Origin of the sequence: Acetobacter papayae JCM 25143, assembly GCF_000613285.1 — a bacterium.
Classification (GTDB): Bacteria; Pseudomonadota; Alphaproteobacteria; order Acetobacterales; family Acetobacteraceae; genus Acetobacter; species Acetobacter papayae.
The window spans coordinates 57,672-115,055 of the sequence record NZ_BAIN01000001.1 but is presented as its reverse complement, the minus strand read 5'-3'; the positions used below and the strand labels follow the sequence as shown (position 1 = coordinate 115,055).

Sequence of the window (57,384 nt, the reverse complement as noted above, 5' to 3'; positions counted from 1 at the left end):
CGCTTGCCGGGTTGCCCATTGTGCCAAGCCAGCGCCCCAGCCGCCCCGGTCCGCCATTATAGGCTGCGGCAAGATAAGGCACGACAGGCCCGAAGCGCCCCTGAATATGCTCAAGATACGCAACACCCAGCCGAATGTTGCTCATGGGGTCATGCAACCCTGTTACGCTGGCGGCGGAAGGGGCCAATCCAGCCTGCCGGGTCATGTCCGCCGCCGTGGAAGGTTTAAGCTGCATCAGGCCAATGGCGTTGGAAATGCTGACAGCATCGGGATTGAAGCTGCTTTCCTGCCGGATAAGGCCCGGCACCAGCCCCGCAGGAAGCCCGTTCTCGGGAATGGAGTAAGGATCTGGCCAGCCTGTGGGTAGCAAAATGCCATCGCGCCCGGCCTTGCGGGCAGCGGTTACCGCAATGTCAGGCAGGCCAAGCCGCTGGGCAAGAGTCGAAAGCCCACGCAGGGCCGTATCCCCAGAGGTCTGGCCTGCGAGCATGAGCAGAAAATCGCGCGCATGGGGCCTATCCCCCCATGAAACCAGCAGGGCTGCGGCCTGCGCCAGTTCGTTCGCATCCAGCGCCTGATCCTCGGCGCCACCAGTCAGAGCCAGTTCATGCAGGCCCCGCCGGGTAATATCGGCCACGTAAGAGGGCTTGAGCAGGGCCTGATCCTGCCCTTCCAACTGCGCACCTGCCAACTGGCCATAAAAAGTGGAAGGGAAAGCGGCGGCCTGCTTCAGCGTTGCACGGTATTCGCCCTCATTACCGGCCTGCTCATACGCACGGGCCAGCCAGTATAATCCCCGGCTTTTGCTGATAAGCGAGGAAGACTGCGCCAGAGGCTGAAAAAATGCCACTGCGCGGGGGGCATCATGCCCGAAGCGTAGGGCAATCCACCCACACAGAAACAGGGAATCTAACCGTCCCGCACCACCAATAACCGGATCATTTGCAACGGTCAGGGCATCAGCAGCGCGCCCGCTTTGCAGGAGCTCACGCGCCAGTGCTTCACGCTCGCGCCAGAACTGGGCGGGCGGGGCGGCCTGTTCTGCTGCATTGCCTGTCGCTGCCCACAGGGCCACGGCCTCATCATAACGCTGCTGCTGACGTAACCAGCGTGCGTGATCGAGAAACAAAAAACTGTCAGCCGCAACCGATGCTGGCAGCGCGTCTGCCTGTTCCTGCGCATCGGCTGCATTGGTACGAAAGGCCAGACGTGCACGGGCCAGAGCCTGCCTGTCAGCCGCCAGATAGGGTAATGTCCGCCGCGCGGCTTCTGTCAGACCGGCTCGCTCCTCACGGTCAAATCGTATCCATGAAGCCGCCGGGGTCACCGCGGTGGGAAACTGGACCGTAAGCAGGCGGGCAGGGGTCGCTGCATCGTTACCATTCTGCCATGCACGTGCGGCTTCATCTGTCAGACGGGCGACCTGATCAGGAGCTGCTGCGCGCAATACGCCAGTGCAGCCGCCGTGTTCAGGCTCTGGCTACTACATACCCCCCGCACAATGGCCGGGTTCGATTCCAAAAGCAGAGCCTGCTCCATACGCGCACTGATCAGCGACCGGCGGGGCCATGCCGGGCCATTGGCCAGAAAATCCGCATAATCCTGCGCACTGGCCCGATCCGGCCCAACCAGCCGGAGCCAGAAATGCAGGCGGTCCGTCAGGCTGCCACTTGTCGCTCCAGCCGTTGGTACGGAGAGATCAAGCTCTGGGGCAGCGTAAAGATCGTCCCCATCAGCCGCCGGCGCCGGATCATCCGCCGCCACCGCCAATACGGGGCCACCCAGAAAAGCGACGGTCAGGCCAATAGCAGCCCAGCTCCGCCAGCATGCGGCACGCAAACATGTCATGCTCAGACGTCACCCTGTTTCATGTTCGGGCGCAAGATACTGTGCAGCCCGATACGTGTCAGTGCCCGATATGGCCCCAGATCTCGCCACCGCCTTTGACAATCAGTTCCAGCGCAACACCCAGAACAATGAGCAGGCCAACCCACGCAATCCATTTATAACGCTCAAGCAGGCGGGCGATCAGCGATGCGGCAAGCCCCATCAGCAGCACGGAAAGGGCTAGCCCCATGACCAGAATACCCGGATGTTCGCGCGCAGCCCCCGCCACGGCCAGCACATTGTCCAGGCTCATGGACAGGTCGGCTATCACGATCCGCGTAATCGCCTTACCCAGACCACCGGGAGTGGGGCCATCAGTCCCGTGCGCGCCGGCATTGTCGTGCATTTCGCGGTACATCCGCCAGCATACCCACAGTAGCAGCAATCCGCCGGCCAGTGTCAGCCCGACAATGGCCAGCAGCCTGACCGCCACCAGCGCCAGCAGAATACGGATAACGGCAGCAAACCCCACCCCGATAAAGATGGCCTTCTGCCGTTCCTGCGGGGTGAGCGAACGCACCGCCATGCCGATAACAACAGCGTTATCTCCGGCAAGGGTCACATCAATCAGAACAACCTGCAAAAATGCGATAACAGCGGGCAGGCTAACAGATTGCAAAAGACCTGACACGGCGGCTCCAATTCGTGATTTTTGGGTGCAAATCCGCACCTCAAGAACAGAGAAATCCGGCAAGCAGGCGAAAAAGTCAAAGTTTTCCGCTTTGATGGCAGACGCCCGCACGGAAATCCGCTAGAGAGGCGCCACCGTTTGGACCTTCATGTTCTGATAGTAAGGAAACACGCGTTATGGTGCCGCGCTATACCCGCCCCGTCATGGCCGCCATCTGGTCACCCGAAAACCGTTACCGCATCTGGTTTGAAATCGAGGCGCTCGCCTGCGAAGCCATGGCGGAATACGGCACGGTTCCCAAGGATGCCGCCAAGGTTGTGCGCGAGAAGGGCAACGCCGCCATGGCCGCCTTTTCCGAGGCCGACCTCGCCCGGATCGACGAGATCGAGGCCGAAACCCGCCACGATGTCATTGCCTTCCTGACATGGCTGGCTGAAAAAGTCGGGCCGGAAAGCCGCTTCGTGCATCTGGGCATGACCTCGTCCGATGTGCTGGATACCTGCCTGTCCGTGCAGCTCGTGCAGGCTACCGACCTGCTGCTCAAGGATCTGGATGACGTTCTGGCCGCACTCAAGGCCCGCGCGTTTGAACACAAGCACACGCTCACCATCGGGCGCAGCCATGGTATTCATGCCGAGCCGACCTCTTTCGGCCTGAAGCTGGCCGGGCACTACGCTGAGTTTGCCCGCAACCGCCAGCGCCTTGAAACCGCACGGGCCGAAATCGCAACCTGCGCCATTTCCGGTGCCGTTGGCACCTATGCCCATCTCGACCCGCGGGTTGAATCCTTTGTGGCCGAACGGCTGGGCCTGCAGGCCGAGACCGTTTCCACGCAGGTTATCCCGCGCGACCGTCATGCTGCCTTCTTCTGCGCTCTGGCGGTTATTGCCAGCGGCATCGAGCGCCTGGCTACGGAAGTCCGCCACCTCCAGCGCTCCGAAGTGCGTGAGGCCGAAGAATTCTTCCATCCGGGGCAGAAGGCTCTTCAGCCATGCCCCACAAGCGCAACCCGGTGCTGACCGAAAACCTGACCGGCCTTGCCCGCCTTGTACGCTCGGCCGTCATTCCCGCGCTGGAAAACGTGGCCCTGTGGCACGAGCGTGACATCAGCCACTCCTCGGTTGAGCGCAACATCTGTCCCGATGCCACAATCGGGCTGGACTTCGCACTCGCACGCCTGTCGGGCATGATGTCCAAACTGGTGGTTTACCCCGACCGCATGGCCGCCAACATCGAAAGCCTCGGTGGGGTTGTCCATTCTGGTGAAGTCCTGCTGGCCCTTGCCAAGGCCGGACTGTCGCGCGAGGACGCCTACCGGATCGTGCAGCGCAACGCCATGGAAACATGGACGAAGCTCGGCACCCCCGAAGGCAAGACCTTCCGCCAGAATCTGGATGCGGATACCGAAATTTCGGGCCGTGTCAGCGCCGATGTGCTGGATGCCGCCATGGACAGCCGCCAGCACCTGCGTGCGATCGACGCGCAATACGAAAAAATCTTTGGTGAAACCGGGCCGCAACACTAAACACGGCACAGGCACCGCGCGGCGTATCGCCCGCGCGGTAATCCTGCTATGAAAGCCGGACGCACTTCCAGCATACCGCCACGGCGGGTTTTTCATATCTTCCAGTCGGCCCCGGCCGGTCTGGTCTGACACGACAGGTAAGGATCATCATGGCCCGCCGCAGGCAGCTTTATGAAGGTAAAGCAAAAATCCTTTTTGAAGGCCCCGAGCCGGGCACGCTTGTGCAGTATTTCAAGGATGACGCCACGGCCGGAAACGGCGCAAAAAGCGGCGTTATTACCGGCAAGGGCGTGCTGAACAACCGTATCAGCGAACATCTGATGCTGCGCCTGCAGGAAATCGGCATTCCCACGCATTTCATCCGGCGTATCAACATGCGTGAGCAGTTGGTCAAGGAAGTCGAAATCATTCCGCTGGAAGTGGTGGTGCGCAATATTGCTGCAGGCAGCATTTCAAAGCGGTTCGGCATTCCCGAAGGGCAGCGCCTGCCTCGCCCCATCGTTGAATTCTATTACAAGAACGACGAACTGGGCGACCCTCTGGTGTCGGAAGACATATCATCGCTTTCGGATGGGCCTGTGCACATGACATGGAAGACATCACGGGCATGGCCATGCGCGTGAACGACTTCCTGTGCGGCCTGTTCAGCGGCATTGGCATCCAGCTTGTCGATTTCAAGCTGGAATTCGGCCGCTGCTGGGAAGGTGAGGAAATGCGGATTGTGCTGGCGGACGAAATTTCGCCCGACAACTGCCGCCTGTGGGACACCCAGACCAACGAAAAACTGGATAAGGACCGCTTCCGCCGTGACCTCGGCAATGTCAAGGAAGCGTATCAGGAAGTGGCGCGCCGCATGGGAATTCTGCCCGAAAACGGGGCAGGGGGCGACATGAGAGGCCCGGAAACGGTACAGTAAAAGCCGCGAGCGGCAACGGGAGCGAAGAATGAAGGTACGTGTGACCGTCATGCTGAAAGACGGTGTTCTGGATCCGCAGGGCAAGGCCATTGGCCATGCCCTGCATACCCTTGGCTTTGGCAACGCTCAGGATGTGCGCGTAGGCAAGGTGATCGAGCTTGATCTGCAGGGTAGCACTGCGGAAGACGCCCGCAAAACAGCTGAAGATATGGCAAAGAACCTGCTGGCCAATCTGGTTATCGAAGATTACGCCATTGAGGTGCCCGCATGAAGCGGCTTGCCCTGTTCTGCCTGACAGGCGCCCTCGCCAGCCCGCTGGCGGTCCCGACCCTGTTCCATGAGCAGGCCAGGGCACAGCGTATAACCCCCATGCAGACAGACAGCTTTGCCCGCATCTGCTCGCGCCCGACCGGGCACAGCCTGTGCGATGCGTATCTGAGCGGACTGGCTGATGGTGCAACGCTTTCCAAACTCAACAGCAGTGCCGCGGGCGATGCCAATGCAGCCGCCGCGTTCTGCGTTCCGGTATCGGAAACGACCGCATCCATCCGCGGCAAGGTTCTGATCTGGCTGAAAGCCCATACGGATGCCCTGTCCCACCCAGTGGGCGAGAGCGTTTTCAAGGCTTTGCATGACACCTATCCGTGCGGGGCAAAACCATGAAAGCTGCTATTGTCGTCTTTCCCGGCACTAACCGTGAACGGGATATGGCCCTTGCACTCAAGCGCGTAACCGGCACGGCCCCGCGCATGATCTGGCACCACGAGACCGACCTCTCGGGGCTTGATCTGGTGGTTCTGCCGGGTGGTTTCAGCTATGGCGATTACCTGCGCTGCGGTGCCATGGCGGCTCATTCGCCCGTCATGGGTGCGGTGCGTGCGTTCGCGGCCAAAGGTGGGCATATTCTTGGGGTGTGCAACGGCTTTCAGATCCTGACGGAATCTGGCTTGCTGCCAGGCGCACTCCTGCGCAACGCCAATCTGCGCTTTCTGTCGCAGGACTGCTACCTGCGGGTTGAAAACGCACAGACCCCCTTTACCCGGCTCTGGACGAAGGGCGATGTATTCCGCACGCCGCTCGCCCATGGCGATGGCAACTATACTGCCGACGCGGCAACGCTTGAACGTCTGGAAGGCGAAGGCCGTGTGGCATTCCGCTACGCCAGCGCCACGGGGCATGTGCAGGCCGATGACGTGGCCAGCAACCCCAATGGCAGCCTCAACAGCATTGCCGGCGTTCTGAGCGAAAACAATCGTATCTGCGGCATGATGCCCCACCCGGAGGATCTGGTTGATCCGCTCATGGGCGGTGAGGATGGTCTGCCTCTGTTTAAAGGTCTGGTGGAGGCCGTAGTCCGGTGAATAAACCCGCAACCGTTGATGTCGCCCTTGCTCGTGAATTTGGCCTGACAGCCGAGGAATACGGGCGTGTGCTCACAATCATGGGCCGTACCCCAACACTGACCGAACTGGGTGTGTTCTCGGTCATGTGGTCGGAACACTGCTCCTATAAATCGTCACGCAAGTGGCTGCGCAACCTGCCGACCACCGCCCCGTGGGTTATCCATGGGCCGGGTGAAAACGCAGGTGTTGTCGATATCGGTCAGGGTTATGCCGCCATCTTCAAGATGGAAAGCCATAACCACCCCTCCTTTATCGAACCCTATCAGGGTGCGGCTACGGGCGTTGGGGGATCCTGCGCGATGTGTTCACCATGGGGGCGCGCCCTGTCGCAAACCTGAACGCCCTGCGCTTTGGTAGCCCCGAAAACCCTGTCACACGTCGTATCATCGATGGCGTGGTGCGAGGCATTGGCGGCTATGGCAACTGCGTGGGTGTGCCCACGGTTGGGGGGGAAATCAACTTCCACCCAGCTTATGATGGCAACCCGCTTGTAAATGCCATGACGGTGGGCATTGCGCGTACGGACAAGATTTTCCTCTCCGCTGCCGCGGGTGTGGGCAATCCTGTCGTGTATGTCGGCTCACGCACGGGGCGCGATGGTATCCATGGCGCGACCATGTCCTCCGCCGAATTTGATGAAGATGCGCTGTCCAAGCGCCCCACCGTGCAGGTTGGTGACCCCTTCATTGAAAAACTGCTGATCGAAGCCTGCCTGGAACTGATGGCAACCGATGCTATCGTCGCCATTCAGGATATGGGTGCGGCGGGCCTTACGTCCTCTTCCGTTGAAATGGCGGGCAAGGGTGGCGTGGGTATCGACCTTGATCTGGACGCAGTGCCCCAGCGTGAACCCGGCATGACAGCCTATGAAATGATGCTGTCGGAAAGCCAGGAACGGATGCTGATGGTGCTCCGCCCGGATCGCACGGACGTAGCCCGCAAAATCTTTGAAAAATGGGAACTCGACTTCGCCATCATCGGCCATCTGACCGAAACCGGTCACATTGTCGTGCGCCATAACGGGCAGGTGGAAGCCGATATTCCGCTGGCCCCGCTGGCGGATCAGGCCCCGATATACGACCGCCCGGCAATAGCCCCCGTGCCCCCCGCACCGCTGGAACCCGTACACGCGCCGCTGTCGCTGGACGCCATGCTTCTTGAGCTTGTCGCCTCGCCCGATCTGTGCTCGCGCTCATGGGTGTGGAACCAGTATGACAGCACCGTAGGCGGGCAGACCGTGCGCCGCCCCGGTGCGGCTGATGCCGCAATTGTGCGGGTGGATGACACGGAAATCGCTCTGGCCGTCACCACGGACTGCACACCGCGCTACTGTCAGGCAGACCCGAAAACGGGTGGTGCGCAGGCCGTTGCCGAAGCATGGCGCAACATCACAGCCACGGGCGCACGCCCTCTGGCCGTGACGGATAACCTGAACTTCGCCAACCCGGAAAAGCCCGAGATCATGGGACAGTTCATCGCTGCGATCGAAGGCATGGCGGAAGCCTGCACCGTGCTCGACTTCCCGGTCGTGAGCGGCAATGTCTCGCTCTATAACGAGACCCGCAACCCTGATGGCTCCACCACCGCCATTCTGCCCACACCGGCTATTGGTGGCCTTGGCGTGCTGGAAAATGTGGCGCAAGCAATCGGGCTTGGCATGCAGGATGGCAAGGATGTGGTTCTACTGGGGGCAACACAGGGAGCGCTCGGACAGTCCATCTGGCTGCGTGAAATCCTTGGCCGTGAAGATGGCCCGCCGCCTCCTGTCGATCTGGCGGCCGAACGCCGCAATGGTGACTTTGTCCGCACGGAAATCCTGTCCGGTGCCATTACCGCATGCCATGACCTTGCCGATGGCGGTATTCTGGTTGGCCTTGCGGAAATGGCCATGGCGGGCGATGTCGGTTGCGTAATCGACAGCCCGGATTCCGGTATCCGCCCCGAAGCCTTCTGGTTTGGTGAGGATCAGGCCCGTTATCTGGCCTGTGTGGATGATGGCGCGGCCCTGTGCGCCCGTGCGGCGGCGGCAGGTATTCCTGCACGAATTATTGCCCGTTCCGGCGGCAAGGATTTGATTTTGCCGAGCGGCGTCACCATATCCATCGCACGACTGAAAAACGCGCATGAAACATTTTTTTCCTGCACTGATGGACGCCCGTTAAGGCAGGAAAAACAGAAGGGGGAGAGGCAACATGGCAATGAGTGCCACGGAGCTGGAAACATACATCCGCGCGGCGTTCCCGGATGCTCAGGTCAAGATTGATGACCTTGCGGGCGACGGCGATCACTACGCGTGCAGCATTGTCAGCGAGGCATTCCGGGGCTTGCCCCGTGTGCGGCAGCACCAGCTCGTTTATGATTCCTTACAGGGCCATATGGGCGACAAGCTCCACGCCCTGGCACTCAAGACAGCCACTCCCTGACCCATTCGGGTTTACCCCTTGCAAGGACATGACCAATGACTGATTCCGCTACACAGGCAATCCAGCAGGAAATCGACAGCAACCCGGTTATGCTGTTCATGAAAGGCGATGCCGACTTCCCGCAATGCGGTTTTTCGGCCCGTGTCGTTCAGATCCTCAACCATCTGGGTGTACCGTTCAAAACCGCGAATGTTCTGGCTGATCCCTCCATCCGTCAGGGTATCAAGGATTTCTCCAACTGGCCGACCATTCCCCAGCTTTACGTCAAGGGTGAGTTTATCGGCGGCTGCGATATCGTAACGGAAATGTTCCAGAGCGGTGAACTGCAGACCCTTCTGGCAGAAAAAAACATCGCCTGTAACGCATCTGCCTGATTTTCAGGTTGTCATGCACACTCCGGCCTGTATAGTTTCACACAGATCGTGAAAATGGGATAAGGCCGGAGTAATGACGCGGTTTGTTTTGGGGCGTGTGTCACTTGTGCTCTGTGGTATGGCGGTTGCTGCTTTTGGCTTTCAGCCCGCTGCACGCGCACAGAGAGTTATTTCCGACCTTGAAGCCAGCAAGCTCACATTTGCAGCGCTAACAGCACCGCCGCCCGTTTTTCATGCTCACGCACACACTGCCCATCATGGTGTATCGTCCCATTCCGTAACTCTTGCTCATGCAGGCAAAGTTCATGGCATGGTTCATCTTGTCAGCTATCATGCCTCCAAGCATGCCGTGCACGTCAAAAAGACCCATCACCGCACCTGATCCCGGTTACGGTTTAATCCTGTATCGGATTCTGCGGCTCACGATCACATTTGCCGCAGAATGTCTTCGACCCACTCCATACCACCGGCACTGTCCATCGCTATCAGGTCAAACCTGAGTTCCTCGTAATGCCATGCGCCATTACGCTGAAGCAGACATTCAGCCGCCCTGTACAGCCGTCTGGATTGCACGGGTGACAGACAGGCAGAGCTTCTGCCATTGTCTGACGTTTCTTCACCTCAATAAACACCAGAATACCCGCACAATCCGCCACGATATCGACCTCTCCACGAGGTGTCCGGGCGCGGCGCAGCAGAATACGCCAGCCTCGGGCCTCCAGCATGGCGCAGGCCTTACTTTCAGCTTCAATGCCATCCTGCTGGGCCTGCACACCGCGCGCGTGCCGAGCGGGCGAAACCGCTTTGCGTTGTCCCTGCACATGATACATGGTGTTTGTTGCTTTTCCTGCCGAGCGGAAGTCCCGATCAAACGCCATGCTATCCGTTTTTTCCCATCCCCTGCAGCTTCTCGCCCTGATGATACTCCAGCTTGTGCTGGTCGCAACTGTTGTTCTGCACATCCTGCTGACCAAGCGTGACACGGCATCGGCCATAGGTGGATGGGCATCTGCATGCTCATGCCCATTCTAGGGTCGGTACTGTATGTCATGTTCGGCATCAACCGCGTAACGCGTCTGGCGCGTAAGCTGGTTGGCACGCGCTCGGGCGGGCGGCCCGGTATTTCACGCCTTTCCTCATGGAACCGGGAACTGGAAGGGCAGTTCGCGCCATTGGCACTCATGGTGGGCAAACTGACCACCCGCCCCCTTGTCTGCGGCAACACCATCACCTGCCTGCATGATGGCGATGGCGCTTATCCGCCCATGATCCGCGCTATCGAAAATGCGAGCAAAAGCGTCATATTGTGCTCCTATATTTTTCGCGATGACCAGACAGGGCAGGCATTCGCCAAAGCTCTGGCAGACGCACATGCCCGTGGCGTGTGTGTGCGCGTGCTGGTTGACGGTATTGGCAGCGGGTATTTTCTTTCCCCCATCTACCACCGCCTGAGACGGGCAGGGGTGCCCTGTGCGCGCTTCATGCATTCCGTCTGGCCGTGGCGCATGCCGTTTCTTAACCTACGTAATCACCGTAAAATTCTGGTCGTGGATGGCCATATCGGCTTCATGGGCGGGCTGAACATCGCGGATGAAAACCGTGTATCCCGCAAGCCCCGTAACCCTGTATCTGACACACATTTCATGATCGAAGGCCCAGCGGTGCATCAGTTGGCGGCAACAGCCGCATGGGACTGGTATTTTACCACCCATGAAACACTGGATGCTGACCTGTTCAGCGAAGCCCCTAGCGGCAAGGGCGAAACACTAGCGCGTATTGTTACGGCTGGGCCGGATACGGATCTGGAAAAAATCGAATACACCATGTTGCAGGCCATTACTCTGGCGCGACGCAGTGTACGCTTGATGACGCCCTATTTTCTGGCAGGCGAACGTTTTCTTTCAGAACTGGAACTGGCAGCCTTGCGAGGTGTGCAGGTAGATATAGTCATTCCCGAACGCAGTAACCATCGTGTCCTTGACTGGGCCTGCGCAGCCAATATTGCCCCCTTGCTGCATTCGGGAGCGCGTATATGGCTGGCAGCGGCACCTTTCAACCATTCCAAGCTGATGGTCGTGGACAAGGCGTGGTCTTTCTTTGGCAGTTCCAATCTTGATATCCGCACCTACGGCTGAACTTCGAAATCAATATGGAAGCCTACGATACCTCTCTGGCCGATAGTCTCGATACGTTCATTAACAGCCATCAGAACCGCAGGCTCACCCATTATGATTTGGACAACCGCTACAAGCTGGAAATAGTACGCGACGCCTTTGCCCGCCTGTTCATGCCCTATCTGTAAGAGCTGTAATACGGGCAGCCCCTTCTGCCTGAGCCGGCTGAAGCATGACCGCAATAGGCCTGTGATCAGAGGCAAAAACCGGCAGAACCCGTGAGCCAAGGCAGATCATGCCTTCGGTCAGGCAGCGATCAATCCTGATCGGCAGAACCTCGGCCATGTTATGCGTGGGCGCTTTTGGCCCCACATCCCGAAAGCCCGGCACCAGCGTTGGCCCCACCAGATTGAAATCACCCAGAATGGCGCAGGGCGCCGTTAGCAGAGATGCCACCCTGCGTAACTGCCGCCGGTTCAGCACCTGCCCATGGGAGAGATGCACATTGGCCAGAGAAAACTGTCTGTATTCGATAATCTGCGCATGCCGTTTGACCATCACCCCCGAAGGGATTGTGCAAGCCCGCGGCGGCCGGCTGAAAGGCTGACGGCTCCAGCAGGCCAGACCATGAATGCGACCGGGCAGAGGCGCGCGGCTGTAATGCCCGCCCACCAGTAGCGGCAGGGCATCAATCTCGACTGTGGCTTCCTGCATGAGCAGGATATCAGGATTTTCACGCGTGATAAGGGCCGCCACATCGTGAACGGTGGCACCGGTTCTGCGCAGCAGGTTCCAGCTTATGACTTTAAGCGCTGCGCCTTCATACCCAGGGTTCTGGCGTGCGCGACGGCGCTGAGCCCATTCTACAAGATTTACAAGCCTGCGTTTCATGGAGCGGTATTCCTCCTGCCGTCAGCCGACAGCAGCAGCAGCGCATCTCTGGCGGCGAATTCCATTGTGACGGAAAAGCCAATGGCCAACAGGATAGGGCCAAGGAAAATGCCAACCCCGCCAAAAGCCAGAATGCCCCCAATCACGCCCAGAACAGTCAACAAATAAGGCAGCTTGGACCCCCGTACGATAAAAAGCGGCCGAATGACATGATCCGCCCCGGACACAAATATAATGCCGTAAAGCAGCAGCAGAATACCATGTCCCGGATGATGTGCCACCAGCAGCCAGATCGCGGCAGGCCCCCAGACCAGAGGCGCGCCGACCGGAAACACGGCAAGGAACGCGGCAAGGATACCCAATACCACCGGCTCCCCCACGCCTGTCATCCACAGTCCTATGCCGGTCAGTATCCCCTGAATGATGGCGGTACCCAGAATACCATAAACCGTGCCGCGCACCGTGCTGCCCACAATATGCAAGTAACGCCCTGCCTGTGGGCCTGCTATGCGCAGGATAACCGCCTGAAGCGTGTCCCAGAGCACGGAGCCGCCAATCCAGAAAAAGAATGAAATGAACAGCGCCATGACAAGATGTAAGGCCCCGTTGGCAAACTGCATCAGTACACCCAGCAGGGACTGGATGATGCTGCCCGCATAGGGCCGGAACTCTTCGGCAAAGGCGTTGACGTTCTGCTCCCACAAGGCCCAGCGATGGCTGATTTCAGCGCCAAAAACCGGCAGGGTGGCGAGCCAGTGGGGCAGGGGCGGCAGGTGGTTGATTTCTCCCACCAGCGCCATCAACTGCGCGGCCAGCCTTGGCCCGGTGGAAAAGCTGGCCGATGCCAGTGCCGCCAGCGGCAGCACAACCCCCACAGCACACAGGCAGGTCATGACCAGACTGGCAGCACTCGCCCCCATGCGCCTGCGCAGGTGCTGGAACAGTGGCCATGTCGTATAGGTCAACACCCCAGCCCATAGCAGTGCTGAGGAAAACGGTGCCAGAACAAGCACACAGCCATACCCGACGGCCCCCAGCAGCAGGAATCGCAGGACATGTTCTGTTGTTATGATCCGTTCATTCGCCATGGCAGTTACTAAAGCACGGCACCTCAAAGACCGCCAGCATGGCAAGAAAGCCGGTTCACGCCTGCGGTGGATCATCTTATGGTGCGAACACCCGAAACAGGAAAACGGTTACAGGTTGGCCATGTCCCTTCTCGTTCAGGCGGATGAACTCGCAACCCTGCTCCGCTCACCCACGCCGCCAGTCGTGTTTGACGCCACAGCCCTCCTGCCCGGAGAAGGGGGAAACCCCGCCGAGCGTTTCCTGCATGAACATATTGCGGGCAGCCTGTATTTCGATATCGATATTTTTTCCGACCTGCAGGGCCTGTTCCCACACACCGTGCCGTCCGCCGCGCGTTATGCCAGCCTGATGGGAGCGCTGGGCGTAGCGCGGACAGACCCTGTCGTTTTTTACGATCAGGCAACACCGCCTCGGCCTGCCGGGCATGGTGGCTGGCCACGCTGTTCGGCCATGACACCGTGCGCATCCTTGATGGCGGCTTGCCGCATGGCTCAGGGCTGGCCTGCCGGTTTCAGACAGACCCACCCCACCGCGCCCTGCCACCCGCTATCATGCCCACACACAGTACAGCCGCATAGCCGGGCTGGGCGATATGTGCACGATCGTGGCGACTGGCGAGCGGCCCATTCTGGATGCACGGAGCGAAGCGCGTTTTTACGGTACAGCCCCCGAGCCCCGGCCCGGCGTCCGCTCCGGGCATATGCCGGGTGCGCATTGCCTGCCTTATAAAACAGTGCTGGACGGGCAGGGGCATTTCCTGCCGCGACAGGCCATACAGGCCCTTTTCCAGCAAATGGGCCTCAAGCCGCAGGACAGGCCCATAACCACCTGCGGTTCAGGCATGACAGCCTCAGTCCTGAGCGCTGCCCTGTCCCTTGCGGGATTAGAAAACAGCGCTCTCTATGATGGTTCATGGGCCGAATGGGGCAGCATGCCCGACCTGCCGGTTACCACCGAACGCACCCCCAACCAGTAAACACCACGGCAGAAACGGAGCATGAGACATGACTGATCAGAACAGGGTGGCCGAAGGCTGGCTCAAACTCGGCACGACCCTGTCCCACGCGGCACGGCCCACGCCGGATGAACGCGGCTGCTACGTCAACCCACCCGTCACGCGCGGCTCCACCGTTGTGTTTCCCTCGCTGGACGCCATGCAAAGGCAGGGTGCAGCGCGTTATGACCATGAGAGCATTTATGGTGCCATGGGCTCGCCCATCCAGCACGAGCTGGAAAAAGCGATCGCCACGGTAGAAGGCGGCACAGACTGCCAGATCGTCAGTTCCGGCCTTGCCGCATGCACGCTGCCTCTTCTGGCTTTTCTGAGCGCGGGCGACCACTGCCTGTTCTCGGACAGCGTTTACGGCCCCACACGCCGTTTTGCGGAAAACATGCTGCGCCGTTTTGGGGTAGAGATTTCGTACTTCCCCCCCATGGCGGACGAAAAAGAGCTGGAGACGTTCATCACCCCCAACACACGGGTGATTTTTACCGAAAGTCCCGGCAGCCACACCTTCGAGGTGCAGGACATCCCCATGCTGGCACGAGTTGCACACAGCAACGGGGCCAAGCTGTTCGTGGATAACACATGGGGATTTGGCATTTTTGCGCCGTTTGCCCATGGAGCCGACCTGTCCATTCAGGCCCTGACCAAATACCCGGCCGGCCATTCCGATGTCATTGCAGGCGCCATTACCGTCTCGGACCGCAAAACATGGGAACAACTGCGCGATACCGCTATCCAGACAGGGCAGGTCGCTGGGCCGGATGACTGCTGGCTGACCCTGCGTGGCCTGCGCACCATGGGAGTCAGGCTGGCACAGCAGGCTCGTTCAGCCCTTGATCTGGCAATATGGCTGCAAGAACAGCCCGAAGTCGCTCAGGTTCTGCACCCGGCCCTGCCGGGCTGTCCGGGCCACGACCTATGGGCGCGCGACTTTACCGGCGCGGGCTGCCTGTTCGGTGTTGTGCTGGAGCCCCGTTATACCGGGCAGGACATGGAGCGCATGATCAACAGCCTGCACCTGTTCGGGATCGGGGCCTCATGGGGAGGGTATGAAAGCCTCGTTCTGCCGACCACGGGTGGTATTCAGCGGGCATTCCCATCCCCCATGGGGCAGGCCTGTGCCTTCAGGCTTCAGATCGGGCTTGAACAGACCACCGATCTTATGGCGGATCTGAAGCAGGCCTTCACGCAGCTCCGCAGCGCCTGATACTCAGCCCTGAAGCCGCACCCGAAAGGTTGCGGCTTCAGCCACATGGCCGGGTTGTATCTCAACACTACCCGCCAGATCGGCAACTGTACGGGCCACGCGGGCCAGCCGCGTATATCCACGCGCCGAGAAGCGGAATTTTTCTGCAACCGACTGCGCCAGTTGCGCGGCATCTCCTGCCAGCCCAGTCTGCTCGATTGAAATTTCCGCGTTTTTACGCCCGTCCTGCCGCTGGTTTTGCATATCCCGCGCCGCCTCGACACGCTCACGCACCTGAGCGGTTGTTTCACCCACGGCATCGCGCATGTAGCCCAGCGGCTCATAAGGCTGCATACCCACATGCAGATCAATGCGGTCCAGCAGCGGGCCAGACAGCCGCGCCGCATAGTCCTGCCCACAGCGCGGTGCTTTACCGCACTCACGCGTGGCATCACCCAGATACCCGCAGCGACAGGGATTCATGGCCGCAACAAGCTGAAAACGGGCAGGGTATGCAACATGCGCTGCAGCCCGCGCTATGGTTACGCGCCCAGTTTCCAGCGGTTGCCGCAGAGCCTCCAGCGCGGCACGGGAAAACTCCGGCAGTTCGTCAAGAAACAGCACGCCCTGATCCGCCAGACTGATTTCCCCCGGCCGGGCACGGCTGCCACCACCGACCAGAGCCGGCAGGCTCGCGGAGTGATGCGGGTCACGATAGGGAGGGCGGAAGAGCGGACGCCCCTCCACCAGCAATCCCGCAGCACTGTAAATGCGCGACACCTCGAGGCTTTCACGCGGGGTCAGGTCAGGCAGCAACCCGACAAGCCGCGCTGCGAGCATGGATTTTCCGGCACCCGGTGGGCCAGACAGTAAAAGCGAGTGGCCACCAGCCGCAGCAATTTCCAGCGCACGCCGCCCTGTTTCCATACCCCGCACATCTGCAAGGTCTGGCACGTTCTGTTCGGGAGCGGGCGGTCGTGGTGTAAATACAGGAGAAGGCAATGGCTGCATGCCATTGAAATGGTTGATCAGGGCCAGCAGGGTTGGTGCTGCCAGAATGGCAATGTCACCACCACATAACGCTTCCTCACCCTGCTGGGCTGGGCAGACAAGCCCCAAACCGAGGGCTGAGGCTTCGAGCGCAGCTGATAACACGCCAGATACCGGATTGATCCGCCCATCAAGCGACAGCTCACCCATGGCGGCATAACGCCCGGCTTCCTCTGCGGGCACAACTCCCATGGCAGCCAGCAGCGCCAGCGCAATCGGCAGATCAAAATGCGATCCTTCCTTGGGAAGGTCGGCTGGAACAAGATTGATAAGAATACGTTTGGCGGGCAATGCCAGCCCGATGGAGGTGAGGGCGGCCCTTACGCGCTCACGCGCTTCACCCACGGCCTTGTCAGGCAGACCCACCACCAGAAAGGCAGGCAGGCCACTGGCAACCTGCACTTCAACCCAGACGGGCCGCGCTCTATGCCTGAAAAGGCAAAACTGCGGATACGGGCATTGATCAGTCCCGTACCCGCATTCATGTCTTATTTGCCCTTGTAGATCAGACGAGCACGGATCGTGCCCTCTATCTCGCGCAGGGAGTGGAGCAGACGGTCGTCCAGTTCCGTATCTCCAGCGGTATCGGCCTCGATCACGACATAACCGATTTCGCTGTCGGTCTGGAGGAACTGCGCCGTCACGTTGCAGCCTGCCCGCAGGAAAACCTCGTTCAGCTTCATCATCATGCCCGGCACGCTGTGGTGCACATGCATGAAACGCGCGCCGCGCGGGCTGGCTGGCAGCTGCACACCGGGGAAGTTGACCGCGCCGAAGGTCGAGCCGACATCGGAGTATTCGACCAGCTTGCGGGCCACTTCAACGCCGATACGCTCCTGCGCTTCCACCGTGGAACCGCCGATATGCGGGGAAAGAATGACATTTTCCAGCCCCATGATCGGGGTGGACAGACGATCACCAGCGCCCTTGGGCTCCTTGGGGAACACGTCAATGGCCGCGCCGAGCAGATCACCACTTTTCAGCGCTTCGGCCAGAGCCTCCAGATCAACCACATTGCCACGTGCATTGTTGATCAGGAACGCGCCTTTTTTCATGGCGCGGATCTGGGCCGCACCCATCAGGTTGGCCGTTGTGGGCAACTGCGGCACATGCAGGCTGACCACGTCACTCTGGCCCAGAAGGTCTTCCAGCGTTTCCACCGGCTGGGCGTTACCATGCACCAGCTTGTCCACTACATCGTAGTACAGAACCCGCATGCCGAAGGCTTCCGCCAGAACGGAAAGCTGCGAACCAATGGAGCCATAACCTACGATACCGAGCGTCTTGCCACGCACTTCCCAGCTATTGACGGCGGATTTGTTCCACTCCCCAGCATGGCATTCCACCGAACGCGGGAAAATGCGGCGCATGAGCATGACAATCTCGCCCATGACCAGTTCGGCCACCGAGCGAGTGTTGCTGAACGGTGCGTTGAACACCGGCACGCCATTAAGCCGTGCCGCGTCAAGATCCACCTGATTGGTGCCGATGCAGAAACACCCGATAGCCATGAGACGATCCGCCGATTCAATGACTTCCTTCGTCAGCTGCGTCCGTGAACGGATACCGACGATATGAACGCCTTCCAGCGCTTCACGCAGGGCGTCGCCTTCCAGAGCACCTTTCAGCCGCACAACGTTGTCGTACCCGCAGGCCTTGAGCAGTGCAACCGCACTGTCATGTACGCCTTCGAGCAGGAGAATACGGATCTTGTCCTTGGGGAGAGACAGGTGCGTGCTTGTGCTCATCTGGAATGACCAATAGCTGTTATGTCAAAGCGCAGGCCTATCGCAAATCACGGCGGATGAACAGAGGGGGCCATGTCGTAATGGCGAAATATCCGCCAGAACACAGCCTCCACCCGCAGGCCAATGCAGGCTTTACGCGCCGAAACCCAACGCTTCGCACGCGGCAGCGTGCAGGGCAGGGGTGGCGGCCGCCAGCACCGTTCCATCTCCCTCAAACCGCAGATCAGAGCCATCCCAGCGGGTCATGACACCACCTGCTCCCTGCACGATCGGCACCAGCGCTCCCCAGTCCCACGGCTTCATGTCGCATTCGGCAATCAGGTCGAGCTGGCCGAGAGCGAGCAGACCATAGGCATAGCAGTCCCCCCCCCACGTCATACGCCGCGCGCGGGATTTGAGCGTTTTCCAACCATCATGCGGAGCGACTTCCAGCATTTCGGGAGAGGTGCAGGACAATTCCGCCTCACCAAGGCTGACATTGCGCGTGCCGACACGCCCCCCCAGCGAGGAGGTAAAGACCGTCTCGCGCCCGTTTACGCCTAGCCAGCGCTCCTCCAGTATCGGCTGATCCAGCAGCCCCAGAAGCGGCTTGCCTTCATGGAAAAGAGCGATCAGTGTGCCAAAACTTGGCCGCCCCGTTACAAAGGCCCGTGTGCCGTCAATCGGGTCCAGTAACCACTGATACGGGGCCTCGGGATTTGCCTGCCCGAACTCCTCACCAAACACACCATGCTGCGGCAGACGCTCGGCCAGAATGGCGCGCATGACACGCTCGGCGCTGCGGTCAGCTACAGTCACGGGGCTTTCATCCCCCTTGCTTTCCACCGCAATACCCCTGCGGAACCACGGGCGCACCACGCAACGGACCGTATCGGCCAGAGCGTTGGCCACTTCGACGTAAAGATCGATTTCCTTGGTGGTCATGCTTTGATGTCCTGAAGAATTAGATAAGGGGAGGCCGCCTCAGTCCGGTGGCTGACGGAGTGTTCGCAAATACGCAATAATATCGGCCCGCAAGGCTGGGTCTGTCAGGCCGTTCAGGGACATGCGGGTGCCCGGCGCAAAACGGTCAGGGCTACTCAGCCAGTCGGACAGTGTCTGTTCTGTCCACGTCCGGCCCGCGGCACTGTGGCGCAGGGCATCGGAATACGCATAACCCGGAGCGGATGCTATAGGCCTGCCCACCACACCAAAGAGGTTCGGCCCCGCGCCATCGCCCGCACCCGCTTTGAGTGCATGGCAGCCCCCACAAACCTGCTCCACCATGCGCGCACCGTGGCCCATATCGGCTCGTTCCAGATAAGGCGCGATATCAACGGCACCGTGGCCGGGCAGAACCATGGCCAGCCGGGCAGGGGTGGTATCAGGCACCAGACCACGGGCCACACCATAGGCGCCCGCCATCACCCCGACACTCAGCACCACCGCAACCGCGACCCTGTTCAGCCCTCTACCATCCATGTTTGTAAAACGCCCCTCTGTTCACCCGTTGCGTTTGCCATACAGCTTTTCTAGAGTGCTGGCCGCCTTGTCTTCGGCTATAAGCCGCGCCACGTTCTGGAGCAAGCCGATGCCGTCCCCACCACTGACCATCATTCCCGCAAGACTGGCTTCCACCCGCCTGCCGGGAAAACCACTGGCGGATATTGCCGGTCTCCCCATGATCGTACATGTGCTCGAAGCGGCACTACAGGCGCAGATTGGCCCAGTGATTGTCGCCGCGGCCGAGCAGGAAATCTGCGATGCAGTGACCCAGGCGGGCGGCACCGCTATCCTGACAGACCCAAATCTGCCTTCTGGATCGGATCGGGCATGGCAGGCGGCCTGCCTTGCAGACCCCGAAGAGCAGCACGATATTATTATCAATCTGCAGGGCGACCTGCCCACGTTTCCACCCACAGCCCTGCGCTCCGTGCTGGGTGTCATGGATGATCCGGCCTTCGACCTCGGCACTCTGGTAGCGCCTATCACCTCTGATGAGGAGCGTGATGCGCCGTCCGTCGTTAAGGTGGCCTGCTCTTTTTCAGCGGAACAGCACAACACGCCGGGTCTGTATTTTTCACGCCAGCCCATTCCGTGGGGGGCTGGGCCGCTGTGGCACCATGTCGGGGTTTATGCCTGGCGGCGCACGGCACTGGCACGTTTTGTCAGTCTGCCGCCCTCCGGGCTTGAAATGCTCGAGAATCTCGAACAGTTAAGAGCGTTGGAAGCGGGCATGCGGATTGGCTGCACCCGTATGGATACGGCCCCTTTCGGGGTGGATACACCAGCAGACCTGGAGCGGGCGCGCCGCATGATCGGAGCACAAAAGTCATGACACAGCAGGTCATAGCCTTTCAGGGGACACCTGGAGCCTATTCAGACCTGGCGTGCCGCAACGCACGGCCCGGATGGCGCACCCTGCCGTGCCGCAGCTTTGCCGAAGCCATGGCCGCCGTGCATGAAGGCCGGGCGGAACAGGCCATGCTGGCCTGCGAAAACAGTCTGGCCGGGCGTGTGCCCGATATCCACTCGCTGCTCCCCGCATCGGGGCTACATATCGTGGGCGAACACTTTCAACGGGTCGAACATTGCCTGCTGGTCGTGCCGGGCACCCGCATGGAGCAGATCCGCCGTATCCATACCCACCCCGTGGCCATGGATCAGATCCGCGTGCTCCTGCGCGATAATAACCTGATGCCTGTGCCTGAATTCGACACGGCAGGGGCAGCCGAACTGGTAGCTTTGTGGAAAAAACCCGAGGACGCCGCCGTGGCCTCAGCACTGGCGGCCGAGCTTTACGGGCTTGAAATTCTCAAACGCAATGTTGAGGATGCAACCCACAACACCACCCGTTTCTATATCGCCTCACGCCAGCCAACACGCCCCCCCGTGCATGCCCCGCATGTCATGACCACACTAATTTTCAGTGTCCGCAACACGCCGGGGGCTCTGTACAAAGTGCTGGGAGGGTTTGCCACAAACGGGGTGAACATGACCCGTCTGGAAAGTTACATGGCGGGCGAGACATTCGCAGCCACACGCTTTCTGATGGACGTGGAAGGCCATCCCGAAGACGCCCATCTGGGCAAGGCTCTGGCAGAGCTTGAATTTTTCGCCAAAAGCGCCACTATTCTGGGCGTTTATGAACAGTCGCCCTTCCGTCACTCCACATCAGCCGAAGGACAGGACATGCCGCGTTCCTCACCGGAGGATGCCACTTCAGGATCGATTACAGCCCATGTCTGACACGTTCTTTTCCGGCTCCATTACGGCTCTCATTACGCCCATGAACCGAGATGGCAGCCTTGATTTTGTTTCCTTCGAAAAGTTTGCGGACTGGCAGATCCGCGAAGGCACGTCTGCCCTGTGCGCTGTGGGCACAACCGGCGAAAGCCCGACCCTGAGCCATACCGAGCATCATGCCGTGGTGGAACGTGCCATCAAGGTGGCAGCGGGGCGTGTGCCGGTTATTGCCGGGGCAGGTTCCAACAGCACGGCGGAAGCAACCGATCTGGCAATCCATGCGCAAAAAGCCGGGGCGGCTGCGGTGCTGGTTGTCGCGCCGTATTACAACAAGCCTACGCAGGAAGGCTTTACCGCCACTTCATGACCATTGCGGACGCCATTTCCATCCCGGTCATTCTGTACAACATACCCGGCCGTTCGATAGTCGATATCAGTGTCGAGACCATGGCACGTCTTGCCAGACATGCGAACATTATCGGAGTGAAGGACGCCACGGCCAATCTGCTGCGCCCCCTCCAACTCCGTCAGGCGCTTGACCGGCCCTTCAACCAGCTTTCGGGTGAAGACGGCACGGCCGTTGCGTTCCTCGCCTCCGGTGGTGACGGCTGCATCAGCGTGACGTCCAACATTGCCCCGGCACTCTGCGCCAACGTGCAGAGTGCATGGAAGGAAGGCCGCGTACAGGACGCCATGGCCATTCAGGACCGTCTGCTGCCCCTGCATGACGCCATGTTCTGCGAGAGCAATCCGGCTCCTGCCAAATACGCCGCCAGCCTGCTCGGCCTTGCGGGCGAGACCTGCCGCCTGCCGCTGGCACCGCTGACAGAACCTTCACGCGAAAAGGTGCGGGCAGCCCTTGTCGCTACGGGCCTGCTTGACTGATCATGTCGCAAAAATCTGGCAAAACCGCTAAAAGCTCTATGATTTCGCACGGCATGGTTGCCCAGAACCGCAAGGCGCGGTTCAACTACGCCATTCAGGAAACCATAGAGGCCGGGCTTGTGCTCAAAGGCCCCGAAGTCAAAAGCCTGCGTCTTGGGCGCGCCACGATTAGCGAAGCCTTTGCTGGTGAGCGTGATGGAGAACTATGGCTGTTCAATAGCTATATCCCCGAATATCAGGCGGCGTGCTCTCGCGTTTTGATAGCCGCGCGCCGCGCAAGCTCCTGATGCACCGCAAGGAAGTGCGCAAATATATGGGGGCGATCGCCAAACAGGGGGCAACCCTTGTGCCACTCGACATCCATTTCAATGCCCGTGGCGTAGCCAAGGTGACACTCGGTCTGGGGGTTGGTAAAAAAAGCGTGGATAAGCGCCACGCCATAGCCGATCGAGACTGGCAGCGTGACAAAGCGCGGCTGATCCGTAACAAGGGCAAAGGCGACTACTGATCTCCATTGCCCCTTTTCCCAGCAGCCCGCTTTACAGTGTCAGGGTCAACGCAAAGCGGGCTGAAACGGGTTCAAGCGGGTGCACGGTCGCTCCCGTAACCGGTTTTGCCGTGGGTGTAATACGATATTCGTAGCCGTATTCAATCGCATTATCGTGGGAATTGGTCAGGTTAAACAGCGAGACAGTCAGCGTCAGATGCTTGCTGAAGCGATAACCGACATCAAGATTAACCTCCTGATACCCTTTGGAACGCAGGCTGTTATCTTCCAGCAATGGGTAACTACCCAGCCAGCGTAGCTGCATACCGCCAAACCACGGCCCCTTGTTGTCAACCAGCACCCCGAATGACCAGATGATATTGGGCGCGTTGGCCACATACAGCCCATCAATCCCATAATAACCGGGATTATTAGTGCGATACCGCGCGTGCGAATAGGCAATGTCGGTATTCAGTTCAAGCCAGGGCAGGGGATTGAACTGGGCGGAAAACTCTACCCCCTGACGGCGGCTGGGTGGACCGGCTTCATTCACACCTTCATCCGGGTCGTAGATCAGTTCCGAATCAAAATCGATCCGCCAGAAAGAAAGCTGCGTGTTGAGATGTCGCAGCGGGGTGGAGCGGATACCTAATTCCTCTGAAAAGGCCTTGGTCATCACCGGGGTCTGCACCGAACCCGCGGTAAAACGATCCCCTGAAAATGTACCCACCACACCGCGCAGGTCGTTGGAATGGAAACCTCGCCCTGCACTCAGATAGAGTTCCGTTTTATGCCAAGGCCCGAAAATCAGGCTGCCTTTTGGCTGAAACAGCGCCTGACCGACATGGCCGGAAGCCCCCGTTACCAGACTGATATCCGAGCCCTGATAATATTCCTCACGTAGCCCCACAACAGTACGCATCCAGGGGAGCCAGCGGGTCGTATTCTGCACATATCCAGCAACGCGTCCTTCCTGCACGGAATCCGCGTTGCAGACGTAGCGTCCTCCTCCATAAGGGCTATCCGGGCAGGTAGCGAGCACAACACGCTGGCGGGTGTGCCGCCGGTCGATGAAAACCGTGTCGTAACGTCCGTCAATACCAAAGACAGTCTGGCTGAGAATATGATCAAACAGCATATCCTGACGGGTATAGCTCAGCGTGCCCCCAACCTTGGTGCGCGTTTCATCCTGCTCGAACTGATCTCCATCAACAGGGTCTACCAGATAATGGGTAAAGTCATTCCATAGGGTCAGACGGTCATGGGTTGCATAAAAACTGGCCTGCCATTTTTCATGCTCATCGCCCCGCTGGTAATGGCCCGACAGGCTGTAGCGCTCAGAAAACCCGCCATCGGTCGGGTTAAGTGAGCCAAAACGATCAATCAGTCCGGTCTGGATAGCTTCAAGCGGCTGGTCATTGGTGGCGCGCCATTGCCCCCGGTAATACATGCCGGTGAGGTCAAACCCGTTTGTTGATGTACCGTGCAGATAACGCGCCATGGATTTGATGGCGCGAAAATTATCTGGGTAACGCCACGGACCATCGGCATGGTCGGTTTCAAACGCGCCGAGCAGTTTATCACCATTCTGGAAATGCGCTGTCCCACCAGCCATCAGCCGTTCATTACCGAAAGTATCGCCACTACCGCTCATCATGGTCGGCAGGTCACGCACCAGCCGGATACGGTCCGAACCTGCCACACCAAAATCACCCGTTGCGGCATTGAACGGGCCTTTCGTGTAATCGATCATCCCCATCATTTCCGGGATCAGAAAATTGAGGTCCGTATAACCTTGCCCATGGGCATGCGTGACTTCATTGATCGGCATATCATCTACAAATGTTGCCAGATCAGTGCCGTGATCAAGGTTGAACCCACGCATGAGAAACTGGTTGGCCTTGCCTTCACCAGAATGAACAGTGACGACAAGGCCGGGTACAGATTCCAGCAGTTCTCCCACACGATACGCAGGCCGGAGCCTGAGTTCATTCTGGGTGATCGTGCCTTGTCCGGCAGAAACCGCTTTGCCCAGCAGGTCCAGACGAGAGGCGGTGACGGTAATGGTTTCATCCGTATGGTTTTTTTCGGCCAGCTTCTGCCCGCTTGGCTCTGGAGAATGCCCTTGGGCCCCCAGAACGGATGATGCCATAAGAATCTGAGCAAGACCCGCCACCAGAACCGGACACATACACCGCATGAAAAATCAGCCTCACCATGGACCTGCGCATGTTGGAACGACATGCAGGTCGCCTCCACGAATCATACCTATTTATAAATAGTTCATACTTTCTGTGATAGCAATCTCCACGAAAGGGCCGGGCGCCATGGAACGGATTACCATTACGATTGACGAAGACCTGCTGGCCACGGTGGATGGGCTTATGAACCGGCGTGGCTATACAAGCCGCTCTGAAGCCATCCGCGATCTGATCCGCGATGCCGCATCACGCGAGAACATCCTATCGCAGGCAGGAGAATGCGTTGCTGTTCTGGATTATGTGTACGACCACGAAACACGGGCTCTGGCCCAGCGCCTGACCCATGAACTACACACCCATCATGATCTTTCGGTCGCGACCATGCATGTGCATCTCGACCATGAACGCTGCCTGGAAACCGCTATCCTGCGGGGGCCTGCACCCGCCCTGCAAAAGCTGTCAGATACAGTCAGTACCCAGAGAGGGGTATCGCATGCCAGCCTTCATATCATTCCGGTGGAACCACATACGCACGCGCATGCGAAAGACCATTCCAGCGAGGCATAAACCCGCCTTACAGGCATAAAAAAAGCCCCGGCCTGAGCCGGGGCTTTTTCCTGATAACCGCTACGGGTTAAATCAGTCGCCGGAAACTTCAGCAGCTTCCGGGCCTTTCTGACCCTGAACAACCTTGACGTTCACGCCCTGACCTTCGTTCAGAGCGCTCAGGCCCGAACGCTCCAGCGCGGAAGCGTGAATGAAGATGTCCTTGCCGCCACCTTCAGGCGTGATGAAGCCAAAACCCTTGACGGCGTTGTACCACTTGACGGTGCCACGCGTTTCTTCAGCAGAAGAAAGGTCCGGAGCCGGACGTGCTGCGGGGCGTGCGCCGAAGCCAGGACGAGCCGCACGGGGGCGTTCCGGCTGGGCAGTGCTTTCATCAACGGAAATGACTTCAGCAACCTGCCGGCCTTTGGGGCCCTGACCAACGCGGACAACCAGAGTCGCACCAGGGTTTACACCCTGTACACCAGCCTGAGTAAGCGCGTTAGCGTGCAGGAACACGTCGCCAGAGCCGTCAGCCAGTTCGACGAAACCGAAACCCTTTTCGCCGTTGAACCACTTTACAGTTGCACCGACTTCCGGACCGGAAGGGACAACCTGCGGTCCGCCAGCACCACCACCGGTACGGCGCGGCGCAAACCCTCCGCGATCACCGAAGGAAGGGCGCTCACCGAAAGACGGCATGGACATGTAATCGTCGTCAAATCCGCCGCGGCGAGGAGAACGGGGGCTGCGGTCGGTCCTGTTACTTTTCAAGGGTCTAGATCCTGGTGTACGGAGAAGCGAGTTCTCGTAAATTGAAAAACGAGCAGGTTACTTGAACGGGTTGACAGGTCCGGCCGATTTAAGCCAATAACCCCGCCAGCCGCTCCTGAAAGCTGCAACATGCCCTCTGCGTCCGTAGCACAGCCATCAGCGGGCCGCTACAGGAAAGCATGAAATCGGGCACGGCTTCACTCAACTTTTCCAATTCTCACATTTTTGTGATCAAGGGTGCCAGCCCCCTTTCCAAGGGCCATCACCGCGGACACAGCAGACGCCCGCCCCCGGCGTCAGGAAAAGACTTCCTTAGCGTATCGCACTCCCCTAAAGAAAATCTCATCCAAGGCTGTCCTCATACCAGAAAAATCAGGAGAAACGCCGCATGCCTGCCGGAATCAAAACCTCGTCCCGCGTAACGCACATGGCTGCGGCCTGCCTTTCTCTGGCGTGCGGCACAGCCGCCACATCTCTTCTGCCCGGCGTAACCTCATCGGCCAGCGCGACCCCCGCTCAGGACAAACGCGGCACATGGACCCTTCAGGCGAAAACGACGCCATCACCACGCTCAAGGGAACATCCGACCAGTACTATACTAGTGGGCTGCGTTTTAACTGGACCTCGGGTACCGATACGCTGCCAGCGCCCATTGCTGCTATTAATAAGGCAATCTGGGGCGATGGGGTGCAGCGAATCAGCCTCGGCGTGCAGCAGATGATCTTTACCCCGCGTGATACGCAGCTCAGCAGCCCATGGGCCGCCGGACAGCCCCATAACAGCCTGCTGCGTGACCGGCCCTATAGCAGCCTGCTGCTGGGCACGATCAACCTGATCAATGATACCGACCGCACCCGCAGTGTTTTTGGTGTTCAGTTTGGTGTCATGGGACCAGCGGCGCAGGGCCGCCAGTTGCAGAACGGTTTTCACAGCCTCATTGGCGACACCCCGAATCAGGGTTGGTCGCACCAGTTGCAGAACCAGATCATCTTTCAGGTGCAGGGCGGACGCACATGGCGGTTGCCCCTCGTGCAGCTTGGCGGGATAGAACTCGACACGCTGCCCTCGGCCTCGGCCGCCATCGGCGATTACCAGATCTATGGCCGACTGGGTGATATTTTCCGCATAGGGCAGGGGCTCGATAGCGATTTCGGCACCCCAACCATCCAGTCCTCCGTCACTGATGGCGGCGATGCCTATAAATCCCGCCGCCCCGTATCCTGGTACGTGTTTGGTGGCGTGTCGGGAGAGGCGGTCGCCTATGATGCCTCACTTGAAGGCAACACGATGCGCTCGAACTCCCTGCATGTGGACAAGAAATGGGACGTGGGTGAAATCCATGCTGGCGCTGCCGTCATGTTCCGTGGCCTGCGCATTTCGTTCAGCCAGACATGGCAGACTCAGCAGTTCGACGGCGCAAAAAGTGGGCTGTTTAACTATGGCTCTCTAATGGTTTCGACTAAGTTCTGATTTTTGTGCACAAAAAATGTTCATTTGCTTAAAATGAAACCAAAAATTTAGCATTCCAGTGCCCGTTTTGTGGTTTTTGCGTCACTGCCCTTCCAACCTGCCTATCAGAAAGGCGTTGGCGCGTTCTTTGAAGTGGCATGGCGCAAAACCCGCCTCTAAGCTCAGAAACATCGAGAGATTGACCTGATCTTCTGGGGGAATGAAAAGCCATGCCGTATAGCTCTGAAGTAGCACGCACCTGTCAGATCATTCCGTTCCAGATGGAAATCCTGTCCCGGCACACGGATTATCTGTCCCGCTGGCTTGATGCCAGCATGCCCATGGGCATCTGCAACGCCGATATTTTCTCCACCGAAGAAAAACAGGCTGGCACCTCATCCGCCTATGTCGTGATCTGGGTGCGCGAAACCGCTGACCCCGCTTACAAGGTCTATTCCCGCGGCAATCGCTGGATTGTCATGGATGCGATCAGAGACAACACGCTGGGCAGCTTTTCGTCCTTTGCTGACGCGCTGAACATGATCCGCCCGGTTCTGCCGCGTGAAAAAGGTATCGTGGCCGCCTGAATGTCTCTCCCCCGGACGTACCGGCACTTTGGTCCGCCCTTTCCCTGACCGGGGGAAGGGCGTTTTTCTTTTCTTAACAGCACTGCTTCGTCCGCAGGGAATGCAGGTATTTTCAATTCGGGGATTGCCTGAGGCCGCATCTCCTGCTGCAACAGCAGCGCAGCCTGCTCCATACACAGGGTCAGGTTCAAACAGATACAAAGGAACCTGTGATGACCACCTTGACGCTCGCCTATCCCGAATCCACCGTGCATGAGGCGACCGCGGCGGCCATCATCCGTGTGCTGGAAGCAAACGACGTCGAACCTGAAATCGTTACCGGGCCTAAATCCATTCTGGCCACAATGCTGAAAAATCAGGAAATCGATCTGTATGTCTCCGCATGGCTGCCTGATGAGGACGGAGCGCTCCTGACGCCGGGCGTGCTCCCTCTGGGCACACTGTTCCACTCCGAAATCTGCTGCTGTATCCCCGGAGAAAACGCGGCCTATACCTCTTTGGCTGATCTTGCACAGGCTGGCCCGGAACTCTCGCGCACCATCATCACGCCCGCGTCTCTGGTCGCCCATATGGAAAAGGTGCTGGACGTCTACGGTCTGGCTGCGGCGGGCTTCACGCTGGCTCCCAGCCCGGATGCCGAGGCCATTGCGCCCTCAATACCATTCTGACCCGCGGCGATCTGGCCATCATGCCCCTGTACCAGCCCTGCTTCCTGTTCCATCAGGGGGGCTTCCGCATCCTGACCGATCCCAAAAAAGCGCTGAGCGAAGAGCAGACCGCCCGGCTGCTGCTGCGTCAGGGCCTGCGCGATGAGCTGGAACAGGATCTGGTGGATGAGCTAGATGAGTTGCTGCTGAGCGCCAAAATCATCAGCGCCATGGACTACGCCATGCATGTTGAAGGCATGAGCGCGGATGAGGCCGCCGAAGCGTGGCAGCGTGGCAGACTGCTCCCGCGCTGAGGGAGGGTAACACCATGACCGCCCCTGACGACCTGTTCGATTCCAGCCTCACGGCTCAATACGAAGCCTATCCCTACCCCGAACGCTCGGCAAAAGAGGAAAGCAAGCGGTTGCTGATCGGCAGCCCGAGCCACCTGCGCGAAATCGACTACTGGGTGTTCGGCGCACAACGCCCGACCAGTCGCCCCCTTCGGGCCCTTGTCGCAGGATGCGGCACGGGCGATGGCGCCATCATGCTCGCGACCCATCTGGCCCGCGCGCAGCGCCCCGGAGAAGTCATCTGCCTCGACCGTTCCAAGGCCGCGCTGGCCATTGCCCAGGCCCGCGCGGATGTACGCCAGCTTACTAACATACGCTTTATCGAAGGCTCGCTGCTGGAGCTGCCCGCGCTCGAACTCGGCCTGTTCGATTACATCGACTGCTGCGGCGTTCTGCACCATCTACCCGACCCAGACAGCACATTGAGCGCTCTGGAGGCCATGCTGGCACCGGTGGGGGCATGGGATTGATGGTATACGCCCCCTATGGCCGCACGGGCGTATATATGGTGCAGGATGCCCTCGGCAGCCTCGCCCCCGTAACAGACACCCCCGAAGCCCGGCTGGACATAGCCCGCCGCATCATGCGGACTTTGCCCGCAACCGCGTGGCTACGTCAGAATGGCAACTTTGGCGATCATCTCTCCGGGGGAGATGCTGGTCTGTACGACCTGCTGCTCAACCCGCGTGACCGTTCCTATACCATCACGGCTTTCATGGCGCTGCTGAGCCGCGCCGGACTGGAACCCACCTGCCTGATGGAACCCGCCCGGTATAACCCGGCCTTGTTCCTGCCTGACCCGAAACTGCGCGCAAAGCTGGCGGAGTTACCGCCTCTGGAGCAGGCCGCCATTGCCGAGGAACTGACCGGCAATATGGCAACCCACGTTGCCTATGTCGTGCGCAAGGGAGCAGCCCCCACACGCCCGGACCCGCTGGATTACGCCAGTATTCCTATCATGCGCGAAATACCCGGTGTGGAACTGGCCAAGCAGATGCGGCCGGATAACACGCTGCCCTTCGCATTCGGCACGCTGCTGGTGCCTATTGCGCTTCCTCCCCAGATACGCGGCATTCTGCCGCTGATCGATGGAGAGCGCACGGTGGGCGATCTGGCTCAGGCACTCGAAACCCGTGGGGTAGGCGAGGAAAAATTCCGGCAGGTCTGGCGTGAAAGCTTTGATACGCTGGAAAGCCTGAACCGGGTTCTGCTCCGCTCTCCCGCCTGAATGTAACGTCCGATACGCGCATATTGTGCCACACGGGCACAGGCCGTATCGTGCGTCACCTCAAAGCGCCGGAGCCACTGGCCGTTCCATGACGGACACGCCCATGGCGCTTCATCCGCTCAAAGAACACAGTGAGACAGCATGGCCGTTTACGCATTTGTATTCCCCGGACAGTAGCCAGTCCGTTGGCATGGGGCAGGATCTGGCCCAGGCCTTTCCATCCGCCCGCGCCGTTTTTGAAGAGGTGGATGATGCTCTGGGCGAAAACCTGTCGAAAATTATTTTTGAAGGGCCAGCAGAAAACCTGACCAGCACGGAAAACACCCAGCCCGCGCTGATGGCTGTTTCCATGGCTGTGCTGCGTGTGCTGGAAAACGAAGGGGGCTGGATCTGACATCAACTGCCACCCTGCTGGCCGGACATTCTCTGGGTGAATACGCAGCCCTTGCCGCTGCCCGCTCGCTAGGCATTGCCCAGACCGCCAAACTGCTGCGCCTGCGTGGTCAGGCCATGCAGAAAGCCGTGCCCGCTGGGGAAGGCGGCATGGCCGCCCTGATCGGGGCGACACTGGCACAGGCGGAAGAAATCTGCGCGCAGTCAAGCAAGACCGCTCTGGTGGAAATTGCCAACGACAATGGCGGCGGGCAGACCGTACTATCCGGCAAAATGGCGGGCATTGATGCCGCCATAGCACTTGCCAAAGAGATGAAAATCAAGCGTGCGGTTAAGCTGCCTGTTTCTGCTCCGTTCCATTCCTCGCTGATGAAACCGGCGGAGACCATCATGGCCGAAGCGCTGGAGCAGGCCACGATTGCCGCACCGATTGTACCGGTTATCGCCAATGTCACCGCCCTGCGCGAAACCGATGCCGACACGATTCGTAAGAACCTTGTCCAGCAGGTGACCGGCCGCGTGCGGTGGGAAGAAAGCGTGCGCGCCATGGTAGAAATGGGCGTGGACAGTTTTGTTGAAATCGGCGCAGGCAAGGTTCTTTCGGGCCTGATTCGCCGGATTGCACCCGATGTCACGACAGCATCCGTCGGCACGCCGGATGACATCGAAGCCTTTCTTAAATCATTGTAATAAAACGGATAAAAAAACATGTTCAGACTGGATGGCAAGACAGCGCTGGTCACGGGCGCATCGGGCGGGATCGGCAGCGCGATTGCGAGCATCCTGCATGCTCAGGGCGCGCGCGTGGTTCTTTCCGGCACACGGGAATCCGTAATCCAGCAGCAGGCTGATGCGCTGGGTGAGGGCAGGGCCTTTGCCGCCGCCGCCAACCTGAGCGACGCGGCCGCCGCCGATGCGCTCGTTGCCAAAGCCGAAGAAATTGCCGGTGCGCCGCTGGATATTCTGGTCAACAACGCGGGCCTGACGCGCGACACGCTGGCGCTGCGCATGAAGGACGATGACTGGAATCAGGTGCTGGACGTTGACCTGGCAGCCCCTTTCCGCCTGTGCCGCGCCGCACTCAAGGGCATGCTGCGCCGCCGCGCGGGCCGCATTGTCAACATTGCCTCCATCATTGGTGCGACTGGCAATGCGGGACAGGCCAACTACGCGGCTGCAAAAGCTGGCATGGTTGGCATGAGCAAGTCTCTGGCACAGGAAGTCGGCTCCCGCGGTGTCACGGTTAACGTGGTGGCTCCGGGCTTTATCGTCACCCCCATGACGGACGCCCTGCCGGATGCACAGCGTGAAAAACTACAGCTTCCATTCCGCTCGGCCGCCTTGGCCAGCCTTCGGATGTCGCCTCGGCCGTGCTCTATCTGGCTTCGGATGAAGCAGCGTGGATCACCGGCTGCACCTTGCATGTAAACGGCGGCATGGCCATGATCTGACACAGCCGAAAGCCGATGTGCGCCCCAGATGCGAGAGGGCGTGCAAAAATCTTTCAGATGTGGCAGACAGACAGCGCAAATAGCGCTACGTCAGGCAGGAGAGAAAGCAATCCATCCGGTTTGCCTTGGCGTAACATGGAAAAACGTGCTAAGCGCCCGCAACTCCCGCTGCTAAGGCAGAAAGTTGGCCGAGATCATTGGCCCTTTCCACCATGCACGGAAGATTGAGGGCTAACCAAGCACCTGAACAACCTTGCCGCTCTGCGGTCAGGCATATGGGATAGAAAGACAGATGAGCGAAATCGCTGATAAGGTTAAGAAAATCGTGGTCGAGCATCTCGGCGTCGAGGAAAGCAAGGTCACTCCTGAAGCATCGTTCATCGATGATCTGGGTGCGGACAGCCTCGATACCGTCGAGCTAGTGATGGCGTTTGAAGAAGCCTTCAATGTCGAAATCCCCGAAGATGCGGCTGAAAAGATCACCACTGTCAAAGACGCCATCGATTATATCGAAAAGCAGAAAGTAGCCTGATTCGGGCCTTAATCTGCGGGTAAGTTGGAATATGGCCCCTGATTGTCAGGGGGCCATGGACGTGTCGAACAGGGAGCGGGCTGGTTTGTTGCTGTCGGCCGGATTGAATTCGGAGCGGAGACGCGTTGTCGTCACCGGCATGGGCATCGTCGGGCCGCTCGGCCTCGGTGTCGAAAATGTATGGTCGCGCCTTACGGCGGGAGAAAGCGGGATCGGACGGATCACGCAGTTCGACCCCAGTGATCTGCCAGCGCAGATTGCAGGCGAAGTGCCACAGGGCCCAACAAGCGAGGGTAAACTGACCCTTGAGGAATGGGTGCCTGTCAAAGACCAGCGTAAGATGGATCGCTTCATTCATATGGGGCTGGTCGCTGCGACCGAGGCTGTAGAGGATTCCGGATGGAAACCTCAGTCTGAGGAAGACAAGTGCCGTACCGGCGTCATGATCGGTTCGGGCATTGGCGGTCTGCAGACCATCTATGATGCGTCGATTACCGTGCATGAAGGGCGGGCACGGCGTCTTTCGCCGTTCTTTATTCCTTCTGCCCTGATCAATCTGGTTTCTGGCCATGTTTCGATCAAATACGGTTTTCAGGGCCCCAACCATTCGGTTGTCACGGCCTGCGCCACAGGTGTGCACGCCATTGGCGATGCCGCGCGCCTGATCATGTTCGGCGATGCCGATGTCATGGTCGCGGGTGGTGCGGAAGCGACCGTATGCCCTCTGGGTATTGCCGGTTTCTGTTCGGCGCGCGCTCTTTCGACCGGGTTTAACGAAACACCCCAGACCGCCTCACGGCCATGGGACAAGGACCGCGATGGCTTTGTCATGGGCGAAGGCTCGGGTGTGGTTGTTCTGGAAGAATACGAACACGCCAAAGCCCGTGGCGCCAAGATTTATGGCGAAATCATCGGCTACGGCATGTCTGGCGACGCCTATCACATCACCGCTCCGGCTGAAGGCCATTATGGTGCTTACCGCGCCATGCGTGCCGCACTCCAGAGCGCAGGCCTGAACACGTCTGATATCCAGTATGTCAATGCTCATGGCACCTCCACCATGGCCGATGACATGGAACTGGAAGCAGTCGAACGCCTGTTTGGGGATGATGCCCGTACGCTGGCCATGTCTTCTACCAAATCGGCAACAGGCCATCTTCTGGGTGCTGCCGGTGCGGTTGAAGCCATTTTCTCCATTCTGGCTATCCGCGACAACGTGGCACCGCCGACGCTGAACCTCGACAATCCTTCGCGCGAGAGCGTGATCGACCGGGTGGCACATACAGCCCAGCAGCGTCAGATCAATGTTGCGCTGTCCAACAGCTTCGGTTTTGGCGGCACCAATGCCAGCCTGATCGTGCGTGGCGTCTAAGCGCACGAAAAAACCAAAAGCATCCGCCCCGCGCAAAAGGAAGAATTTCCTTCTGCGCGGGGCGATTCTGTTTGGTGCGGGTGTACTCCTATGCGTAGGAGGTACCGCCGGGTTTGGCGGGCATGACTATACACGCCCCGGCCCTCTGGCAGTGGGGCAGGATGTTGTCATCCCCCATGGCGGTTACGCTTCAACCGCAGCCGTTTTACAGAATTCCGGCATTCTGGCCGATGACTGGTGGCACGGAACGCTCTTCCATGTTGCCGTTGTGCTGACACGCCATAACGGACAACTCCATGCGGCGGAGTTCCATTTCCCTGCTGGTGTTTCCCTGCAAGAAACCCTGTGGATTTTGCGGCATGCCAAACCTGTTCTGCACAGGCTGACCATACCCGAAGGCTGACGGCCAGCCAGATCAGCGCCCTTATCAGCAATGCCCCCTTCCTGACAGGTAATGTGCCTGCCTTGGGTGAGGGTGACATACTGCCACAGACATACAGCTATCTGCGCGACAGCACCCGACAGGCACTTGTGGCACAGATGCAGCTACGCCTGCATACAGCCTGCAAGAAATCTGGCAGGCACGCTCGCCCGACACTCAAATGCTGCACACACCTGAAGAGCTTCTTGTTCTGGCTTCATTGATTGAAAAAGAAACGGCTGTTCCTGATGAACGCCCCCTTATTGCCGGGGTATTCCTCAACAGGCTCGCCAAAAGCATGAAGCTCCAGACTGACCCGACGGTTATCTACGCCATAACTCACGGCAATCCGCCGCTTGGCCGCCCACTGACACGATCAGACCTTCAGACACCCAGCCCCTATAATACGTATCTGATCACCGGCCTGCCGCCTGGCCCCATCTGCGCACCGGGAACACAGGCCTTAGACGCCGCAGCCCATCCGGCACGAACCGATGCCCTGTATTTTGTCGCAAATGGCTCGGGGGGGCACAGTTTTGCTGCCACCCTGTCTGAACATAATCAAAATGTTAGCGAGTTCAGAAAAAAGCACTGACTCATAGTCAGTGCTTTTTTGCCGATATGGCCGGATTAACGGTGGCTCGAACTGGTCGGGCTAAGACTTTCCTGACGGATACCGCCACCGGCAGAACCGGGCTCAACCGCATCATCAAAGCTATCGTTCGTGGCAGCGGTACTCCGGCTGGTGCTTGATGCGGGCGTGGTTGCGGCGGATGCCGTGGAATAACGCATCAGTATCCGGCGCAACGGATCAGCCCCGGATTATTGACCCGCATGGTCACAACAATCTCTTCAGGCCCGACCGTCTGGCTGTAATATTCACGGTTTACATCGCTGTTAACCGTCAGCTTGCTACCACCGAGCGAAGCCCCCGCGAACACACCCTGCGAACGCTGGGCAACAAGAATGTCCGTGTTGCTGGCCCCCGCATTGGCACTGGCCACGGCCGTGCTCATATTGGCGAAAGAGGCCCCCGCATTGGACCCAAGCTGCAACTGGCTATCCAGCAATGCCTGCAAGCCCCTGTCTGTCATGATAAAAAACAGTATCTGCGAACTCTGGACCCCGAACTGGATCCCCACCGAGGCGGTGCTGAGCGTATAAAATGCCGGGTCTGACCACGAGCCACGGGCATCGCGCGCCAGCAGAACACAGCTTCCGTGCGCGCCCCCGAACCCGATGGAAACCCGGAACATGGCAGGGCAGACCATAACCGCCCGCGCCTTGCTCAGATTGGTGCTAAGGACGGAGCGCTGGCTGCTATTCCCGAAAATATCCTCAACACTCAGGGCTGCACGATCAACCGTCGCCTGTGGTGTATCCGATGCCCGAGCCTGTTCCTGCGTCCCGGCAACCAATGTTGTCGCACCCGCAAGCGCAAACACGACGGACAAACGGGTAAACTGTTTCATGGCCGTTTTTCTCCATGGTAACCGGCATCTTTGTTGCATCAGAAGAGAGCATGGTTTTATGGCGGCAGAAAGGCCTTGCCGTGTTTTTCCTTCTATTCCAGAGGAATACCCACGGCATCAGACAGGGTTTGGGCAATATGGGGGTTAGCCGCCATGATTACGGCCCCGCCTGTCAGCCCGCCATCACGCAGAAAGGGCGAAACCCTCGCTCCGGCTTCCGCCAGCAGGGGCAGGGCTCCGGCTACATCCCACAGATTGATGACAATCTCGATATAGCCGTCCAGCCGCCCGCTTGCCACATCGGCCAGTGCCAGCGCGCCGCAGCCACCTGAGCGAGGCATGGCTCCCAGTTCCATGATCGCATCAATCTTTTCCATGAAAACCGGCTTGGGCACGCGCCCGCTCCAGCCCATTTCAATCATGGCGCGCGAGGGTTCCGCCACGCGGGAGGCCTGAATGGGCTTGCCATTCAGGAAAGCACCATGGCCGCGTAACGAGGTATAAACCTCCTGCAACGCAGGGGCCTCAATAACGCCCGCAACAGGCTCATCGCCATCAAGCAACCCAAGCGAAACGCACCACCGGCTACGGCCTCGCGCATAATTGGAGGTGCCGTCAATCGGGTCCACAACCCAGCGCAGGCTCCCTGTGCGGGTTACGCCGCCTTCTTCACCCTCAAACCCGTCATCGGGAAAAAGCGCCTTCATGCGCCCGGCAATAAAGGCTTCTACCGCGCCATCAGTCTCGGTCAGCCAGTCCTGTGCGGCTTTCAGTTCGCCCTGCGGGCCACCCGGTTGCGGCCTCATGGCCATGGCCATACGCGCGGCATCCCGCACAACGGATCGGGCGGCTTCCAGTCGGCAGGCCAAAGCGGGGCTGGGGGCGGTCATGATACAAAATCTCCTGCTTCTTGGTTCGGGCCGGGGCACGATAGCGGGAAACCAGTATTATAAAAGCCCTGCGGCCGGAATGTCTGTCAGGCTCGATAGCAGGATTTTGGCCACCGCCTGTGCAGCCACAACCAGCTTTGCGGTTTTTGGCGTATCCAGCTTTCAAGCCGGTCATTGATCGCCTGTGTCAGCAGGCGGGTATCTTCCTGTTTATTCCCTGTATCTGGCAGGGTCAGGGGCGCTTCCACCACCACGCGCAAGCGGGCAGGGCCCAGACGCATCACATAACCCGGAATAACCGGACAGCGGTAGCGCAGGGCCATGGCAGCAAGGCAGGGGCTGTCATGGCGGGTTGACCGAAAAACGTCACCTCCAGACCATCGTTCATTTTCTGGTCCACCAGCATGCCAAGCCGCCCACCACGCGCCACATAAGCCAGCGCTTCACGCGCGCCTTTTGCGCCTTTGGCAAACAGTGGCACCGTCTTGCCACCCATGGCGCTATCACGCAGGGTGCGAATAAGCGCATCTACGCGGGTTTCCTGCCGCACGGTAAAACGAGGCAAATGGCACGCCATGCCGCGCCACCGCTGGAGGCAGCATTTCCCAGTTGCCAATATGCCCGGATACGAACAGCACCGGCCCACCATGGCGAGCCTGCTCATGCAGATATTCAGCCCCCTGAACCTCAAAGCCCGGACCGGATGGGGTATTCTCCTGCAGGCTGGCAATATGGGGCAATTCCCCCACCGTGCGCCCCAGATTTTCCCATACTCCCCGCACGATGGCACGCCTTTCGCGCTGGGACAGTTCCGGCATGGCCAGTTCCAGATTCCGCTCGGCTACACGGGAGACCGGCAGAAAAGGGCCAATAGCCCGCGCCAGATTGCCTGCGAAGGTTGAGGCGGTTTCAGGCTTCATCCCTCCCAGAAACGCCAGCAGCGCTTGGGCAACACAGGCCTCAAGCCATTGCCCCGTTTTACGAAGCCACGCTGCCATGCCACTCTCCTTCAAGAAACTGATCCAAAATCCATTCAGGATCAGCCTCATCCCCCCAGATCAAATCCACACCCACACTGATAACCCGGGCCTGAAATTCCGACGGCAAACGCACATGGTCCTTGGGCGTGGTAACAAGCACGGCACCATGTCTCCGGGCTTCTGTCTCCAGCCTTGCAAGATCGCGCGCGGTATAGGGATGGTGGTCGGCAAATGTGCGCATCCCGACAAGGTTTACCCCCGCGTCACGTAGGGTATCGAAAAACTTGTCCGGCCGACCGAGCCCCGCAAACGCGATACAGGGCTTACCCATCACCGCTGCGACTTCGGCTGACTGCTTGAAAAACACCTGAAAAACTGGCTTTCCACAGGCTTGCAGCCTGGGTAGAAAGCCTGTCCTGTCCGCACCGGTCAGCAAGATGGCCGTACTACGCGCCAGCGCATCCGCCAGAGGTTCACGCAACGGCCCGGCGGGTAATATATGCCCGTTGCCAACGCCGGCTCCACCATCGATAACCAGCAGGGACGCTGTCTTGCGCAATCCCGGATTCTGAAATCCATCATCCATCAGAAGGCAGTCCGCCCCTGCCTCAATGGCGCGTTCTGCGCCCCGCACACGATCTCCCCCCACCCAGACCGGCATATGCTGGCCAGCAGCAGCGGTTCATCCCCCACATCGCCCGCTCCATGCCGCCTCGGGTCAACCCGCGTACCATCAGGCACCCGCCCACCATATCCGCGTGCAAGGATATGCGGCTTTTTCCCCCGCCGGATCAGCCTTTGTGCCAGTTCCATAACCACTGGGGTTTTGCCCGTACCCCCCACGCTCACATTGCCACAGCACAATACGGGCACAGGGCGCTCCAGCCCGTTTTTTTCTGCCTTTTGCGGGCAGCACGGATCACCAGTGCCTCAACAGGCGAGAGCAGAGCAGGCAGCAGACGTGCCGCAGGATTGCGCCAGAAGGCAGGCGGTTTCAGCATGACCATGCCAGCGCCACAACCCGCTCCGCCAACTGATCAACCAGAGACTGATCCGCCATGGTGATCTCCTGCGCGGCATGGCCCATTTGTTCACGCAGGGCTTGATTACCCACAACACGGCGTACCCAGCTGCCAGAGCCTGAGTATCCGGCACATTGGCCACGGCATCGCCAAAATGCTGATAGGCTTCGGTAAAATTACCCGTAAGCGGACCGGTGGCAATCGCGCAGCCCAACCGGGCCGGTTCATAAGGGTTGTGGCCGCCCCCTTTGCAACCCGGCAGGCTATTGCCCATGAAAACGCATGACACCAGCCGGAAAAATAACCCCAGTTCGCCCAGTGTATCTGCCACCCATATCTGATCCTGCGGCTGCGGAAGCTGCCCTAGCTGTCGCCGGGGGGCTCCACCGGCCATGGCAGCAATATCGGCACCACGCTCGGGGTGACGGGGCACGATAATGGTCAGAAAATCTGGTATATCCTGCGACAGGGCGCGGGCTACATCGATAATCGCCTGTTCTTCTCCGGCATGCGTGGAAGCCGCCAGCCAGACTGGCCGCGCCCCCAAACTGGCGCGCAAACACTCAAGCTCCGCCTGATCTACCGGCAAGGGGGCCGCAGCGCGTTTGAGATCACCCGAAGGCAGAACGGAGGACGCTCCAAGAGCAGACAGACGCCCGGCATCCTCCGGGCTTCTGGGGCATATCCACGCAAAACGCTCCAGCATGGCTCGTGCTACCCCCGGCATGCGCTGCCAGCGTTTAAAGCTCCTGTCCGACATGCGACCATTGACCAGCGCCACAGCAATATTACGTGCATGGCACAGGCCGATCATGGTGGGCCAGAGTTCGCTTTCCGTAAACACCACGGCCTGCGGCTGCCAGTGACGTAAAAAACGCCCCCCCCAACGCGGCACATCAAGCGGCATGAACTGATGGATCACACGCGCATCGGCCAGTCTCTGGGCAACCGTATGGGCAGCCGTAACGGTGCCGGTTGTCAGCAGCACATGCATATCCGCACGCAGGGCCAGACATTTCTGCACAAGAGGCAGCAGGGAGATAACCTCACCCACACTGGCCGCATGAAACCACACCAGCGCCCCATCCGGGCGGGAGCGGGACGCATGGCCCATTTTCTCACGCACACGCTCGGGCAGCTCCTTACCCCGCGCCAGCCGCCAGCGCAGAAACAAAGGCAGGAGCGGGGTCAGAACCCGACCAGCAACGGACCATATGCGCGAAGGTGTCAGTGCAAGCGGCGCAAGGGCCTTGGGCGGGTTCTCTGTATCCATGGGGGTGGCTCTGAGCCGCTCCGCACTGCCCATCGCACCATTCAGAGCCTGTTCCAGCACAAGAGCAGGGTCGGCCCCATCCGGCAGGCTATCTAGAAACAGCGGATCACCGCAGGAGAGCACACCCCGGCCAAACGGCAGCGGCAGCACCATTCGGTCCCATGTTTTCAGCTTCAGGCCATGGCAGACAGCGCCAACTGGCACCACAGGAGCTCCGGCCAGACGCGCCAGAGCCAGCACCCCCTGTTGAACCTTACGCCTTGGCCCTCTGGGGCCATCGGGGGTTATGGCAACAAGACAGCCATGCCGTAGGCTGCGGCGCATCTGCCGCAGGGCATTGGCTCCGCCCTTGTTCTTGCCTCGTGTATCGCTTGATCCGGCAATGGACCAGATGCGCATGGTGCCACGACATCGGCAATCAACCGGCCATCCTGATTACGGCTTATCAGAACCCTAAGCCGGAGAGCTGGGTTGTGTGGCTCCGCCCACCACCACAGGGCAGGCGAAAGCGGCAACATTTCGTGCCAGAAGGCCACAACCGCTACGCGGCCTTCACGCCCGGTCAACCAGTCCTGTGACTGGGGGGAGAGAGCGATTGTCCAGCGCTTGGTTCGCAGGGCAAAGCCCAGATACGCACGCAGCCCTGCCACCAGACCGGCACGCAGGGCCGAACGAACGGGGCCTGTCATGATACGGACCCGCCTTATGCCCTCAGGAAAGCAGCCATCTCCTGAGGCCGGTGCCTTCAGGTTTTTCGTCCAGCACGGAAGCTGATACGCCATGGTAAAGCGGGTATGCGCCTCCTGCCAGAAAACCGGGTCGCTCTCCTGCGGAATCTCGACCTGCGAAACCCCACAACGCAGCAGGAACTCATACTGGTCGGGCAGAATATGCCCCGCTGCCCGTACTGTGCCTGTATAGCCCAGATGCTCACGCAGGGCGCGGGCCTGACTGAAAGCCCTGCCATCACGGAAGGAGGCAAATGTCACACACACAAGGTCCAGACGGGGCAGGGCTTCGCGCAGGCTTTCAACCCGGTCCGCCGGTTCCAGCACCACGCCAAGACGGCCCGCACCATTACGCCCAAGCCCTTCAGCCAGACGGGAAAGCGGCACCAGCACATCGCCTTCCGGCAGGGCTACGCCTTCCTGTGCAGTCTGCCAGCCGTTTTGCGTAATCTGGCCGTTCTCAAACAGTGGCATAGGCTGCGTCCTTGAATGGCGCCGCGCCAAGACGGCGGCAGGTCTCGATAAAACGCTCACCCGGATTACGCCGGACGAGATAGGTGTCGATTATACGGGCAATGGCGTCCACTGTCTCGTCTTCGGACATGGCAGAGCCCAGAATCTGGCCGACGGATGCATCATCCCCCGTGCTGCCGCCAAGCGTAATCTGGAAAGCTTCCTCGCCACGCTTGTCCACCCCCAGAATACCGATATTGCCTGCATGGTGGTGCCCGCACGCATTGATGCAGCCCGAAATATTCAGCCTGAGCTGGCCGATTTCCTGCTGCAGCGTGTTATCAGCAAAACGCGCGCTCAGTTTCTGCGCGATAGGGATGGAGCGCGCATTGGCCAGCGAGCAGTAATCCAGACCGGGGCAGGCAATGATATCAGTCAGCAGCCCAACATTGGCCGTGCCCAGCCCGTTGGCCTGCAACACCTGCCAGATATCGAACAGGCGATCCTGCCGAACATGGCCCAGCACGACATTCTGCATGTGGGTAATGCGCAATTCGCCAAAGCTATACTGATCCGCCAGATCAGCCAGCAGGTCCATCTGTTCAGCCGTTGCATCACCCGGAATACCACCCGCAGGCTTGCATGATACCGTCAGGCTGCAATAGCCGGGCTGCTTGTGCGGGTGCGTGTTGGTGCCAACCCATACGGCGAACTCACGGTCCGCACGGCACTGGGCGGCCAGAGCCTCAGAACCATCGGCCAGCGTTTCGAAAGCCGGTGCGCCAAAACGTGCGCGAATGGCATCGACAACCTCGGCCGGCAGACGGTAACGGCTGCGATCCATGGCGGCGAATTCGGCATTTACCTTTTCAAGAAATGCTTCACGACCAAGGGCCTGCACAAGAATCTTGATACGCGCCTTGTACATATTATCGCGGCGGCCATACTCATTATAGATGCGCAACACGGCCTCAAGATAGGCAATCAGGTCTTCTTCAGGCAGATCGTCGCGTAGCTGACGCCGACAATGGGTGTACGCCCAAGTCCGCCGCCCACAATCACCTCGAACACGGCACGGCCATTAGCCCCGACACGAGCAATCAGCCCGATATCATGGAAGCGGGCTGCCACACGGTCCTGCGCGCTGCCGGAAATGGCAATTTTGAACTTGCGCGGCAGGAAGGTGAATTCAGGATGCAGGGTAGACCACTGCCGCAGAATTTCCGCATGCACACGCGGGTCAAGCACCTCGTCACGCGCGGCACCGGCGAACTGGTCGGATGTCACGTTGCGGATGCAGTTACCGCTGGTCTGGATGGCGTGCATCTGGGCATCGGCCAGCACGTCCAGAATTTCGGGCGTATCTTCCAGCTTGATCCAGTTGAACTGGATATTCTGGCGCGTGGTGAAATGCCCGTAACCCCGGTCATAACGCCGTGCAATATGGGCGAGGGTGCGCATCTGCCCGGCACTAAGGGTGCCATACGGAATAGCCACGCGCAGCATATAGGCATGAAGCTGAAGGTACAGACCGTTCATCAGCCGCAGGGGCTTGAACTCGTCCTCGCTCAGCGCACCGGACAGGCGGCGGGCCACCTGATCACGGAACTGCTCAACGCGCTGTGCCAGAAATGCACGGTCAACCTCGTCATAGGCATAACGCCCGACCGGAAGCGTGGACTGAAGGAGCTGGGGCATGGTTTCTTGTCCTGCTAACGGTTTTCAGGCCTGTTCCGCCTGCGCGGGGGGCTGCCAGGCCGGGGTGAAGGCGGCATGCACACTGGGGCCAAACGCACGAATGCGTTCGCGGGTTGTCAGCGGCTCGGGGCCGGATGAAGACAGTTCGACCTGCACACCATAAACCCCCACAACCTCATCTGCCGCTGCACGGGCGTTCTGGTTTGCCAGCCGCTCGGGCATGCTCTCATTGGTAAAGGTTGCAGCGTTTTTAATGGTCAACTGCCACGCGCTGCGGGTCAAGCCAGACAATCCGTCCGTCCAGCAGCCGGTTTGCCGTGACAACGCTCAGCCCGTCTTCATCGCGGCGATTGTTTCTGCGATCCACTTCCGTCCCTTTCTGGCCCGTTCCTGCCAAAGAAAATACAAAAAACAGATGATATTATCAATATATCACGAACAAAAAACGTATCATGTCGCACGCCTTACAGGCAGGCGAGACCATTACGGAACAACCGCGCCCGGCTGATATCCAGCGCAGTGCCCTCAAGGGCATGCTCCACACCATCCTGCGGCAGAAAGAACGGAATGCTGTGCTCTGCATTATTGAGCACATAATGCCGGTAGCCATTGCGCGCCCCACGTGGCAGCGCCTTCCATGGGGTATCCTGCCCCGGCTGTGCAGGAACAAGCTGGATTTCATACGGCCGTATCATGGCGACAGCAGGGCCATCGACCACGGAAGTCGGCACGGGAAAGGCTGAACGAGCGGGTTATGCGGCACCATACGTCCGGACTGAACATCGCCGGGGAAGGAAACGGCCTCGCCCAGAAACTCCATAACAAACTCGGTTGCCGGGCTGCGATCGAGTTCCACGGGCGAAGCATCCTGCACGATCTGCCCATCTTGCATGACCACGATCCTGTCGGCCACATCCAGCGCCTCTTCCTGATCATGGGTGACAAGGATGGTGGTCAGTCCCAGTCGGTCATGCAGGTCTCGCAGCCACGAGCGGATCGAACGCCGCACAATCGGATCAAGCGCACCAAAAGGCTCATCAAGCAGCAGCACACGCGGGCCAGTAGCCAGTGCGCGAGCCAGCGCCACACGTTGCCGCTGGCCGCCGGACAGACGGGCAGGTAGGCACTCCCCAGTTCAGGATCTGCATCAGATCGAGCAGTTCCTTTACCCGCTCATCAATCCGGGCGCGGGCAGGGCGGCGGGCGGCGGGCAGCACGTCCAGACCAAACGCGATATTGCGCGCAGCCGTCATATGCGGGAACAGGGCATAGTTCTGAAAAACAAAGCCTATCTGGCCCGCGCGTGCGCTCACATCCTCCATGACCTGACCATCCAGGCTGACCGTGCCACTCTGGTAAGGATCAAGTCCAGCAATGGCCCTGAGCAGTGTTGTCTTGCCTGCGCCCGAAGGGCCAACAAGGGCTACAAAAGCGGAATCCGGCACGTCGAGCGAAACCTTCCTCAGCAGCGCCTTGCGCCGACCGGGAGCAAAACGCTCAACAGCGCTGACTTCAATACTCATGCCTTTCTCTCCCGCAGGCGCGCGATCCATTCCGGGGCTGAGCGCAGCAGCACGGCTCCCATGGCCATGACCCCCAGCAGGGCTGCCATCGTGAAAGCTGCCACCGACTGATAGCCATTGTACAAATTCTCGATATGCAGCGGCATGGTTTCGGTCTCGCCCGGAATATGGCCAGATACCACCGACACCGCACCAAACTCGCCCAGCGAGCGCGCCGTTGTCAGCAGCACACCGGACAAGAGTGCTCCACGCACGCCGGGCAGGGTGACATGCCATAGAACCTGCCAGAAATTGGCTCCGGCCAGCACGGCGGCCTCTTCTGCATCACGCCCCTGCAGCTCCATAACGGGCAGCAGCGTACGCACCACATAGGGCAGGGTAACGAACAGCGTGGCCAGAATAATGCCCGGCACCGCAAAGGCTATGTGGATATTCCACCGCTCCAGCATGGGGCCGAACCAGCCCTGCGCACCAAACAGCAGCAACCACACCAAACCTGACACCACAGGTGAAATGCTCAGCGGCAGTTCCAGCAGCACCAGCAACGCCTGTCGCCCACGAAAACGAAAGCAGGCCAGCAACCATGCCGCCAGAACACCAAACACCGTATTAATGGCGACAGACACCACCGTAACGCGCAACGTAAGCCATATGGCGGATAGGCCGTCCGGGTCTGACAGGGTGGCGAGTGACGCCCACAACCCGTCCTTGAGGGCCTCGCTCAGCACCATGGCTGGGGGCGCTACCAGCACGAGCAAAATGAACAGCCAAGTTGCTACCCACAGCACGTAACGCATCATGCGGGCTCACTCCACAAGGCAAGCCGCTTACGCATCATCCCCACCAGCAGCAGCACCAGAAGCGACGCCACAAGCAGGATAAGAGCAATGGCGGTCGCTCCAGCGTAATCAAACTCCTGCAACCGCACGACAATCAGCAGAGGTGCAATCTCGCTCCTGAAAGGCTGATTGCCTGCGATGAAAATGACCGAGCCATATTCCCCGATCCCCCGCGCGAAGGCCAGACCGAACCCCGTAACAAGAGCGGGCAGAAGCGGAGCGACAATCACCCGCGTAAAGACCTGCCATGGCTTGGCCCCAAGCAGCTTGGCAGCTTCTTCAAGCTCATGGGGCAGGTCGCGCAGCACGGGTTCAATAGCACGCACCATAAACGGCAGCCCCACGAACATGAGGGCCACCACAATACCCAGCCGGTTGTATGAAACGAAAATTCCAAGCCGTGACAGAGGCTCGCCCAGCCAGCCATTCGGGCTGTACAAAGTCGCCAGCGTAATGCCGGAAACCGCCGTGGGCAGAGCCAGCGGCAGGTCGATCAGGGCATTGGCCACATGCCGTCCCGGCAGATGCCCACGCACCAGCGCCCAGGCTAGCATCAGCCGAAAGGCAGGTTACAGGCCGCCGCCGTGGCCGCGCAGGAAAAGCTGGTCCAGAGAGCTGCAAACATGCGCCCATCGCGCAAGGCTGTCAGCATGGCGCTTACGCCATCCTGCCATGGGCGTACCAGCAGCGTAGAAAGCGGCAGAAGAATCAGCAACCCCGCCCAGAGCAGGGTTGTGATCAGGGACAGCCGATACCCCGGCAACGCCCGGTTCGAGCGTAGCAATGCAAGAAAAAACTGTTTCATGTTACGGCGCGCTCGTTCCGGCTTTCCCTTGATAGATGATAGCCAGCCATCAGGTTTGACAACAAGAACGCAACGCGCCCGATCCGTAAGAACCGGGCGCGCCCGTTAGTGCCAGAACCGGAATGCTTCAGCCCCGCTTGCGCTGCCCCGCACCCGTACGGACCGTGGCTTCCACAAAGGTCACCAGTTCGCCCGCCGCCGCATCGACAGCCTGCGCACCGGTTTCTACCCGCAATGCAGGAGACTGCGGTGCCTCGTAGGGAGCATCAATGCCGGTAAAGCTGCTAATCTTGCCAGCACGGGCGGCTGCGTACAGCCCCTTGGGGTCACGCTGCTCGCATACATCAAGCCCGGCATCGACAAAGATTTCGGCAAAGTTTTCACCGATAATCCGTGCAGCCAGTTCCCTGTCAGATTTCAGGGGCGAGATCAGCGTTACAAGCACGACCTGCCCGGCATCGCGCAGGATACGGGCAACCTCAGCAGCACGACGCACGTTTTCCGTGCGGTCCGCTTCGCTAAAGCCCAGATCACTGCACAGCCCGGCCCGCAGCGTATCACCATCCAGCACGGTCACATCCACACCGGCGGCAAACAGGCGGTTTTCAGCCGCACGCGCCAGCGTTGTCTTGCCTGCGCCGGAAAGCCCGGTCAGCCAGAACACTGCGCCTGATGGCCCTTGATCCGCTCACGATCCTGCACGCTCACATGGCTCGCGCTGGGGTGGATGACCTTTTCGCCCGGTGCAATCTCGGCAGGGCCCATCAGCGGCGCGCCGCCAACGATACGCTGCTGCCGATCCACCAGCACGCCACGCCCATCGGTTGTACCGGGGGTGAAGGGGTCGAACTGGATGTTTTCCGAAGCAGAGAGAATGATCTGTGCAAAGCCTTCGGGCGGCACTTCCTCGCCGGGATTTTCCGTAAGGTCTTCGAGGTTCACCACAGATTCAATGGCCGTCACGGTCACGGCATGTTCTGCCGTCGCCAAACGCAGGCGGAAGCTCTCGCCAACGCGCAGGGGTTCCTGACGCAGCCAGAACAGACGCGTGCGCACGCGCGATGCTTCAACCGGTGCCGTTTCGCGATGGTGCAGCAGGTCACCACGGTCAGGGATAACATCCGGCTCAAGCGTTACCGCAACCGACTGCCCTGCATAGGCCGAAACCTGCGGAGCCGTGTGCCAGCCTTCGATAGAAGCAATGCGGGCAGGGGTTTTCTGTGTGCCGATCACCACCGTATCGCCAACACGCACGCGGCCGCGTTCGATACGGCCCGCAACGTAGCGCTTGTCGCCAAAACGGTACACATCCTGCACAGGCAGGCGCAGAGCCAGTTCAGCACGGGAAGCAGGCGTGGGCACCGCCACCAGCGCTTCGGTCAGCGTCGGGCCGGTATACCAAGGCATGTTGTCGGAGCGGGCGGCGATATTATCGCCATCACGCGCGGAAGCCGGCACGAACAGGGCGGCTTTGAGATCCAGCCGGGTCAGCAGATCCGTTACATCGGTCTGCACGGCTTCAATCTTGGCCTGATCAAAGTCGAGCAGATCAACCTTGTTGAGCAGCACGATGATATGGCGGATACCAATCAGATGCAGCAGCATGGCGTGGCGGCGTGTCTGCTCACGCGCACCTTCCGAGGCATCCACCACCAGCACGGCGGCTTCGGCATCGGCAGCACCTGTGATCATGTTGCGCAGAAACTGGCGATGTCCCGGCGCATCCACAATAACGTATTCACGGCCCTTCAGGTTAAAGGGGATACGTGTGGAATCAACGGTTACGCCTGATCACGTTCGATCTGAAGGGAGTCGAGCAGAAAGCTCCACTCAATCTTGAGGCCACGCTTTTTGGACGATTCAATAATCTGCGCGACCTTGCCGTCCTGCAGGTTATCCGTGTCATGCAGCAGGCGCCCGATCAGGGTGGATTTGCCATGATCGACATGCCCGACAATAACGATAGGCGTTGCCGCATCCAGGCTGGTGGTGGTGTTCTTGGTCATGTTCGCTTCAATCCCGGTCGGCACGTAATCAGAGATAGCCCGCCACTCGCAGGCGTTCGAAGGCATCCTCGGACTCATGATCCATGGCGCGGCCCGCACGTTCGGATGTTTTGGTCGTTTCCAGTTCCTCGATCACTTCCGCCACGGTGGAGGCGTTACTCTCAACCGGAGATGTAATATCGGAATCACCCAGCGAGCGATAACGCTTGCCGTCTTTGGCGAAATACAGGTCAACCAGCGGAATGCCTTCACGCTCGATGTAGCGCCAGATATCGATTTCGCGCCAGGACAGCAGGGGATGGACACGGATATGCATGCCTTCCTCGTGCGGGGTGGCATACTGGTCCCAGAACTCGGGCGGCTGGTTACGGATATCCCATTTATGGCTCGCGCCACGCGGGCTGAACACGCGTTCTTTCGCACGAGTGCCCTGCTCATCACGACGGATACCCGCGATTACGCCCTGCAGCTTGTGCTTTTCGATCATGGTAGCCAGACCCGCGGTTTTACGGGCAGCGGAACGCGCGGCCGGCGGCAGGGAGGGGTCCATCTCTTCAACCGGCGGGCAGTCACCCAGCAGCAGGTCCAGTTCCCATTTTTTGGTGTACTCATCCGGAACTGGTACATTTCGGGGAATTTCTTACCCGTATCCACGTGCATGACGGGGAACGGCACACGCCCCATGAACGCCTTCTTGGCCAGCCAGACCATGACGTTCGAATCCTTACCCAAAGACCACAGCATGGCCAGAGGCTTGAGCTTGCGATAGGCTTCCCTCAGAATGAAAACGCTCTGAGCTTCCAATTGATCAAGATGATCCATAGTATCCGTAACCCCGTTCTCGGGCTGCATGAAGAATGAAAACGTGCACTGGGCACCCAGATATTCAGACCGTCAGAAGACTAACTGACATGAATACCACACTCGGTTTTGTTCAGTCCCGCCCAGCGACCACCCCGGGCATCCTCCCCGCCACCTACAGGTGCGGTGCAGGGCTCGCATCCGATTGACGGATACCCTTCACTCACCAGTGGGTGAGGGGGCAGGCCGCGCCGTGCCATTTCGGCCTGAATTTCATCAGCGCTCCAGTAGGCCAGCGGTTGATTCTGATCTGACCATCCTCGCGCCGTTCCACAACGTCCATCTGCGAACGGGTAGAGGCCTGACCGCGCTTGCGGCCCGTCACCATGGCCTCATACCCCAGAGAAGCCAGACGCAGGGGCTCCACCTTGCGTAAGGCACAGCACGCATCGGGATCGAACGCCCAGAGTTCGCCTGTGGGGTCGTTCTGGGCTACGCGCGCGGGATCTGGATCAATATCGACAACATTGGTCAGACCAAGAAACGCAGCCAAATCACGCCGGTACGCTATGGTTTCCGGGAAATGGCGGCCAGTATTAAGGAACAGCACACGCATAGCAGGATCGGCCTCGGCCACCATAGCCAAAAGCAGAGCAGATTCCGCACCAAAAGAAGATAAAACCGCCAGTTTCTCGCCAAACTGGGCCTGCGCTGCACGCAGCAACGCTACGGGATTATCCCGCGATGCCTCAAGTTCGAGCACCTGATCGTCTCTTTCAAAAACCGTGGCCACGCCTTATACACCGCTTCCGAACGATTGAATGAAAATAATTAAACTCTTCATACAGACACATTCATATCCCAACAACTCTTATTTTCACCATCAATGCTGGCTTGCGCCCTACAATTAACGACAGATGAATGTTGTTTACCAAACCATTTAGCGCCCCTAATTTTGTTGGCATAATATATCTTATGCGCTAATTGGCCGCGTTCCTGCTAAACAGGATGACCGGCGCGGGTGTGCCCGCAACACCATGCTCAACGCCATTCCAGACCCGGCAATACCCCATTTGGGCATTACATGCTGGTGCTGCCCACACAGCCGAGCTATATTCACGCTCCTTTCTTCATATTCTGGTTCGGTTTGCTGTTATGGCTGATGGTTCATCCCCCCTTTCTCACTCCCCTGCTCCCGCGCCCACGCGCCACGACTGGAGTGTGTCGGAAATCCAGGCCCTATTGAACCTGCCCTTTCCTGAACTGATGTTCCGCGCGCAGACAGTCCACCGCGCGACGTTCGACCCGACAGAAATTCAGATTTCCACGCTGCTGTCGATCAAGACCGGTGGATGCCCCGAAGACTGCGCTTACTGCCCTCAGAGCGCTCTGCATGAAGACAGTGTAAAAGCTGAAAAGCTGATGGCTGTCGAAAAGGTTCTGGATGAGGCCCGCAAGGCCAAAGCCGCCGGGGCTGGACGGTTCTGCATGGGGGCTGCATGGCGCTCGCCCAAGGAGCGCGATCTTGAGACCGTGTGCGCCATGATCGAAGGCGTAAAGGAACTCGGGCTGGAAACCTGTGTAACCCTTGGCATGCTGGACGACACGCAGGCCCTGCGCCTGAAGGATGCCGGGCTGGATTACTACAACCATAACCTTGATACCTCTCCTGAATATTACGGCGAGATCATTTCCACCCGCACCTATCAGGATCGGCTCGATACGCTTTCCAGCGTGCGCGATGCCGGTATCAATGTCTGCTGTGGCGGCATTGTTGGCATGGGCGAAGGTGAGAGCGACCGTGCGGGGCTGATCGCCTCGCTTGCCAACCTGCCGACCCACCCCGAAAGCGTTCCCATCAACCTGCTTGTCCGTGTTGAAGGCACGCCTCTGGCCAAGGCGGATGAAGTCAGCCCGCTTGATTTCGTACGCATGATCGCCGCTGCGCGTATCACCATGCCAAAAAGCCGCGTGCGGCTTGCCGCCGGGCGCGAAAACATGACGGACGAAACACAGACCCTGTGCTTTCTGGCCGGTGCGAACTCCATTTTCTATGGTGAACGCCTGCTGACCACCCCTAACCCGCAGGCCCAGCGCGACCGCGTTCTGATGCAGAATCTGGGCATGCACACCACCGGTATCGGCCTGTAACCCGCCCCGGACAGGATGAGCTATACCGTCAAGGAGATTTTCCTCACCCTGCAGGGTGAAGGAGGACAGGCAGGACGCGTTGCCGTGTTCTGCCGCTTTACCGGCTGCAATCTGTGGTCGGGCCGGGAGCAGGACCGCGAAAGTGCCCAGTGTCGCTTTTGCGATACCGATTTTGTCGGCACGGATGGGGATAATGGCGGCCGGTTTGAAACCGCCGCCGCACTGGCTGGCACAATCGACAGCTTCTGGCCCACCAACGCCGGAGGCGGTGGCCGTAAACTGGTGGTTTTTACAGGGGGAGAACCCCTGCTCCAGCTTGATTCTCCACTCATTGCCGCCATGCACGCGCTGGATTTTGACATTGCTGTTGAAAGCAATGGCACCCTCCACGCGCCTGAAGGCATAGACTGGCTGTGCATCAGCCCCAAGGCTGGCACGCCTTTGCTCCAGACACAGGGGACGGAACTCAAGCTGGTCTACCCACAGCAGGGACTGGACCCGGCAGATCTTGCTCAGCTTGATTTCCGCCTGTTCTGGCTACAACCTATGGATGGTGCGCATCAGGCCGAGAACCTTCAGGCTGCCATCCGGTATTGTCTGGCGCACCCACAATGGGGGCTGTCCCTGCAGACCCACAAACTAACCGGAATTCCCTAGCCATGCCGCTTGCTGAAAGAGATCAACACGAGGCTGCCATTGTGCTGTTTTCCGGCGGGCAGGATTCAGCCACCTGTCTGGCATGGGCATTGGCGCGTTTCAATCGCGTTGAAACACTGGGCTTCCATTATGGACAGCGCCACGCGGTGGAACTGGAATGCCGTGCGGCCCTGCGTGAAGGCATGGCAGCCAGCAACCCGCTCTGGCGCGAGCGCCTTGGGCCCGACCATACTCTGCCACTCGACGCCCTGCACATGGTCTCGGAAACAGCACTGACCCGCGAAGCGGAAATCACCATAACCGAAAGTGGGTTACCCAACACCTTTGTGCCCGGCCGCAACTTGCTATTTCTGACCTTTGCCGCAGCACTGGCCGCACGGCGCACAATCCGGCACATTATTACCGGCGTGTGCGAAACCGATTATTCCGGCTATCCTGACTGCCGCGATGACACAATCAAATCGCTTCAGGTCTCACTCAACCTAGGCATGGAGCGGCGTTACGTTATCCATACCCCGCTCATGTGGCTGAGCAAGGCGGAAACATGGATGCTAGCGGAAGAACTCGGCGGGCAAGACCTTGTTTCCCTGATCAACCGGGAAAGCCATACCTGCTATACCGGGCAGCGCGAAACACTGCACCCATGGGGCTATGGCTGTGGCACCTGCCCCGCCTGCCACCTACGGCAAACCGGATGGGAAGCCTATCAGGCCAGGAAAGCCGAACATGCCTGAACTTGTTTTTACCCGCCGCTTTTCCATGGGCCACCGACTGATCCACGGCGCATCGGAAAGCTGTGCCCTGCCCCATGGGCATAATGAACTCGTGACCGTGCGGTTGAACGCCACAACCCCTGCCCGCCTTGATGGCTTGGGCAACATGGCCATTTCATTCCAGCAGGCCAAAGGCACATGGCACCGCTTTGTGGATGAAAAGCTCGATCATGCCCTGCAACTGGCGCAGGATGATCCTTTGCTGGACTGGTTTCTAGTGCACGAGCCCGCACGCGCGCGTCGGATTGTCGTAACTCCGGGCGACCCTACAACCGAGCTTATGGCCTGCCTGCTCATGGCCAAAATCAATGCATTCCTGAAGCACGAGGGAGGTGTACTGCACTGCACGGAACTTTCCTTGCAGGAAACGCCGACTAATACCGTCTGTTTTTCCGGCGCCCCCGAAGATTTCATCCCTCAAACGGATTTCTCCCGCACACCATGGTGGCAACGGCCGATATGAGCATTTCGGATCTGACCTGAACACTCTTATGTGAACACCCTGCCCGGCCCGCAATAAAGCGCACCGGCACAGGCTGAAAAAGGTGCGAAAGCCGGGTCCATTACAGGAACCCGGCCTACTATACGCTGCTAGAGTGTGAGCCCCAGAATTTTCGTTGTACGGTCGAACTGCTGCTGGCACAGGGCCGGATTATTCGCCAGCTTCTGCCCGAACGAGGGCACCATGGCCTTAAGCCTGTCGGTCCATTCGGGCATTTTGGCAGCAAAGCATTTCTGCAGAACGTTGAGCATGATCGGAGCCGCCGTGGAAGCGCCGGGCGAAGCACCAAGAAGGGCCGCCACCGAACCGTCATCACTGGCGATCACTTCCGTGCCGAACTGAAGCACACCACCTTTCTTCGGGTCCTGCTTGATAATCTGCACACGCTGGCCAGCCACCACCAGCTCCCAATCCTCTGCCTTGGCATCGGGAATAAAGTCGCGCAGGGCCGCAATCCGGTCTTCCTGCGACTGCATAACCTGCTGGATCAGATATTTGGTCAGGGGCCAATTATCACGCGCAACGGCCAACATTGGCCCGATATTACCCGGCCGCACGGAAAGCGGCAGATCCATCAGCGAACCCTGCTTGAGAAAGCGGGTAGAGAACCCAGCATACGGCCCGAACAGCAGCGCAGGCTTACCATCAATCATGCGGGTATCAAGATGCGGCACGGACATGGGCGGCGCACCAACCGAAGCTTTGCCATAAACCTTGGCGCGATGCCGGGCGATCAGCGCCTTGTTGGTGCAGCGCAGGAACTGCCCGCTGACTGGGAAGCCACCAACACCCTGCGCCTGCGGAATGCCGGTTTTCTGCAGCAGGGTCAGAGCCGCACCACCACCACCGATAAAGACAAAGCGCGAGCGCACGATACGATCGGTATTTTCACGCAGGTCACGCACTTTCAGCCGCCACTGGCCATCTTCATCGCGGCGGATATCCTGCACATCGTGCCGGGTATGCAGCACGCAGCCCTTTGTGCCGGACAGATAGCTGAACAGCAGGCGTGTCAGCGCGCCAAAATTGACATCCGTGCCCATCAGGCTGCGGGTGACGGCAATAGGCTCACCTTTGGGCCTGTTCTGCATGATCAGCGGTGCCCACTGGGCAATCTGCTGACGGTCTTCCGAATAATCCATACCGGCAAATAGCGGGTGAGCGGACAGCGCCTCATGCCGCTTACGCAGGAAGGCCACGTTATCGGCCCCCCAGACAAAGCTCATATGAGGAACAGCAGTCAGAAAATCGCCCGCAGCAGGAATAACGCCATTTTCGACCAGATAAGCCCAGAACTGCCGCGAAACCTGAAACTGCTCGTTTACCGCAACTGCCTTGGAAATATCGACCTTTCCGTCAGCACCCTGCGGTGTGTAGTTGAGCTCGCACAGGCTGAATGTCCTGTGCCTGCGTTGTTCCAGGCGTTTGAACTTTCTTCCGCAACAGTATCGAGCCGCTCGTAAATGCTGATTTTCCAGTCAGGCTGAAGCTGACGGAGCAAAGTCCCGAGTGTGGCGCTCATGACGCCACCGCCAATCAGGACAACATCAACAGAAGAGGCAATATCGGTCGAGTTGGAACTCATCATGGTCTCCGCATTGCCACTCAGCCCCGCAAGGACAACATTCAGCGGACTGGCGGCTTTTATTTTTCGCCACGGGTTCCTGCTCTTGCAGCCACAGGTAACCGGCGGCCTAATTGCTAGCTGCATTACTGCGCGCAGTATAGGCTTATATCCATCGCGCGCCTGCTCACCTTAGCGAGATTACAGCGTTTGTTGAAAACCCTGCCCCTACGCGCGCGTTATTCTACGATCTGACCGGGCTGTAGCGCAGGACCCACCATGGTTCTGCGCAAGCGGGCCGGTTGCTGGCACATATGAGAAAATGGAAAGCGCAGTATGACAATTACCAAGCATGGCAGCGCACACTGGAAAGGCTCCATCCGCGAAGGCCACGGCACGATCAGCACTGAAAGCGGTGCGTTGCAGGCTGTGCCCTATGGCTTTGCCACCCGCTTTGAAGGCAAGGCAGGCAGCAACCCGGAAGAGCTGCTGGGGGCCGCCCATGCCGCCTGTTTTTCCATGGCGCTTTCGCTCATTCTGGGAGAAGCCGGGCTAACAGCCCAGTCTATCCAGACAGAAGCTGCTGTTCACCTCAACAAGACGGATGGTGGGTTCGGCATTACCCAGATTGACCTGACCCTAAAGGCTAACGTGCCGGGAACCTCTGCCGAGCAGTTTCTGGCTCTGGCCGAAAAAGCCAAGGCGGGCTGCCCCGTTTCCAAGCTGTTCCGCGCCGAAATTACCCTTCGCGCCGAGCTGGAAGGCTAATTTCAGCCTCCCGTCTGCCCCCGATGCCGCAACAGATGGTCTGCCAGTACGCAGGCCATCATGGCCTCACCCACCGGCACAGCCCTGATCCCCACGCACGGATCATGCCGCCCTTTTGTCACCACCTGCGTTTGCTGCCCTGAGCGGGTAATGGAATCCACAGGGGTCAGCATCGAGCTTGTGGGCTTAACGGCAAAACGCGCTACCACTGGCTGCCCGCTGGAAATCCCGCCCAGAATACCACCCGCATGATTGGCCCCAAAAGTAAGCTGGCCATCCTTGCTATACAGGGCATCGGCATTTTCTGGGCCAGTCAGGGATGCGGCGGCAAAACCATCGCCAATTTCCACACCTTTGACGGCATTGATGCTCATAAACGCCGCAGCGATATCTGCATCCAGCTTGCCGTAAATGGGCGCACCCAAGCCCGCTGGCACGCCTTCAGCCACAACCTCGATCACCGCACCGATAGAGGAACCCGCTTTGCGGATATCATGCAGATACGCTTCCCACGCAGCCACAACCCCCTCATCAGGCGAGAAGAACGGATTGCGTTCGACTTCAGCCCAGTCCCAGCGGGTGCGGTCGATGTCGTGCGGGCCTAGCTGCACGAGTGCGCCACGAATTTTTATGCCTTCGCCCAGTACCTTACGCGCTACAGCCCCAGCCGCGACACGGCAGGCCGTCTCACGCGCGGAGGAACGGCCACCACCCCTGTAATCACGGATACCGTATTTCAGATCATAGGTCAGATCCGCATGGCCGGGCCGGTAGCTCTGGGCGATGTCTCCATAATCACGTGAACGCTGATCGGTGTTTTCGATCATAAGAGAAATGGGCGTGCCTGTCGTTTGTCCTTCAAAGACACCCGAGAGAATACGCACCTCATCCGCCTCGCGCCGCTGCGTGGTAAACGCCGACTGGCCAGGCTTGCGGCGGTCCAGAAACGGCTGGATATCCGCCTCGCTCATGGGAATACGCGGCGGACAGCCGTCAATGACACACCCGATGGCAGGCCCGTGGCTTTCGCCCCAGGTGGTGACACGGAACAGATGACCGAACGTATTATAGGACACGGCTAAACCTCAGTCAGAGGCAACAGAAAGATCAGGAGCGGAAGGGTTTTTCATGCCCACCATATGGTACCCGCAATCGACATGGTGCACCTCGCCCGTCACGCCCGATGACAGGTCGGAGAGCATATAAAGCCCTGCCCCGCCTACTTCCTCCAGCGTCACGTTCCGCTCAAGCGGGGCGTTGTACTGGTTCCATTTGAGGATATAGCGGAAATCGCCAATACCGCTGGCGGCCAGCGTCTTGATCGGTCCGGCGGAAATCGCATTGACGCGAATGGCGTCACGCCCCAGATCAGCCGCCATATAACGCACGGAGGCCTCAAGCGCTGCCTTGGCCACGCCCATAACATTGTAATGCGGCATAACGCGCTCGGCCCCAAGGTAGCTCAGCGTCAGCAGCGAGCCGCCTTTTTTCATCAGCCGCGCTGCGCGCTGCGCCACCGCCGTGAAAGAGAAGCACGAAATATCCATGGCGGTCAGAAACGCTTCACGCGGGGTATCAACATACCGGCCACGCAGATACTGCTTGTCCGCCCAGCCAATGGCATGCACCACGAAATCCAACTCACCCCATTCTTTTTCCAGAATGTCGAAAGTGGCATCGATAGC

Annotated in this window: 43 protein-coding genes and 23 pseudogenes (2 of these 66 running past the window's edge); 33 read left to right on the top strand and 33 right to left on the bottom strand. The window is 59.4% G+C overall.

Features of this window, described 5'->3' with window-relative positions:
• The 3 genes in view from JCM25143_RS15540 to JCM25143_RS00595 are tightly spaced (at most 58 nt apart) and all read right to left on the bottom strand, a layout consistent with a single transcriptional unit that may run on beyond the window.
• On the bottom strand, positions 1-1,447 hold the 5' portion of the coding sequence (locus tag JCM25143_RS15540; protein ID WP_051542696.1) for a lytic transglycosylase domain-containing protein. Its footprint begins 125 nt before the window's first position; only the first 1,447 of its 1,572 coding nucleotides appear in the window; it begins with the start codon at positions 1,445-1,447; the stop codon falls past the left edge of the window.
• Positions 1,411-1,848 carry a hypothetical protein gene (locus JCM25143_RS20505; protein ID WP_051542691.1) on the bottom strand — a complete coding sequence of 146 codons (438 nt, stop codon included), beginning with the start codon at positions 1,846-1,848 and terminating at the stop codon, positions 1,411-1,413. The genes JCM25143_RS15540 and JCM25143_RS20505 overlap by 37 nt, the downstream gene beginning before the upstream one ends.
• A gap of 58 nt (positions 1,849-1,906) precedes the next feature.
• Positions 1,907-2,518, bottom strand: coding sequence for a YjbE family putative metal transport protein (locus tag JCM25143_RS00595; RefSeq protein WP_025859665.1), 612 nt, complete (start codon positions 2,516-2,518; stop codon positions 1,907-1,909).
• Positions 2,519-2,694: 176 nt separating this feature from the next.
• Between JCM25143_RS00595 and purB the strand changes: the two are divergent.
• From purB to JCM25143_RS00550, 9 genes and pseudogenes are all read left to right on the top strand, one after another.
• Positions 2,695-4,043 (top strand): annotated as a pseudogene (gene purB / locus JCM25143_RS15535) (adenylosuccinate lyase).
• 149 nt (positions 4,044-4,192) lie between these two features.
• Positions 4,193-4,959: pseudogene (gene purC, locus JCM25143_RS15530) on the top strand (phosphoribosylaminoimidazolesuccinocarboxamide synthase).
• A 28-nt stretch (positions 4,960-4,987) separates the two neighbouring features.
• Complete coding sequence (gene purS, locus JCM25143_RS00580; protein ID WP_025859664.1) at positions 4,988-5,230, top strand: phosphoribosylformylglycinamidine synthase subunit PurS; 243 nt, start codon at positions 4,988-4,990, stop codon at positions 5,228-5,230.
• Positions 5,227-5,622 (top strand): Rap1a/Tai family immunity protein, encoded by a 396-nt coding sequence (locus JCM25143_RS00575; protein WP_025859663.1) that lies wholly within the window; start codon positions 5,227-5,229, stop codon positions 5,620-5,622. The genes purS and JCM25143_RS00575 overlap by 4 nt, the downstream gene beginning before the upstream one ends.
• Positions 5,619-6,320, top strand: a complete 702-nt coding sequence (gene purQ, locus JCM25143_RS00570) for a phosphoribosylformylglycinamidine synthase subunit PurQ (RefSeq protein WP_025859662.1) — start codon at positions 5,619-5,621, stop codon at positions 6,318-6,320. Before JCM25143_RS00575 ends, purQ begins: the two co-directional genes overlap by 4 nt.
• Positions 6,317-8,499 (top strand): annotated as a pseudogene (purL, locus tag JCM25143_RS15525) (phosphoribosylformylglycinamidine synthase subunit PurL); the annotation flags it as partial. The gene purQ and the pseudogene purL, both read left to right, overlap by 4 nt.
• A gap of 55 nt (positions 8,500-8,554) precedes the next feature.
• On the top strand, positions 8,555-8,785 hold the full coding sequence (locus JCM25143_RS00560) for a BolA family protein (protein ID WP_025859661.1): 231 nt from the start codon (positions 8,555-8,557) through the stop codon (positions 8,783-8,785).
• 35 nt (positions 8,786-8,820) lie between these two features.
• Positions 8,821-9,159: a Grx4 family monothiol glutaredoxin gene (grxD, locus tag JCM25143_RS00555; protein WP_025859660.1), complete on the top strand. Its 339-nt coding sequence runs from the start codon at positions 8,821-8,823 to the stop codon at positions 9,157-9,159.
• Between the two features lie 73 nt (positions 9,160-9,232).
• Positions 9,233-9,541, top strand: a complete 309-nt coding sequence (locus tag JCM25143_RS00550) for a hypothetical protein (RefSeq protein WP_025859659.1) — start codon at positions 9,233-9,235, stop codon at positions 9,539-9,541.
• 103 nt (positions 9,542-9,644) lie between these two features.
• On the opposite strand, the gene JCM25143_RS15520 is transcribed toward JCM25143_RS00550, so the two are convergent.
• Positions 9,645-10,037 carry a YraN family protein gene (locus tag JCM25143_RS15520; protein ID WP_234394809.1) on the bottom strand — a complete coding sequence of 131 codons (393 nt, stop codon included), beginning with the start codon at positions 10,035-10,037 and terminating at the stop codon, positions 9,645-9,647.
• On the opposite strand from JCM25143_RS15520, the pseudogene JCM25143_RS15515 reads away from it, so the two are divergent.
• Positions 10,036-11,461, top strand: a pseudogene (locus JCM25143_RS15515) (phospholipase D-like domain-containing protein). The gene JCM25143_RS15520 and the pseudogene JCM25143_RS15515 sit on opposite strands and share 2 nt — an antisense overlap.
• On the opposite strand, the gene JCM25143_RS00535 reads toward JCM25143_RS15515, so the two are convergent.
• Together JCM25143_RS00535 and JCM25143_RS00530 are read right to left on the bottom strand one after the other, a co-directional pair.
• Positions 11,445-12,164, bottom strand: coding sequence for an endonuclease/exonuclease/phosphatase family protein (locus tag JCM25143_RS00535; protein WP_025859658.1), 720 nt, complete (start codon positions 12,162-12,164; stop codon positions 11,445-11,447). The pseudogene JCM25143_RS15515 and the gene JCM25143_RS00535 overlap by 17 nt on opposite strands.
• On the bottom strand, positions 12,161-13,252 hold the full coding sequence (locus JCM25143_RS00530; RefSeq protein WP_025859657.1) for an AI-2E family transporter: 1,092 nt from the start codon (positions 13,250-13,252) through the stop codon (positions 12,161-12,163). The genes JCM25143_RS00535 and JCM25143_RS00530 overlap by 4 nt, the downstream gene beginning before the upstream one ends.
• Between JCM25143_RS00530 and JCM25143_RS22980 the strand changes: the two genes are divergently transcribed.
• From JCM25143_RS22980 to metC, 3 genes are read left to right on the top strand one after another with little or no spacing between them, the layout of a single operon-like run.
• Positions 13,251-13,982, top strand: a complete 732-nt coding sequence (locus JCM25143_RS22980) for a rhodanese-like domain-containing protein (RefSeq protein ID WP_234394820.1) — start codon at positions 13,251-13,253, stop codon at positions 13,980-13,982. The genes JCM25143_RS00530 and JCM25143_RS22980 overlap by 2 nt on opposite strands.
• Complete coding sequence (locus JCM25143_RS22975) at positions 13,879-14,229, top strand: sulfurtransferase (RefSeq protein ID WP_234394817.1); 351 nt, start codon at positions 13,879-13,881, stop codon at positions 14,227-14,229. Before JCM25143_RS22980 ends, JCM25143_RS22975 begins: the two co-directional genes overlap by 104 nt.
• 28 nt (positions 14,230-14,257) lie before the next feature.
• Complete coding sequence (gene metC / locus JCM25143_RS00520; RefSeq protein WP_025859656.1) at positions 14,258-15,466, top strand: cystathionine beta-lyase; 1,209 nt, start codon at positions 14,258-14,260, stop codon at positions 15,464-15,466.
• 3 nt (positions 15,467-15,469) lie between these two features.
• Here metC and JCM25143_RS15505 read toward each other — a convergent pair.
• The 4 genes and pseudogenes from JCM25143_RS15505 to JCM25143_RS00500 form a co-directional block, all read right to left on the bottom strand.
• Positions 15,470-16,980: pseudogene (locus JCM25143_RS15505) on the bottom strand (YifB family Mg chelatase-like AAA ATPase).
• A 3-nt stretch (positions 16,981-16,983) separates the two neighbouring features.
• Positions 16,984-18,243: a phosphoglycerate dehydrogenase gene (serA, locus tag JCM25143_RS00510; RefSeq protein WP_025859655.1), complete on the bottom strand. Its 1,260-nt coding sequence runs from the start codon at positions 18,241-18,243 to the stop codon at positions 16,984-16,986.
• Between the two features lie 132 nt (positions 18,244-18,375).
• Complete coding sequence (locus tag JCM25143_RS00505) at positions 18,376-19,167, bottom strand: inositol monophosphatase family protein (protein WP_025859654.1); 792 nt, start codon at positions 19,165-19,167, stop codon at positions 18,376-18,378.
• 39 nt (positions 19,168-19,206) lie between these two features.
• Positions 19,207-19,704 (bottom strand): c-type cytochrome, encoded by a 498-nt coding sequence (locus JCM25143_RS00500; RefSeq protein ID WP_025859653.1) that lies wholly within the window; start codon positions 19,702-19,704, stop codon positions 19,207-19,209.
• 109 nt (positions 19,705-19,813) lie between these two features.
• On the opposite strand from JCM25143_RS00500, the gene JCM25143_RS00490 reads away from it, so the two are divergent.
• The 4 genes and pseudogenes from JCM25143_RS00490 (at position 19,814) to smpB (ending at position 22,861) form a co-directional block, all read left to right on the top strand.
• Entirely contained in the window at positions 19,814-20,560 is a 747-nt protein-coding gene (locus JCM25143_RS00490) for a 3-deoxy-manno-octulosonate cytidylyltransferase (protein WP_025859652.1), read from the top strand.
• Positions 20,557-21,471 (top strand): prephenate dehydratase, encoded by a 915-nt coding sequence (locus tag JCM25143_RS00485; protein WP_025859651.1) that lies wholly within the window; start codon positions 20,557-20,559, stop codon positions 21,469-21,471. Before JCM25143_RS00490 ends, JCM25143_RS00485 begins: the two co-directional genes overlap by 4 nt.
• Positions 21,464-22,353, top strand: a pseudogene (gene dapA, locus JCM25143_RS15500) (4-hydroxy-tetrahydrodipicolinate synthase). Before JCM25143_RS00485 ends, dapA begins: the two are co-directional and overlap by 8 nt.
• A 2-nt stretch (positions 22,354-22,355) precedes the next feature.
• Positions 22,356-22,861: pseudogene (gene smpB, locus JCM25143_RS15495) on the top strand (SsrA-binding protein SmpB).
• Between the two features lie 31 nt (positions 22,862-22,892).
• Here smpB and JCM25143_RS00470 read toward each other — a convergent pair.
• On the bottom strand, positions 22,893-25,040 hold the full coding sequence (locus JCM25143_RS00470) for a TonB-dependent receptor (RefSeq protein WP_035370252.1): 2,148 nt from the start codon (positions 25,038-25,040) through the stop codon (positions 22,893-22,895).
• A 127-nt stretch (positions 25,041-25,167) separates the two neighbouring features.
• On the opposite strand from JCM25143_RS00470, the gene nikR reads away from it, so the two are divergent.
• Positions 25,168-25,608: a nickel-responsive transcriptional regulator NikR gene (nikR, locus tag JCM25143_RS00465; RefSeq protein ID WP_025859649.1), complete on the top strand. Its 441-nt coding sequence runs from the start codon at positions 25,168-25,170 to the stop codon at positions 25,606-25,608.
• 72 nt (positions 25,609-25,680) lie between these two features.
• On the opposite strand, the gene JCM25143_RS24955 is transcribed toward nikR, so the two are convergent.
• On the bottom strand, positions 25,681-26,361 hold the full coding sequence (locus JCM25143_RS24955) for a cold-shock protein (RefSeq protein WP_035370250.1): 681 nt from the start codon (positions 26,359-26,361) through the stop codon (positions 25,681-25,683).
• Between the two features lie 427 nt (positions 26,362-26,788).
• Here JCM25143_RS24955 and JCM25143_RS15490 point away from each other — a divergent pair.
• From JCM25143_RS15490 to mltG, 10 genes and pseudogenes are all read left to right on the top strand, one after another.
• Positions 26,789-27,831 (top strand): annotated as a pseudogene (locus tag JCM25143_RS15490) (lipid A deacylase LpxR family protein).
• A gap of 209 nt (positions 27,832-28,040) precedes the next feature.
• On the top strand, positions 28,041-28,397 hold the full coding sequence (locus tag JCM25143_RS00445; protein ID WP_025859647.1) for a hypothetical protein: 357 nt from the start codon (positions 28,041-28,043) through the stop codon (positions 28,395-28,397).
• A gap of 212 nt (positions 28,398-28,609) precedes the next feature.
• Positions 28,610-29,358 (top strand): annotated as a pseudogene (locus JCM25143_RS25020) (glycine betaine ABC transporter substrate-binding protein).
• Between the two features lie 14 nt (positions 29,359-29,372).
• Positions 29,373-30,625: pseudogene (locus tag JCM25143_RS15480) on the top strand (class I SAM-dependent methyltransferase).
• Between the two features lie 141 nt (positions 30,626-30,766).
• Positions 30,767-31,708 (top strand): annotated as a pseudogene (fabD, locus tag JCM25143_RS15475) (ACP S-malonyltransferase).
• An 18-nt stretch (positions 31,709-31,726) separates the two neighbouring features.
• Positions 31,727-32,469: pseudogene (gene fabG / locus JCM25143_RS15470) on the top strand (3-oxoacyl-[acyl-carrier-protein] reductase).
• 292 nt (positions 32,470-32,761) lie between these two features.
• Complete coding sequence (locus tag JCM25143_RS00420) at positions 32,762-33,001, top strand: acyl carrier protein (RefSeq protein ID WP_025859646.1); 240 nt, start codon at positions 32,762-32,764, stop codon at positions 32,999-33,001.
• Positions 33,002-33,140: 139 nt separating this feature from the next.
• A complete protein-coding gene (fabF, locus tag JCM25143_RS00415; RefSeq protein WP_035370248.1) occupies positions 33,141-34,373 on the top strand; it encodes a beta-ketoacyl-ACP synthase II in 1,233 nt (410 codons plus the stop codon).
• Positions 34,363-34,776 carry a hypothetical protein gene (locus JCM25143_RS22960; RefSeq protein WP_234394808.1) on the top strand — a complete coding sequence of 138 codons (414 nt, stop codon included), beginning with the start codon at positions 34,363-34,365 and terminating at the stop codon, positions 34,774-34,776. Before fabF ends, JCM25143_RS22960 begins: the two co-directional genes overlap by 11 nt.
• Positions 34,777-34,975: 199 nt before the next feature.
• The gene (mltG, locus tag JCM25143_RS22955) at positions 34,976-35,389 is read left to right on the top strand and encodes an endolytic transglycosylase MltG (RefSeq protein WP_234394807.1); all 414 of its coding nucleotides are present in this window, start codon (positions 34,976-34,978) and stop codon (positions 35,387-35,389) included.
• A gap of 35 nt (positions 35,390-35,424) precedes the next feature.
• Here mltG and JCM25143_RS25490 read toward each other — a convergent pair whose 3' ends face one another.
• The 18 genes and pseudogenes from JCM25143_RS25490 to JCM25143_RS15400 all read right to left on the bottom strand — a co-directional run bounded on the left by JCM25143_RS25490 (position 35,425) and on the right by JCM25143_RS15400 (position 50,047).
• Positions 35,425-35,586: a hypothetical protein gene (locus JCM25143_RS25490; RefSeq protein ID WP_456303588.1), complete on the bottom strand. Its 162-nt coding sequence runs from the start codon at positions 35,584-35,586 to the stop codon at positions 35,425-35,427.
• A complete protein-coding gene (locus JCM25143_RS15460) occupies positions 35,586-36,266 on the bottom strand; it encodes a lipid-binding SYLF domain-containing protein (RefSeq protein ID WP_456303587.1) in 681 nt (226 codons plus the stop codon). Before JCM25143_RS15460 ends, JCM25143_RS25490 begins: the two co-directional genes overlap by 1 nt.
• Before the next feature lie 92 nt (positions 36,267-36,358).
• Complete coding sequence (locus JCM25143_RS00400; protein WP_025859644.1) at positions 36,359-37,156, bottom strand: inositol monophosphatase family protein; 798 nt, start codon at positions 37,154-37,156, stop codon at positions 36,359-36,361.
• A gap of 86 nt (positions 37,157-37,242) precedes the next feature.
• Positions 37,243-38,154, bottom strand: a pseudogene (locus tag JCM25143_RS15455) (LpxL/LpxP family acyltransferase).
• Positions 38,135-39,134 (bottom strand): annotated as a pseudogene (gene lpxK, locus JCM25143_RS15450) (tetraacyldisaccharide 4'-kinase). The pseudogenes JCM25143_RS15455 and lpxK overlap by 20 nt, the downstream one beginning before the upstream one ends.
• The gene (locus JCM25143_RS15445; RefSeq protein ID WP_234394806.1) at positions 39,067-40,830 is read right to left on the bottom strand and encodes a glycosyltransferase N-terminal domain-containing protein; all 1,764 of its coding nucleotides are present in this window, start codon (positions 40,828-40,830) and stop codon (positions 39,067-39,069) included. Before JCM25143_RS15445 ends, lpxK begins: the two are co-directional and overlap by 68 nt.
• Positions 40,716-41,120 carry a lysophospholipid acyltransferase family protein gene (locus JCM25143_RS22950; protein ID WP_234394805.1) on the bottom strand — a complete coding sequence of 135 codons (405 nt, stop codon included), beginning with the start codon at positions 41,118-41,120 and terminating at the stop codon, positions 40,716-40,718. The genes JCM25143_RS15445 and JCM25143_RS22950 overlap by 115 nt, the downstream gene beginning before the upstream one ends.
• Positions 41,121-41,142: 22 nt before the next feature.
• Positions 41,143-41,633, bottom strand: a pseudogene (locus tag JCM25143_RS15440) (DUF934 domain-containing protein).
• Positions 41,620-43,310 (bottom strand): annotated as a pseudogene (locus JCM25143_RS15435) (nitrite/sulfite reductase). Before JCM25143_RS15435 ends, JCM25143_RS15440 begins: the two co-directional pseudogenes overlap by 14 nt.
• Before the next feature lie 24 nt (positions 43,311-43,334).
• Positions 43,335-43,677, bottom strand: a pseudogene (locus JCM25143_RS15430) (DUF2849 domain-containing protein).
• Between the two features lie 97 nt (positions 43,678-43,774).
• On the bottom strand, positions 43,775-44,005 hold the full coding sequence (locus JCM25143_RS21155; RefSeq protein ID WP_035370247.1) for a hypothetical protein: 231 nt from the start codon (positions 44,003-44,005) through the stop codon (positions 43,775-43,777).
• On the bottom strand, positions 44,002-44,397 hold the full coding sequence (locus tag JCM25143_RS22945) for an ATP-binding cassette domain-containing protein (RefSeq protein ID WP_234394819.1): 396 nt from the start codon (positions 44,395-44,397) through the stop codon (positions 44,002-44,004). Before JCM25143_RS22945 ends, JCM25143_RS21155 begins: the two co-directional genes overlap by 4 nt.
• Positions 44,348-44,833 (bottom strand): ATP-binding cassette domain-containing protein, encoded by a 486-nt coding sequence (locus tag JCM25143_RS22940; protein WP_267879890.1) that lies wholly within the window; start codon positions 44,831-44,833, stop codon positions 44,348-44,350. Before JCM25143_RS22940 ends, JCM25143_RS22945 begins: the two co-directional genes overlap by 50 nt.
• Positions 44,830-45,633: a sulfate ABC transporter permease gene (locus tag JCM25143_RS00360; RefSeq protein WP_025859643.1), complete on the bottom strand. Its 804-nt coding sequence runs from the start codon at positions 45,631-45,633 to the stop codon at positions 44,830-44,832. Before JCM25143_RS00360 ends, JCM25143_RS22940 begins: the two co-directional genes overlap by 4 nt.
• Positions 45,630-46,477 (bottom strand): annotated as a pseudogene (cysT, locus tag JCM25143_RS15415) (sulfate ABC transporter permease subunit CysT). Before cysT ends, JCM25143_RS00360 begins: the two are co-directional and overlap by 4 nt.
• 127 nt (positions 46,478-46,604) lie before the next feature.
• A pseudogene (gene cysC / locus JCM25143_RS15410) lies at positions 46,605-48,483 on the bottom strand (adenylyl-sulfate kinase).
• A gap of 28 nt (positions 48,484-48,511) precedes the next feature.
• A pseudogene (gene cysD / locus JCM25143_RS15405) lies at positions 48,512-49,305 on the bottom strand (sulfate adenylyltransferase subunit CysD).
• An 80-nt stretch (positions 49,306-49,385) separates the two neighbouring features.
• A pseudogene (locus tag JCM25143_RS15400) lies at positions 49,386-50,047 on the bottom strand (phosphoadenylyl-sulfate reductase).
• 392 nt (positions 50,048-50,439) lie between these two features.
• Here JCM25143_RS15400 and bioB point away from each other — a divergent pair.
• The 4 genes and pseudogenes from bioB to JCM25143_RS15395 all read left to right on the top strand — a co-directional run bounded on the left by bioB (position 50,440) and on the right by JCM25143_RS15395 (position 53,348).
• Positions 50,440-51,435, top strand: a complete 996-nt coding sequence (gene bioB, locus JCM25143_RS00335) for a biotin synthase BioB (RefSeq protein ID WP_025859642.1) — start codon at positions 50,440-50,442, stop codon at positions 51,433-51,435.
• A 15-nt stretch (positions 51,436-51,450) separates the two neighbouring features.
• Positions 51,451-52,092 (top strand): 7-carboxy-7-deazaguanine synthase, encoded by a 642-nt coding sequence (gene queE / locus JCM25143_RS00330; RefSeq protein WP_025859641.1) that lies wholly within the window; start codon positions 51,451-51,453, stop codon positions 52,090-52,092.
• Positions 52,093-52,094: 2 nt separating this feature from the next.
• Entirely contained in the window at positions 52,095-52,826 is a 732-nt protein-coding gene (gene queC, locus JCM25143_RS00325) for a 7-cyano-7-deazaguanine synthase QueC (RefSeq protein ID WP_025859640.1), read from the top strand.
• Positions 52,819-53,348: pseudogene (locus JCM25143_RS15395) on the top strand (6-pyruvoyl trahydropterin synthase family protein). Before queC ends, JCM25143_RS15395 begins: the two are co-directional and overlap by 8 nt.
• Before the next feature lie 108 nt (positions 53,349-53,456).
• On the opposite strand, the pseudogene JCM25143_RS15390 reads toward JCM25143_RS15395, so the two are convergent.
• Positions 53,457-54,952: pseudogene (locus JCM25143_RS15390) on the bottom strand (malate:quinone oxidoreductase).
• A gap of 315 nt (positions 54,953-55,267) precedes the next feature.
• On the opposite strand from JCM25143_RS15390, the gene JCM25143_RS00310 reads away from it, so the two are divergent.
• Positions 55,268-55,699, top strand: a complete 432-nt coding sequence (locus tag JCM25143_RS00310) for an OsmC family protein (RefSeq protein WP_025859639.1) — start codon at positions 55,268-55,270, stop codon at positions 55,697-55,699.
• A gap of 2 nt (positions 55,700-55,701) precedes the next feature.
• Here the strand turns inward: JCM25143_RS00310 and aroC are convergent, their stop codons facing one another.
• Positions 55,702-56,775, bottom strand: a complete 1,074-nt coding sequence (gene aroC, locus JCM25143_RS00305) for a chorismate synthase (RefSeq protein WP_025859638.1) — start codon at positions 56,773-56,775, stop codon at positions 55,702-55,704.
• 9 nt (positions 56,776-56,784) lie between these two features.
• Positions 56,785-57,384 carry the 3' portion of an enoyl-ACP reductase FabI gene (fabI, locus tag JCM25143_RS00300; RefSeq protein ID WP_025859637.1) on the bottom strand. It continues 240 nt past the right edge of the window, so only the last 600 of its 840 coding nucleotides appear in the window; its start codon lies off the right edge, out of view — the gene reads right to left on this strand; the stop codon is at positions 56,785-56,787.

Bases quoted from the DNA above. Each gene is read 5' to 3' on its own strand.
- JCM25143_RS20505 (WP_051542691.1), bottom strand. From the start codon at position 1,848: ATGACATGTTTGCGTGCCGCATGCTGGCGGAGCTGGGCTGCTATTGGC.
- purS (WP_025859664.1), top strand. From the start codon at position 4,988: ATGAAGGTACGTGTGACCGTCATGCTGAAAGACGGTGTTCTGGATCCG.
- JCM25143_RS00575 (WP_025859663.1), top strand. From the start codon at position 5,227: ATGAAGCGGCTTGCCCTGTTCTGCCTGACAGGCGCCCTCGCCAGCCCG.
- purQ (WP_025859662.1), top strand. From the start codon at position 5,619: ATGAAAGCTGCTATTGTCGTCTTTCCCGGCACTAACCGTGAACGGGAT.
- JCM25143_RS00560 (WP_025859661.1), top strand. From the start codon at position 8,555: ATGGCAATGAGTGCCACGGAGCTGGAAACATACATCCGCGCGGCGTTC.
- grxD (WP_025859660.1), top strand. From the start codon at position 8,821: ATGACTGATTCCGCTACACAGGCAATCCAGCAGGAAATCGACAGCAAC.
- JCM25143_RS00550 (WP_025859659.1), top strand. From the start codon at position 9,233: ATGACGCGGTTTGTTTTGGGGCGTGTGTCACTTGTGCTCTGTGGTATG.
- JCM25143_RS15520 (WP_234394809.1), bottom strand. From the start codon at position 10,037: ATGGCGTTTGATCGGGACTTCCGCTCGGCAGGAAAAGCAACAAACACC.
- JCM25143_RS00535 (WP_025859658.1), bottom strand. From the start codon at position 12,164: ATGAAACGCAGGCTTGTAAATCTTGTAGAATGGGCTCAGCGCCGTCGC.
- JCM25143_RS22980 (WP_234394820.1), top strand. From the start codon at position 13,251: ATGGCAGTTACTAAAGCACGGCACCTCAAAGACCGCCAGCATGGCAAG.
- JCM25143_RS00530 (WP_025859657.1), bottom strand. From the start codon at position 13,252: ATGGCGAATGAACGGATCATAACAACAGAACATGTCCTGCGATTCCTG.
- metC (WP_025859656.1), top strand. From the start codon at position 14,258: ATGACTGATCAGAACAGGGTGGCCGAAGGCTGGCTCAAACTCGGCACG.
- serA (WP_025859655.1), bottom strand. From the start codon at position 18,243: ATGAGCACAAGCACGCACCTGTCTCTCCCCAAGGACAAGATCCGTATT.
- JCM25143_RS00505 (WP_025859654.1), bottom strand. From the start codon at position 19,167: ATGACCACCAAGGAAATCGATCTTTACGTCGAAGTGGCCAACGCTCTG.
- JCM25143_RS00500 (WP_025859653.1), bottom strand. From the start codon at position 19,704: ATGGATGGTAGAGGGCTGAACAGGGTCGCGGTTGCGGTGGTGCTGAGT.
- JCM25143_RS00490 (WP_025859652.1), top strand. From the start codon at position 19,814: ATGCCGTCCCCACCACTGACCATCATTCCCGCAAGACTGGCTTCCACC.
- JCM25143_RS00485 (WP_025859651.1), top strand. From the start codon at position 20,557: ATGACACAGCAGGTCATAGCCTTTCAGGGGACACCTGGAGCCTATTCA.
- JCM25143_RS00470 (WP_035370252.1), bottom strand. From the start codon at position 25,040: ATGCGGTGTATGTGTCCGGTTCTGGTGGCGGGTCTTGCTCAGATTCTT.
- nikR (WP_025859649.1), top strand. From the start codon at position 25,168: ATGGAACGGATTACCATTACGATTGACGAAGACCTGCTGGCCACGGTG.
- JCM25143_RS00445 (WP_025859647.1), top strand. From the start codon at position 28,041: ATGCCGTATAGCTCTGAAGTAGCACGCACCTGTCAGATCATTCCGTTC.
- JCM25143_RS00420 (WP_025859646.1), top strand. From the start codon at position 32,762: ATGAGCGAAATCGCTGATAAGGTTAAGAAAATCGTGGTCGAGCATCTC.
- fabF (WP_035370248.1), top strand. From the start codon at position 33,141: ATGGGCATCGTCGGGCCGCTCGGCCTCGGTGTCGAAAATGTATGGTCG.
- mltG (WP_234394807.1), top strand. From the start codon at position 34,976: ATGCTGCACACACCTGAAGAGCTTCTTGTTCTGGCTTCATTGATTGAA.
- JCM25143_RS25490 (WP_456303588.1), bottom strand. From the start codon at position 35,586: ATGCGTTATTCCACGGCATCCGCCGCAACCACGCCCGCATCAAGCACC.
- JCM25143_RS15460 (WP_456303587.1), bottom strand. From the start codon at position 36,266: ATGAAACAGTTTACCCGTTTGTCCGTCGTGTTTGCGCTTGCGGGTGCG.
- JCM25143_RS00400 (WP_025859644.1), bottom strand. From the start codon at position 37,156: ATGACCGCCCCCAGCCCCGCTTTGGCCTGCCGACTGGAAGCCGCCCGA.
- JCM25143_RS15445 (WP_234394806.1), bottom strand. From the start codon at position 40,830: ATGCGCATCTGGTCCATTGCCGGATCAAGCGATACACGAGGCAAGAAC.
- JCM25143_RS22950 (WP_234394805.1), bottom strand. From the start codon at position 41,120: ATGACAGGCCCCGTTCGTTCGGCCCTGCGTGCCGGTCTGGTGGCAGGG.
- JCM25143_RS21155 (WP_035370247.1), bottom strand. From the start codon at position 44,005: ATGATACGGCCGTATGAAATCCAGCTTGTTCCTGCACAGCCGGGGCAG.
- JCM25143_RS22940 (WP_267879890.1), bottom strand. From the start codon at position 44,833: ATGAGTATTGAAGTCAGCGCTGTTGAGCGTTTTGCTCCCGGTCGGCGC.
- JCM25143_RS00360 (WP_025859643.1), bottom strand. From the start codon at position 45,633: ATGATGCGTTACGTGCTGTGGGTAGCAACTTGGCTGTTCATTTTGCTC.
- bioB (WP_025859642.1), top strand. From the start codon at position 50,440: ATGGCTGATGGTTCATCCCCCCTTTCTCACTCCCCTGCTCCCGCGCCC.
- queE (WP_025859641.1), top strand. From the start codon at position 51,451: ATGAGCTATACCGTCAAGGAGATTTTCCTCACCCTGCAGGGTGAAGGA.
- queC (WP_025859640.1), top strand. From the start codon at position 52,095: ATGCCGCTTGCTGAAAGAGATCAACACGAGGCTGCCATTGTGCTGTTT.
- JCM25143_RS00310 (WP_025859639.1), top strand. From the start codon at position 55,268: ATGACAATTACCAAGCATGGCAGCGCACACTGGAAAGGCTCCATCCGC.